Below are 56,702 nucleotides of genomic sequence, written 5' to 3'. Positions count from 1 at the left end.
CGTGTTCCGGTCACGCCCGCAACCCGTCCACCGCCGCGTCGACCGCCGCCAGGGCCGCGGTCCTGTCGAGCCCCGCCCGCGACACGAGCGAGAGACCTTGGACCAGGTAGAGCAGCATCTGGGCCTGGGCCTCGGGGCGGGCGCCGTCCGTGACCTCTTTGGCGGCCTGCGCGCGGCGGAGCGCGTCGGCGACGATGCCGGTGAACCGGCGGTACGAGCGGGTGACGATCTCCGTGGCCTCGCCGTCCTGGGGGACGAGTTCGGCGGTCGTGTTGCCGACCAGGCAGCCCTGCGGCACGCCCACGTCGGAGACCAGTTCGTCCAGCCGCACGGGATGGGTCAGGATCTCGCGCAGGGCGGGCAGCAGCGGGCTGGTGTCGAGCGCGGCGATCAGGTGGCGCTCGTACACCTCCCAGTAGAGCCTGACGGCTTCCAGGTAGAAGCGGCGCTTGTCGCCGAACGCGCCGTAGAGGCTGCCGCGTTCGACGGCCAGTGCGTCGACCAGGTCCTGGATCGACGTCGCCCCGTATCCCCGGGACCAGAACAGTTCGAGTGCGCGCTCCAGCGTCTGTTCCCTGTCGAACTCGCGGGGGCGTCCGGTTCGTGCCACGCGCTTGATCCTACGACTTCTTGACTGGCCGTTCAAGAAGTCGTAGCTTCCGTTGCGGCACTTCTTGAACGCATGCACAGAAGTCGGCCGCTCCGGTCGGCGCGAAGGGCGAAGCAATGGAATTTGCAGGCAAGACGGCACTCGTCACCGGGTCCGGCGCGATCGGCGGACTCGGGCACGCGACGGCCAGGGTGTTGGCCGCGGGCGGCGCCGACCTGATCCTGACCGGCACCGATCCGCGGCGCGGTGCCCAGGTCGTGGAAGACCTCCGCGCAGCCGGCGGCGAGTCCGCCGCGGCGGTGCGTTTCATCGCTGCCGACGTGTCCGACCCGGCGGGCGTGCGACAACTGGTCGAGGGCGCCGGAGCCGTCGACATCCTGGTCAACAACGCGAGCGTCATGACGTTCTCCCCGACCACCGGGCAGGACCTCGCGAGCTACGAGGCCGCCTTCGCGGTCAATGTGCGCGCTCCGTTCCTGCTCACCGCCCTGCTCGCGGAGAAGATGGCCGCGGGCGGCGGCGGCAGCATCGTCAACGTCAGCTCCACCGCGGCCGGACTCGGCATGCCGGGCATGGCCGTCTACGGCGCCACCAAGGCGGCGCTCGAATCGCTGACCCGCACCTGGGCGGCGGAATTCGCCGCGTCGAACGTGCGGGTCAACGCCGTCGTCCCGGGCCCGATGCGCACCGCGAAGGTGGTCGAGGCGATGGGCCCGGACATGGGTGGCATGGGCCTGACCACCGCGCTCAAGCGCACCTCCGACCCGGCCGAGGTGGCCCACGTGATCGCCTTTCTCGCCGGCGACCGGGCGAGCTACATGACCGGTGCGATCGTGGCCGCCGACGGTGGCCGCACCGCGATCTGAGGAGAGACAGGACAATGGATCGTCTTGCGGGAAAACACGCGCTGATCACAGGGGGGACGAGCGGCATCGGCCTGGAAACGGCCCGCGAGTTCCTCGCCGAGGGAGCGACCGTCGCCATCACCGGCCGTTCACGGGAGAAGCTGGACGCGGCAGCCCGGCAACTGGACGGCCCGCTGCTGACCATCGTCAGTGACGCCGGCGACGTACCCGGCCAGGCGGTGCTCGCGGCACGGCTGCGGGAGGAGTGGCCGAAGCTCGACATCCTCATGAGCAACGCCGCCGACGTCACCCACCTCCCGATCGAGGCATGGACCGAGGAGGCGTTCGACCGGCTCCTCGCGACCAATCTCAAGTCGCCGTTCTTCCTGATCAGGGACCTGCTGCCGCTCTTCTCCGCGCAGTCCTCGGTCATCCTCGTCGGCTCGGTCTCCGCGTACATCGGACACGAGAACGCGACGGTCTACGGCGCGGCCAAGGCGGGCCTGCTCTCCTACACGCGAGGGCTGACCCATGAGCTGAAGGACCGGGGCATCCGCGTCAACGGACTGAGCCCGGGCCCGACGATCACCAACGTGTTCGCGTCCCTCGGGCCCGAGCGCCAGGCCGCCCTCTACGAGGAACTCCGGCGGACCGTGCCTCTCCACCGCCTCGGAACCGCCACCGAACTGGCGAAGGCGGCGGTCTATCTCGCCTCGGACGAATCCGCGTACACCGCGGGGACCGTGCTGCGCGTCGACGGGGGCATCGGGCAGCTCGCGTACTAGGAGGGGTGTCCGCACGTACGAGGAGGGGTGTCCGCACGGCGGCGGCGGTCGCCGTCACCGCGCCGCGGAAGGCGTGCGCCCGCTTGTCGAGGCGACCTGGGGTCGGTCCCGTGACCGGCCTCGGCATGCCGGACCGCGAAGTCCGCGGCGGCCCCCGGCGGGCGGTTGCGCCTCCGCCCGAGCGGGCGCGGTCCAGGCTCCCGGGCTCTCGCGCGAGGCGCCGGTGGCGGCAGTCCGGCGGGGGAGCCGCGGGCGCCGGTCAGGTGGAGCGGGTGGAGCGTGGCATCGGGCATCGGGCATCGTCCGTCCGCGTGCTCCGCCGCGTCCCGAGATCGGCGACGGGGGACTCTGGCCGGACGGCGGCTTCGCGTCGCCGGCCGTACGAGGACCGCCCGGACAGGCACCCCCGCGCTCGTGGTTCCACCTGACCGGCGCCGGCCGCTCCATGGAGCGGTACGTCCCGCTCCTGGCGGTCGGTCACCCCGCGCTGCCCCACGACGCCGAGGGCCCGGTGCCCGAGCGGGGACGGAACCCGCACGACGGCCTGCGGCACGCGGCGCCCTCGCTGCGCCACCGGCCGTGGACCCGGGCCGACGGGGGCGATCCGCGGGACACCGCACCGGCCCTGATCACCCCGCGCGGCACCTCCCCCGGCACGGCCCGGCGCGGGCGACTACGCTCCACCCAGGACCAGTGACCCGAGGGGAGCCCCAGAATGACGCCGGGCCGCAGAAGCAGCACCTTCACGCGCCTGCTCCGACACGGCTTCACCGACGCCACCGCCGCCGAGCGGCTGCTGGACACCCCCGAACTGGCCCCCGTCCGCGACGACCCCTTTTTGCTGGAAGCCCTGGGCGCCACCGCCGACCCCGACCTCGCCCTGCACGGCCTGGTCCGCCTCCTGGAGGCCCAGCCGGCCCCCGCCGCCCGCCGTGAACTCCTCGACACCCTGATCGCGGCCAAGCCCCTGCGGGACCGCCTCCTCGGAGTCCTGGGCGCCTCCGCCGCCCTCGCCGACCACCTCGCCCGCCACCCCGGCGACTGGCAGGCCCTGGTCACCTACGAGTCCCAGGACCTGCACCCGGGCCTCACCGAGTTCGAACGCGGCCTCGCCGGGGCCACCGACCCCGTCGCCCTGCGCATCGCCTACCGCCGCTGCCTGCTGTCCATCGCCGCGCGGGACGTCTGCGGCACCACGGACGTGGCCGAGACCGCCGCCGAACTCGCCGACCTCGCCACCGCCACCCTGCGCGCCGCCCTGGCCATGGCGCGGACCGAGGCCCCGGCCGACGCCGCCGCCTGCCGCCTCGCCGTGATCGGCATGGGCAAGTGCGGCGGCCACGAACTGAACTACGTCTCCGACGTGGACGTGATCTTCGTCGCGGAAGCGGTGGAGGGCACCGACGAGACCAAGGCCCTCACCGCCGCCACCCGCCTCGCCTCCCGCCTGATGCGCATCTGCTCGGAGACCACCGTCGAGGGCTCCATCTGGCCGGTGGACGCCAACCTCCGCCCCGAGGGCCGCAACGGCCCCCTGGTCCGCACCCTCTCCTCCCACCTCGCCTACTACCAGCGCTGGGCGAAGACCTGGGAGTTCCAGGCCCTGCTCAAGGCCCGCCCGGTGGCCGGCGACCAGGACCTCGGCCAGGCCTACCTGGACACCCTGCACCCGCTGGTCTGGCAGGCCGCGGACCGCGAGAACTTCGTCACCGACGTGCAGCAGATGCGCCGCCGCGTCGTGGACAACATCCCGCCCACCGAGGTCGAACGAGAACTCAAGCTGGGCCCCGGCGGCCTGCGGGACGTCGAATTCGCCGTACAGCTCCTCCAGTTGGTGCACGGCCGCACCGACGCCACCCTGCGCAGCGGCACCACCCTCAAGGCCCTGCAGGCACTGGCCGCCGGCGGCTACGTCGGCCGGGAGGACGCCGCCCGCCTCGACGAGGCCTACCGCTTCCTGCGCGCGATGGAACACCGCATCCAGCTCTACCGCCTGCGCCGCACCCACCTCGTGCCCAAGGCCGAGGAGGACCTGCGCCGCCTCGGCCGCTCCCTCGGCCTGCGCGCCAACCCGGTCACCGAGCTGACCCGGGAGTGGAAGCGGCACACCACGGTCGTCCGGCGCCTGCACGAGAAGCTGTTCTACCGCCCGCTGCTGGACGCGGTCGCCCAGCTCGCCCCCGGCGAGACCCGGCTGAGCCCCGAGGCCGCCCGGCAGCGCCTGGTCGCCCTCGGCTACGCCGACCCCGCCGCCGCCCTGCGCCACCTGGAGGCGCTGGCCTCCGGAGTGACCCGCAAGGCGGCCATCCAGCGCACGCTGCTGCCCGTCCTCCTCGGGTGGTTCGCCGACTCGGCCGACCCGGACGCGGGCCTGCTCAACTTCCGCAAGGTCTCCGACGCCCTCGGCAAGACCCCCTGGTACCTGCGCCTGCTGCGCGACGAGGGCGCCGCGGCGGAGAACCTGGCCCGCGTGCTCTCCGCCGGCCGCCTCGCCCCCGACCTGCTGATGCGCGCCCCCGAGGCCGTCGCGCTCCTCGGCGACGGCGACGGAGCGGGCCTCGCCCCGCGCGGCCGCGCCGCCCTGGAACAGGAGATGCTCGCCGCCGTGGGGCGCGCCGAGAACGGTGAACAGGGCGTCACCGCCGCCCGCGGGGTGCGCCGCCGCGAACTGTTCCGCACCGCCGCCGCGGACATCGTCGGCTCGTACGGCACCGAGGCCAGCCCGGTGGAGGCCGACCAGGGCGCCCTCGTGGACCTCGTCGGCGCGGCCGTCTCCGACCTCACCGCCGCCACTCTCGCGGGCACCCTGCGCGCCGTGGTCCGCTCCGGCTGGGGCGACACCCTGCCCACCCGGTTCGCGATCATCGGGATGGGCCGCTTCGGCGGCCACGAACTGGGCTACGGCTCCGACGCGGACGTCCTGTTCGTGCACGAGCCGCAGGAGGGCGTGGACGAGCACGAGGCCGCCGCGGCCGCGGGCAAGGTCGTCTCCGAGATGCGCAGACTGCTCCAGCTGCCCAGCGCCGACCCGCCGCTGCTGATCGACGCCGATCTGCGCCCGGAGGGCAAGTCGGGCCCGCTGGTGCGCACCCTGAAGGCGTACGAGGCGTACTACCGCCGCTGGTCCCTGGTCTGGGAGTCCCAGGCGCTGCTGCGGGCCGAGCCGGTGGCCGGCGACGCGGAGCTGGGCCGGCGCTTCACTGAGCTGATCGACCCGCTGCGCTACCCGGCGCGGGGCCTGACCGAGGACGCCGTGCGGGAGATCCGGCGGCTGAAGGCGCGGATGGAGTCGGAGCGGCTGCCGCGCGGCGCCGACCCGAGGCTGCACACCAAGCTGGGCCCCGGCGGCCTGTCGGACGTGGAGTGGACGGTCCAGCTGCTCCAGATGCGGCACGGCCACGAGATCGCGGGCCTGCGCACGACCCGCACGAGGGCGGCGCTGGCGGCGGCACGGGACGCGGGGCTGCTGGGCGAGGAGGAGACGGCGATCCTGGACGAGGCCTGGGTGCTGGCCACCCGGGTCCGCAACGCGGTGATGCTGGTCCGGGGCCGCGCGGGAGACACCTTCCCCACCCAGCCGCGCGAACTGGCGGCGGTGGGCCGTTACCTCGGCTACGGCGAGGGCCACGTCGGCGACATGCTGGACGACTACGGCCGTACCACCCGCCGGGCCCGCGCCGTCATGGAAGAGCTGTTCTACGACGACGCGCCCTGACCGGGCCGCGACGTCAGGCCCGGGCCGGCTCGGGCGCGGACCTGCCCGCCACCACCCGCGGCAGCGCGTACGGCACGGCGCCGTACCAGACGCGGGCCACCAGGAACCCGAACGCGAGGCACAGCACGCCCCCCACCGCGTCCAGCCAGAAGTGGTTCGCGGTGGAGACGATCACCAGCAGCGTCACCGCCGGGTACAGCAGCCCCAGCACCCGCACCCACGGCACCGAGGCCAGCGCGAAGATCGTCAGCCCGCACCACAGCGACCAGCCGATGTGCATGGACGGCATCGCCGCGTACTGGTTGGACATGTGCTTGAGGTCCCCGGAGGCCATCGAGCCCCAGGTGTGGTGCACCATCACCGTGTCCACGAAGTGCCCGCCGCGCATCAGCCGGGGCGGGGCGAGCGGGAACAGGTAGTACCCCACCAGCGCGCCCCCGGTGGTCGCGAAGAGCGCCAGCCGCGCGGCCGCGTACCGGCCCGGGTGCCACCGGTACAGCCACACCAGCACCCCGATGGTGACGATGAAGTGCAGTGTGGCGTAGTAGTAGTTCATGCCGATGATCAGCCAAGTCACCGAGTTCATGGCGTGGTTGACCGACCGCTCGACGTCGATGCCGAGCGCGCCCTCCGTGGACCAGATCCAGTCCGCGTTGCGCAGCGCCTTGTCCTTCTGCTCCGGGACGGCGTTGCGGATCAGCGAGTACGTCCAGTAACTCACCGCGATCAGAAGGATCTCGAACCACAGCCGGGGTCTGCGCGGCCGCCGCAGCCGGCCCGGCGCACCCCCGCTGTCTCTGCCCGTGACGGCCTGCGGACCGGCCTGTTCCTCGCGACCTTCCCACTGCGTCACGGTCGAGTCACTCATAGGCATCAAGTCTGCCAGAAAAGACTTCTTCGCCCGATCATCCCCTGGTCGGGTCCGCGACGCACCTTCTACGACGTACGGACGAGCCACGACGTACGGACGGGCGCGCGGTCCCGCGCCGTCAGGAGGCCCGCAGCGCGTGCGGTGCCGAGGCCGTCGAGCCCCGCACCACCAGCTCCGGCATGAACACGAACTCGCTGTGCGGGGCGGGCGTACCGCCGATCTCCTCCAGGAGCGTGCGCACGGCCGCCTGGCCCATCGCCGGGACCGGCTTGCGGACGGTGGTGAGCGGCGGGTCGGTGAAGGCGATCAGCGGGGAGTCGTCGAAGCCCACCACCGAGAAGTCCGTGGGCACCTCCAGGCCGCGCTGGCGGGCGGCCCGTATGGCGCCCAGGGCCATCATGTCGCTGGCGCAGACGACCGCGGTGCAGCCCCGGTCGATCAGCGCCGACGCGGCCGCCTGGCCGCCCTCCAGGGTGTACAGCGAGTGCTGCACCAGCTCCGACTCCACGGCCTGCGCGCCGAGCCCCAACTGGTCCTGCACGGCCCGCACGAAGCCCTCGATCTTGCGCTGCACGGGCACGAACCGCTTCGGTCCGAGCGCGAGCCCGATCCGGGTGTGGCCGAGGGAGACCAGGTGGGTCACCGCGAGGGTCATCGCGGCCCGGTCGTCGGGGGAGATGAAGGGCGCCTGCACCAACGGCGAGAACCCGTCCACCAGCACGAACGGCACGCCCTGCGCGCGCAGCCGCTCGTAGCGCTGCATGTCGGCGGTGGTGTCCGCGTGCAGCCCGGAGACATAGATGATGCCCGCGACCCCGCGGTCCACCAGCATCTCCGTGAGTTCGTCCTCGGTGGAGCCGCCGGGGGTCTGGGTGGCGAGCACGGGGGTGTAGCCCTGGCGGGTCAGCGCCTGGCCGATGACCTGCGCCAGGGCCGGGAATATCGGGTTCTCCAGCTCCGGCGTGATCAGGCCCACCAGGCCCTCGCTGCGCTGCCGCAGCCGTACCGGGCGCTCGTAGCCCAGCACGTCGAGGGCGGCGAGCACGGACTGGCGGGTGGTGGCGGCGACGCCCGGTTTCCCGTTGAGGACCCGGCTGACGGTCGCTTCGCTCACCCCCGCCTGCGCAGCGATGTCGGCAAGCCGTGTGGTCACGCCACCGGACTGTACCGGTCGTCTCTCGCCTTGCCCACCGCCCGGACGCCGGGCGCGCCCGGTCGGACGTCCCGCTACGGGTTGCTGCCTCATCGCGCTCCCTCGAGTTGGTGGTGGCAAGAGCTTGCAGAGTCTTGCACAAGTCGGCCGTCGTCGTCTCACCGGCTTCGTTCCGCGGTTGCGGGCCGATCGAGGCAGGGTTACGGCGCGATAACCATCGTGTTCCCTTGCACTTTTTTTCTGCAAGGTCTTTCGCGGCGCTTACATCGCTGTTACGTTCCTGGTCGCCCGGCCGCGGCAACGGCGCAGTCGGCAAGTCGCAGGGGCGGGCGGGACCGCCCCCTGTACCACTCGGGCTTTACCCTCAAGGAGAACTCATGCGGCGTGGCATAGCGGCCTCCGCGCTGGTGGCGTCCCTCGCCCTCGCGGCGACGGCCTGCGGCGGCGGGAGCAGCGACGGCAAGTCGGACGGCCCGGTGACCATCACCTGGTGGGACACCTCCAACGCCACCAATGAGGCGCCGACCTACAAGGCCTTGGTGCAGCAGTTCGAGGCTGCCAACAAGAACATCAAGGTCAAGTACGTCAACGTCCCGTTCGACCAGGCGCAGAACAAGTTCGACACGGCCGCGGGCGCCACCGGTGCCCCGGACGTGCTGCGCTCCGAGGTCGGCTGGACCCCCGCCTTCGCCAAGAAGGGCTACTTCCTGCCGCTGGACGGCACCGAGGCCCTCGCCGACCAGTCCAAGTTCGAGCCGAACCTGATCAAGCAGGCCCAGTACGAGGGCAAGACCTACGGCGTGCCGCTGGTCACCGACACCCTGGCCCTGGTCTACAACAAGGCGCTGTTCAAGAAGGCCGGCATCACCGCGCCGCCCAAGACCTGGGACGAGCTGAAGGCGGACGCCGCCAAGGTGCAGGACAAGACCGGTGCCTACGGCTACTGGGGCTCCACCCAGGGCTACTACGGCCAGCCGTTCCTGTACGGCGAGGGCAGCGACACCGTCGACGCCGCCGCGAAGAAGGTCACCATCGACACGCCGGCCGCCAAGAAGGCGTTCGGCACCTGGCTGAGCCTGTTCTCCGGCAAGGGGCTGCACAAGGCCGACACCACCCCGGACGCCTACGCCCACATCCAGGACGCGTTCGTCAACGGCAAGGTCGCCTCGATCATCCAGGGTCCCTGGGAGGTCACGAACATCTACAAGGGCAGCGCCTTCAAGGACAAGTCCAACCTGGGCATCGCCGTCGTCCCGGCCGGCTCCACCGGCAAGGCGGGCGCCCCGACCGGCGGCCACAACCTCTCGGTCTACGCCGGCTCCGACAAGGCGCACCAGGCCGCGGCCCTGAAGTTCGTGAACTTCATGACGTCGGCCTCCGCCGAGGAGACCATCGCCCTGAAGAACGCCACCCTGCCCACCCGTTCCGACGCCTACACCGCGAAGGTCACGGCCGACCCGGGTATCGCCGGCTACCAGGGTGTGCTGTCCGCCGCCCAGCCCCGCCCGGCGCTGCCCGAGTACGGCTCGCTGTGGGCTCCGCTGGACACCGAGCTGCCGAAGATCGCCAGTGGCAAGGAGTCGCTGGACACGGGCCTGAACAACGCCGGTGTGGCCATCGGCAAGCTGGTCCCCGACTTCAGCAAGTGAGCCCGGCAGGCCGTCGGTCGCCCCCACCCACGAGGGGGGCGACCGACGGCCGCCGCCCTGTGCCCGGCCCCCCGTTCTTGAACCATTGAAGGTGTCGAACCATGACAGTCGCCATCGACCGCGCGACCGGCAAGCGCCGCGGTGACCGCGCGCCTCGGCCCGGGCTGGGGCAGCGCATCAGAAACGGCTACCAGAAGTACTGGTACGCCTACGCGATGATCGCCCCGGTGGTCGTCGTGCTCGCCGTCCTCGTCGGCTACCCGCTCGTCCGCGGCTTCTACCTCACCCTGACCGACGCCAACAGCCTCAACTCGGCGCGCACCATCGGCGTCAACCACATCGCGGCGACCTACAAGTTCGTCGGGCTGTCCAACTACAAGGAAATCCTGTTCGGCCCGCTGTCCTACGACCGGTTCTGGTCCCACTTCCTGTGGACGGTCGTCTGGACGGCCGCCTGTGTGACCCTGCACTACACCATCGGCCTCGGCCTCGCCATGATGCTCAACCAGAAGCTGCGCGGCCGCACCCTGTACCGGGTGCTGCTGGTGCTGCCCTGGGCCGTGCCGACCTTCGTCACGGTGTTCTCCTGGCGGATCATGCTCGCCGACTCCGGCGCGCTCAACCAGGTCCTGCACGCGCTGCACCTGCCGCAGCCGCAGTGGCTGGAGGACACCTTCTGGCAGCGCTTCGCCGCGATCATGGTCAACACCTGGTGCGGTGTGCCGTTCATGATGCTGTCGCTGCTCGGCGGGCTCCAGTCCATCGACTCCTCCCTGTACGAGGCGGCGAAGATGGACGGCGCGAACGCCTGGCAGCGCTTCCGGCACGTGACCCTGCCCGGTCTGCGCGCGGTCAGCTCCACCGTGGTCCTGCTCGGCGTCATCTGGACCTTCAACCAGTTCGCCATCATCTTCCTGCTGTTCGGGCCGACCAGCGCCCCGGACGCGCAGATCCTCGTCACCTGGTCGTACTACCTGGGCTTCGGCCAGCAGCCGCGCGACTTCGCCCAGTCCGCCGCCTACGGTGTGCTGCTGCTGTCCATCGTGACCGTCTTCACCTCCTTCTACTTCCGCTGGCTGAAGCGCAATGACCAGCTCGCCGTCTGACGCCGCAGGAGCCGCCGCCATGAGCACCACCACCCTCGACACGCCGGCCGACGCACCGGCCCCCGCCGCCGAGCCCGCCCCGCGGGGCCGCCGGCCGGGCGAGCGCGGCCCCCTCGGAACCGTCCTGCTGCACGCGGGCCTCGTCGTCGCGAGCCTGATCGCGCTGGCCCCGGTGGCCTGGCTGATCTACCTCTCGCTCGGCCCGGCCAAGGACGACTACCTGCACCCGGGCAAGATCGCCGGGAAGATGAGCTTCTCCAACTACAGCTTCGTGCTGCAGCACACCGAGTTCTTCGACTGGTTCAAGTCCACGATGATCGTGGCCCTCGGCACCACCGTGGTCGGCGTGCTGCTCGCCGCGACCACCGGCTACGCGGTCTCCCGGATGCGGTTCCCCGGCTACAAGCAGCTGATGTGGATCCTGCTGCTCACCCAGGCCTTCCCGATCGCCGTGCTGATCGTGCCGATGTACCAGATCTTCAGCGACCTGGGGCTCATCGACTCCTACTGGGCGCTGATCCTCGTCAACTGCACCACCGCGGTGCCGTACAGCGCCTGGCTGCTCAAGGGCTACTTCGACACGATCCCCTTCGAGATCGACGAGGCCGGCCGGGTGGACGGGCTCACGCCGTTCGGCACCTTCTTCCGGCTGATCCTGCCGCTGGCCCGCCCGGGCCTGGCCGTCGCCGCCTTCTACAACTTCATCACCGCGGTCGCCGAGGTCGCCTTCGCGACCACCTTCATGCTGGACGACTCCAAGTACACCTTCGCCGTCGGCCTGCAGACCTTCGTCAGCCAGCACGACGCCGAGTGGAACTACATGGCCGCCACCGCGGTGCTGATCGCGATACCCGTGGCGGTGTTCTTCTACCTCGTGCAGAAGAACCTGGTCACCGGTCTCACCTCCGGCGGCACCAAGGGCTGAGGCCCGAGCACACGAGGCTCCCGCGCGTTCCACCGCGCGGGCAGGCGGCCGCGGTGCCCATCCGACCCCGCCGTCACCGCGGCCGCCTCACTCCGCCCCCGGCCCGCCTCCACCCGCCGGGACCACGGGCCCGCCACCGCGGGCGCCCGTGGCACCCACGCGTCCATGACCCGTTCTCCGTCACCTCGAGGAAGCCATGAGCCAGCAGCACCCTGCAGCCCCGGCCACCGACTCCGCCACCGCCACCGTCGCCGCGCGCCGCCGCGACTGGTGGCGCGAGGCGGTCATCTACCAGGTCTACCCGCGCAGCTTCGCCGACAGCAACGGCGACGGCATGGGCGACCTGGAGGGCGTGCGCTCCCGCCTGCCGTACCTGCGCGACCTCGGCGTCGACGCGGTGTGGCTGAGCCCCTTCTACGCCTCCCCGCAGGCCGACGCCGGCTACGACGTCGCCGACTACCGCGCGGTCGACCCGATGTTCGGCACCCTGCTGGACGCCGACGCGCTGATCCGCGACGCCCACGGGCACGGCCTGCGCATCATCGTGGACCTGGTGCCCAACCACTCCTCCGACCAGCACGAGTGGTTCAAGCGCGCCCTCGCCGAGGGCCCCGGCTCCCCGCTGCGCGAGCGCTACCACTTCCGCCCCGGCAAGGGCGCGAACGGCGAACTTCCGCCCAACGACTGGGAGTCCATCTTCGGCGGCCCGGCCTGGACCCGGGTCACCGAGCCCGACGGCACCCCCGGCGAGTGGTACCTGCACCTCTTCGCCCCCGAGCAGCCCGACTTCAACTGGGAACACCCGGCGGTCGGCGACGAGTTCCGCTCCATCCTGCGTTTCTGGCTGGACATGGGCGTGGACGGCTTCCGCATCGACGTGGCCCACGGCCTGGTGAAGGCCGAGGGCCTGCCCGACCTCGGTTCCGGCGACCAGCTCAAGCTGCTGGGCAACGATGTCATGCCGTTCTTCGACCAGGACGGCGTGCACGCGATCTACCGGCAGTGGCGCACCATCCTCGACGAGTACGCCGGGGAGCGGATCTTCGTGGCGGAGGCGTGGACGCCGACCGTCGAGCGCACCGCCAACTACGTCCGCCCGGACGAGCTGCACCAGGCGTTCAACTTCCAGTACCTGGCGACCGCCTGGGACGCGGACGAGCTGCGCGCGGTCATCGACGGCACCCTGGAGGCGATGCGCCCGGTCGGCGCCCCGGCCACCTGGGTGCTGTCCAACCACGACGTCACCCGGCACGCCACCCGCTTCGCCAACCCGCCGGGCCTCGGCACCCAGATCCGCACGGCCGGCGACCGTGACCTCGGCCTGCGCCGGGCCCGCGCGGCCACCCTGCTGATGCTGGCGCTGCCCGGCTCGGCCTACCTCTACCAGGGCGAGGAACTCGGCCTGCCCGACGTGGTGGACCTGCCGGACGAGGTGCGCCAGGACCCCGCGTACTTCCGCGGCGCGGGCCAGGACGGCTTCCGCGACGGCTGCCGGGTGCCGATCCCGTGGACCCGCACCGGGCCGTCGTACGGCTTCGGCGACGGCGGCAGCTGGCTCCCGCAGCCGGCGGTCTGGGGCGAGCTGAGCGTGGCCGCGCAGACCGGGCGGCCCGGCTCCACCCTGGAGCTGTACCGCGCCGCGCTCGCCGCGCGCCGGGCGCACCCGGACCTCGGCACCGGGGACGCGGTCGAGTGGCTGCGCGCGCCCGAGGGCGTACTCGCCTTCCGGCGCGGCGAGTTCGTCTGCGTCACCAACACCACGGGGGAGTCGGTGACGACCCCGGCGTACGGCCGGGTGCTGCTCGCCAGCGGCGAGGTGGCCCGGGTCGGCGACGAGGCCAAGACGCCCGCCGACACCACCGTCTGGTGGACCACCGCGGTCTGACGGCCGTGTGAATTTTCTTGCAACAACTTCTCGGCGGCCCGCTGCCTTTTCGGGCGGCGGGCCTCTAACATCTGCGTCACCGCAAGGTTTCAGCAACCTTGCGCAATCCCCTTCAGCGACGAAGGAACCCCCACATGGTGCGCAGGACCCTTTCCGGGGTGGTCGCCCTCGCGGCCGCCGCCCTTGTCATGACCCCGACTACCGCCGACGCCTCCCCGCCCGGCACCAAGGACGTCACCGCCGTCCTCTTCGAGTGGAACTACGCCTCGGTGGCCCGCGAGTGCAGCAACACCCTGGGCCCCGCGGGCTACGGCTATGTGCAGGTCTCGCCGCCCGAGGAGCACATACAGGGCTCCCAGTGGTGGACCTCGTACCAGCCCGTGTCGTACAAGATCGCGGGCCGGCTCGGTGACCGGACCACCTTCAAGAACATGATCTCCACCTGTCACGCGGCCGGGGTGAAGGTGGTGGTGGACACCGTCATCAACCACATGACCTCGGGCAGCGGCACCGGCACCGGCGGCACGCAGTACACCAAGTACAACTACCCGGGCGTGTACGCGGACTCCGACTTCCACACGTGCCGCACGTCGATCGACAACTACCAGGACCGCTCGAACGTCCAGAACTGCGAACTCGTGGGCCTGGCCGACCTGGACACCGGCGCGGAGCACGTCCGCGCGACGATCGCCGGGTACATGAACGACCTGCTGTCCCTCGGTGCCGACGGCTTCCGGATCGACGCGGCCAAGCACATCGCCGCGAGCGATCTGGCGAACATCAAGAGCCGGCTGACCAACCCCAGCGCCTACTGGAAGCAGGAGGTCATCTACGGCGCGGGCGAGGCCGTCCAGCCCACCGAGTACACCGGCAACGGGGACGTCCAGGAGTTCCGCTACGGCTACGACCTCAAGCGCGTCTTCAACAGCGAGAAGCTCGCCTACCTGAACAACTTCGGCGAGGGCTGGGGGTACCTGCCCGGCAACGTGGCCGGCGTCTTCGTGGACAACCACGACACCGAGCGCAACGGCGCCACCCTGAACTACAAGGACGGCGCCAACTACACCCTGGCCAACGTCTTCATGCTGGCCTGGCCCTACGGCGCGCCCGACATCAACTCCGGCTACGAGTGGAGCGACGCGGACGCCGGGCCGCCCAACAACGGCCAGGTCAACGCCTGCTGGCAGGACGGCTGGAAGTGCCAGCACGCCTGGCCGGAGATCAAGTCCATGGTCGCCTTCCGCAACGCCACCCGCGGCCAGGCGGTCTCCAACTGGTGGGACGACGGCAACAACCTGATCTCCTTCGGCCGCGGCAGCAAGGGCTATGTGGTGATCAACCACGAGGGCACGACGGCCAACCGCTCGTTCCAGACCTCGCTGCCCGCCGGCACCTACTGCAACGTGCAGAACAACACCACGGTGACGGTCAACTCCACCGGCTGGTTCACCGCGTCGGTGGCCCCGAACACCGCGCTGGCCATCTACGCCGGCAAGTCCTCCTGCTGAACCGGCGCCCGGCCCGCACCGCACCCCCATGGCGGTGCGGGCCGGCCCTTCTGGAACTCCCGCCTGAAATTCCTTGCCGATTTTTTCACGACTCTTGCTGCAACCCTTTCGCGGGCGGTACGGTCGCGCGGGCGCCCGGCATCGATGCCGAGCCGCGGCGTGGGGTCGGACCCGAACTGAGCCGTCATCGCAAGGAGTTCCCACCTGTGATACCGAGATGGCCGGCGTCCCCAGGGCGCCGCACCACCCGCCGCACAAGAGCCGCGGCCCTCGTCGTCGCCGCCCTCACGGCCGCCCTCGTGCAGCCGCTCACGGCCCACGCCGACCAGGCCGCCGCCCCGCCCCCGTCGGACGCGGCACTCGCCGCCCAGCCGGCCCGGCACGACGACACCCGTGAGCAGTTCTACTTCGTCATGCCGGACCGCTTCGCCAACGGCGACAAGGCCAACGACAGGGGCGGCCTCACCGGTTCGCGCACGGCGACCGGCTACGACCCCACCGACAAGGGCTTCTACCAGGGCGGTGACCTCAAGGGCCTGACCCGGAAGCTGGACTACATCAAGGGGCTCGGCACCACCGCCCTGTGGCTGGCGCCGATCTTCAAGAACATCCCGGTGCAGGGCACGGGCGCCAACGCCTCGGCCGGGTACCACGGTTACTGGATCACCGACTTCACCCGCGTCGACCCGCACTTCGGCACCAATGAGGACCTCAAGGACCTCATCGCCACGGCACACGCCAAGGGCATGAAGGTCTTCTTCGACGTCATCACCAACCACACCGCCGACGTGGTGACGAACAAGGAGAACTCCTCCGACTACCGCTCCAAGGGCGCCTACCCGTACCTCACCGAGGACGGCAGGCCCTTCGACGACGCCGACTACGCCGACGGCGGCAAGAAGTTCCCCGCCGTCTCCGCCGCCTCCTTCCCGTACACCCCCCGGGGCACCAGCCGGACCAAGGTCCCGGCCTGGCTCAACGACCCGACGATGTACCACAACCGGGGCGACTCGACCTTCGCCGGCGAGTCCGGCACCTACGGCGACTTCTCCGGCCTGGACGACCTGTGGACCGAGCGCCCCGAGGTCGTCCACGGCATGGAGCGGATCTACGAGCGGTGGGTGAAGGACTTCGCCGTCGACGGCTTCCGCATCGACACCGCCAAGAACGTCGACATGCCGTTCTGGACCCAGTGGGCCACCGCGCTCGACGGCTACGCGGCGGCGCACGGCCGGAAGAACTTCTTCCTGTTCGGCGAGACCTACGACACCGACACCTCGGTCACCGCCCCGTACGTCACCCAGGGCCGGCTCGACGCCACCCTCGACTTCCCCTTCCAGGACGCGGCCCGAGGCTACGCCTCCCAGGGCGCGAGCGCCCGGAAGCTGGCGAGCGTCTTCGGCGACGACTACAAGTACACGACCGACAAGGCCAACGCGTACGAGGAGGTCACCTTCCTCGGCAACCACGACATGGGCCGCATCGGGTACTTCCTCAAGCAGGACAACCCCGGCGCCTCCGACGCCGAACTGCTGAAGAAGGACCGGCTCGCCAACGAGGTGATGTTCCTCAGCCGCGGCAACCCGGTCGTCTACTACGGCGACGAACAGGGCTTCACCGGCTCCGGCGGCGACAAGGACGCCCGCCAGACCATGTTCGCCTCCCGGGTGCCCGACTACCTCGACGACGACGAGATCGGCACCGACCGCACGGCCGCGAGCGACTCCTACGACCCGAGCGCACCGCTCTACCGGGACATCGCCGCCCTGTCCCGGCTGCGCAAGGCCAACCCGGCCCTGACCGACGGCGTGCAGACCGAGCGTTACGCGGCCGACGGCGCCGGGATCTACGCCGTCACCCGCACCGACGCCAGGACGGGCCAGGAGTACGTCGTCGCGTTCAACAACGCGACCGGGACCGAGAAGGCGACCTTCGCCACCGGTTCGGCCGGCATGTCGTACCGCGGCGTCTACGGCGCCACCGGCACCGTGACCTCCGACGCCGACCGCAAGGTCACCCTCACCGTCCCGGCCGAGTCCGCCGTCGTCTACAAGGCGTCCGGCCCCCTCGACCGGCCCGCGACCAAGCCCTCCCTCACCCTGAACGCCCCGGCCGCCGGGGCCACCGGCACCGTGACCGTGGGCGCCGACGTCCAGGGAGGGCAGCTGAACCGGGTGGTCTTCGCCGCCCGGACCGGCAACGGCAGGTGGCAGGTCCTGGGCTCCGCCGACCACGCGCCCTACCAGGTCACCCAGACCCTTTCCGCCAAGCTCCCGGCCGGGACCGCCCTGCGCTACAAGGCCGTCGTGATCGACAGCGCCGGGCACACCGCGAGCGCCCTGGCGAGCAGCACCACCGGCACCCCGCCCACGCCCGCACCGCCCACCGCGTCCTCCCGCGACTACGCGATCGTCCACTACCGGCGCGCCGACGGCGACTACGCCGACTGGAACCTGTACGCGTGGGGCGACATCGCCGACGGCGAGGCCACCACCTGGCCGGCCGGCCACCCCTTCGTCGGCCGCGACGCCTGGGGCGCCTTCGCCTACGTCAGGCTCAAGCCGGGCGCCTCCGGCGTCGGCTTCCTGGTGGTGGACAAGGACGGGAACAAGGACGTCTCCGCCGACCGGACCATCGACGTCACCAAGACGGGTGAGGTCTGGGTCGAGCAGGGCAAGCCCGACACGCTGACCCAGCGGCCCGCGTACCCGGCGCCGGACACCACCAAGGCGGTCCTCCACTACCACCGCGCCGACGGGAACTACGACGGCTGGGGCCTGCACGTCTGGACGGGCGCCGCGGACCCCACCGACTGGTCGGCCCCGCTGAAGCCGGTGAAGACTGATGCCTATGGCGCGGTCTTCGAGGTCCCGCTCGCCGCGGGTGCCACCAGCCTCAGCTACATCATCCACAAGGGCGACGAGAAGGACCTCGCCGCCGACCAGTCCCTGGACCTGCGGTCGGACGGCCCCGAGGTGTGGCTGTTGAACGGCCAGGAACAGCACCTGCTGCCGCAGCCCGCGGGCAGCGCGGCCGCCCTCGACCCGAGCACCTCCAAGGCCGTCTGGATCGACCGGGACACGGTCGCCTGGAACGGCGTGGACGGCGCCGTCTCCACCCAGCTCCTTTCCTCCCGCGACGGCTCGATCACCGTCAAGGACGGGACGCTGACCAGCGACGACGAGCGCTGGCTGCGGCTGGGGAAGACCACCCTGACCGACGCCCAGAAGGCGAAGTTCCCGTACCTGAAGGACTACACCGCCTGGTCGGTCGACCCGCGTGACCGCGGCCGGGTGCGCGCGGCGCTCACCGGTCAGCTGGTCGCCTCGCAGCGCGCCGCGAACGGAGCCGTGCTGGCCGCGACCGGGGTGCAGACCGCGGGCGTGCTGGACGACCTCTACCCGGCCGCCACCAAGGCCCGGCTGGGCCCGGTCTTCCACGGCGGCAGGCCCACCCTGTCCGTGTGGGCGCCGACCGCCCAGAGCGTGTCCCTGGAGCTGGACGGCACGGTCACGGCCATGCGCCGGGACGACACCACCGGCGTCTGGTCGGTCACCGGCCCGGCGTCCTGGAAGGGCCGGACGTACCGGTACGTGGTGAAGGTCTGGGCGCCCAGCGTCGGCAGGATGGTCACCAACAAGGTCACCGACCCCTACTCGGTCGCCCTCACCGCGAACTCCGAGCGCAGCGTCGTCGCCGACCTGGACGACAAATCCCTCGCCCCGAGCGGCTGGTCCGCGCTGCGCAAACCCAAGGCCGTGCCGCTGAAGGACGCCCAGATCCAGGAGCTGCACGTCCGGGACTTCTCGGTCGCGGACAAGACCGTGCCGGCGAAGGAACAGGGCACCTACCTCGCCTTCACGGACAAGAACAGCGACGGCTCCAAGCACCTGAGGGAGCTGGCGAAGTCCGGGACGTCGTACGTGCACCTGCTGCCCGTCTTCGACTTCGCCACCGTGCCCGAGAAGAAGGCCGACCAGCGCGGCCCCGACTGCGACCTCGCCTCCTACCCGGCCGACTCCGACCGGCAGCAGGCGTGCGTGGCGAAGAGCGCCGCGCAGGACGCCTACAACTGGGGCTACGACCCGTACCACTTCACGGTGCCCGAGGGCTCGTACGCCACCGACCCGGACGGCACCGCGCGCACCCGGCAGTTCCGGCAGATGGTGCAGGGGATCAACCAGGACGGCCTGCGGGTCGTGATGGACGTCGTCTACAACCACACCTCGGCCGCCGGGCAGGCGGACACCTCCGTCCTGGACAAGATCGTGCCCGGCTACTACCAGCGGCTGCTCGCCGACGGCTCGGTGGCCGATTCCACCTGCTGCTCCAACACCGCGCCGGAGAACGCGATGATGGGCAAGCTGGTCGTGGACTCGATCGTCACCTGGGCCAAGGAGTACAAGGTCGACGGGTTCCGCTTCGACCTCATGGGCCACCACCCGAAGGCCAACATCCTCGCGGTCCGCAAGGCCCTCGACGCGCTCACCGTGGAGAAGGACGGCGTCGACGGCAAGAAGATCATCCTGTACGGCGAGGGCTGGAACTTCGGCGAGGTGGCCGACGACGCCCGCTTCGTGCAGGCCACGCAGGCCAACATGGCCGGCACCGGCGTCGCCACCTTCTCCGACCGGGCCCGGGACGCGGTGCGCGGCGGCAGCCCCTTCGACGCCGACCCCGGCGTCCAGGGCTTCGCCTCCGGCCTGTACACCGACCCCAACGGCTCGGCGGCGGGCGGCACCGCGGCCGAGCAGAAGGCCCGGCTGCTGCACTACCAGGACCTGATCAAGGTCGGGCTCACCGGCAACCTCGCCACGTACCGCTTCACGGACACCGACGGCAAGGAGGTCACCGGCGCGGAGGTCGACTACAACGGGGCACCCGCCGGGTACGCGAAGGCACCCGGCGACGCCCTCGCCTACGTGGACGCGCACGACAACGAGTCACTGTTCGACGCCCTGACCTACAAGCTGCCCAAGGACACCTCCGCGTCCGACCGGGCCCGGATGCAGGTCCTGGCGATGGCCACGGCCACCCTCTCGCAGGGACCGTCCCTCTCCCAGGCGGGCACCGACCTGCTGCGCTCCAAGTCGCTGGACCGCAACTCCTTCGACAGCGGGGACTGGTTCAACGCCATCCACTGGAACTGCGCCGACGGCAACGGCTTCGGCCGGGGCCTGCCCATGGCCGCCGACAACCAGGACAAGTGGCCGTACGCCAAGCCGCTGCTGACCTCGGTCAAGGTCGGCTGCCCGCAGATCACCGGTGCCTCGGCCGCCTACCAGGACCTGCTGCGCATCCGTACGACGGAGAAGGCGTTCTCGCTCGGCACGGCCGCACAGGTCCAGGACCGGCTGTCCTTCCCGCTGTCCGGCAAGGACGAGACGCCGGGCGTGATCACCATGACCCTCGGCGATCTGGTCGTCGTCTTCAACGCCACCCCGCAGCGCCAGGAGCAGCAGGTCGCCGGCCTCGCCGGGGCGCACTTCCGGCTGCACCCGGTGCAGGCATCCGGCGCGGACCCGGTGGTGAAGACCTCCGCCTACGCCGCCGGCACGGGCACCTTCACCGTGCCGGCCCGGACCGTGGCGGTGTTCACCCGGTCCTAGGAACCCAGGGCGGACAGCCGGCCGACGAGCTCCGCGAAGGGGCCGTCGGCCGGCTCGTCCTTGAGCATGGCGCGCAGCACGTCCGCCATGCCCTCGTCCTGGGCGGCGCTGACGGCGACCAGCGCGGCGAAGTCGTGCACCAGCTGGAGCTCCAGCTCCGCGCGCGGGATGCGCCGGCCGTCCAGCCAGATCAGCGCGGTGGACTCGGCCAGCGAGATCCAGGAGCGGATGACCAGCTCCAGGCGCGGCGGCGCGTCGGCGAGCCCGAGATGGGCGAGCATCTGGTCGTACGCGGCCTGCCGCACGGAGTCGATCAGCGCGTTGGTGGTCGTGGAGCCCACCGCGGGGCCGCCGCGCATCAGGGCCGAGAAACCGGGGCCGTGCTCGTCCACGTGCTCGAAGAAGCGGCCCATCACATGCAGCAGCCGCACCCCGAGCGGACCCTCGTGGGGCTCGGTGAAACGGGCCTTCAGCTCCTCCGAGGCCCGCTGGAGCGCGGCCTCGTACAGGCTCATCTTGCCGGGGAAGTAGTGGTACACCAGCGGCCGCGAGATGCCCGCGGCCGCCGCTATCTCGTCGATCGAGACCTCGTCGGGCGAGCGGCGGCTGAACAGGTCGAGGGCGACACCGATCAGCTGCTGCCGTCGCTCCTCGACACCCATCCTGCGGCGAACCCCGGTACTCATGCGAACACCTTACCGAGCGGATCCGGCCGTCAACGGTACGGACCCGAACCGGTGTTCACCTCACCGGCTCACAGGTCCAGCACCAGGCGCCCGCCCCGGGCCCGGGAGACACAGATCAGCATCGAGTCGGCACGCTCCGCATCCGTGAGCAGCTCGTCCCGGTGCTCCACCTCGCCCGCCAGCACCCGCTGCTGACAGGTCCCGCAGAAGCCCTGCTCGCAGGAGTAGGCGAGGTCCGGCAGCTCCCGGCGCACGGCGGCCAGCACGCTGGTGCCGGCGGGCACCGCCACCGTCCGGCCGGTGCGCCGCAGTTCGACCTCGAACGCGGCATCGCCGTCCGCCGGGGCGCCCGGTGCGAACCGCTCCAGGTGCAGCGCGGCCCCCTCGGGCATCCGCTCGGCGACCGCGTCCATCAGCCCCCCGGGACCGCAGCAGTACACCGCCGTGCCCGCCGTCACGTCCGCGAACAGGGCGTCCAGGTCCGGCCGCCCCTCCTCGTCCTCGGCGACGACCGTCAGCCGGTCCCCGGCCAGCTCGCCCAGCTCCGCCAGGAAGGGCATCGAGGCCCGCGTCCGCCCGCAGTACAGCAGCCGCCACTCGGCGTGCGCCGGCAGCGCGCGCAGCATCGGCAGCACCGGGGTGATGCCGATGCCGCCGGCGACGAAGACGTACGACTGCGCCTCGGCCAGCGGGAAGCGGTTGCGCGGGCCGCGCACCTCCAGTTCCATGCCCTCGGTCAGCTGCTCGTGCACCTCCCGGGAGCCGCCCCGGCCGTCCTCGACCAGCCGGGCGGCGATCGTGTACGACGAGGTGTCCCCGGGGTCCCCGCACAGCGAGTACTGCCGCACCAGCCCCGAGGGCAGCACCAGGTCGAGATGGGCTCCGGGCGTCCAGCGGGGCAACCCGTCCCCCTCCAGGCGCAGTCGGACGACGCCGTCGGCGATCGTCTCGTGCGCGGTGAGCAGCAGCCGCAGGGCCCGTGCGCGCGGCCGTCCGGAGACCGGCGGGTCGAGCGCGGGCAGCGGCCACAGCGGCGAGGTCCGGACCCGGCGACGCAGGGCCCGGCGGGTGAGCAGGGCGGCGCCCGCGACGACGGCGACGGTACGCAGCATCGGCATCACGCGGCCTCCCGCGCGGACGGCTCCGCCCGCTCCGCGGCGAGCGCGGCGGGAGAGGCCTCCAGATAGGCGACGGCCTGGGCGGTGGAGAACTCGTGGGAGGGGTGGTAACCGCGGCCGAGATAGCGCGGGATGGACCTCAGCATGGCGCCCGTGGAGGGCAGCACGCCCTGCCGGCCGCGGTCGTGGAAGTCCTTCACGGAGTACTTCGGGGCGGTCAGCGTCGGGTCGTTCTCCATGAAGAAGCGCACCCCGCGCTGCCAGAGGAAGACCAGGGCGGTGAAGGCGGTCGCCCAGGTGCGCGCCCGGCGCCGGTAGCTCCCGTCGAGGTGCTGGAAGAGGTCGAAGGCGACCGAGCGGTGCTCGACCTCCTCCGCGCCGTGCCAGCGCAGCAGATCCAGCATGGTCGGGTCGGCGCCGCGCCGGTCCAGCTCGGCCGCGCCCAGCACCCAGTCGCCGAGGAACGCGGTGTAGTGCTCGATCGCCGCGATGAGCGCCACCCGCTCCAGCAGCCACCAGCGGCGCGCCCGGCCCGGCGGCAGGGTGCGGTCGCCGAGCAGCTTCTCGAAGAACCAGTCGACCTGCGCGGTGTACGGCGTCGGGTCGAGGCCCTGTTCGCGCAGGTGCGGCAGCACCTCGTCGTGGGACTGGGAGTGCACGGCCTCCTGCCCGATGAACCCGATGACGTCCGCGCGCAGCCGCTCGTCCTCGATCAGCGGCAGCGCCTGCTTGTACACGTGCACGAACCAGCGCTCGCCCGCGGGGAGCAGCAGGTGCAGCACGTTGATGGTGTGCGTGGTGAACGGATCGCCGGGCACCCAGTGCAGCGGCGTGTCCTCCCACGAGAAGGACACGTTGCGGGCCTTGAGCGGCACGCGCTCGGACTCCACCGGTCCGGCCTGCGTATGAGACATGGCGTCAATGTACTGACGAGTACGGCGGGTGGAAACCCCTCCGGCGCCTCTTGTTGACGCGAATGTCAACTAGGTTCTCTCGTTTGGACCAGGCCGGATCAGGGAGCGGCCGGTCAGCGCAGCCCCTCGATCGCCCGGCCGCCGGCCAGCGAGCCCTTCAGCTCGGCCCGCGCCCCCTGCGGGGCCCTGGCGACCAGCAGCGAGCCCGGCGCGGACGCGGTGATCCCGCCGCTCGCGTGGATCGCCACCGTGTCCGGGCCGCCCGCGGCCAGCAGGTACCAGTGGCCGCCCCGGGACTTCCACAGCACCCCGGCCAGCACCTGCGGATCACGCGGACCGCACGCGGTGACGTCCGTGCCCTTGGCCGTGACCGCCCCGTACCGCGCGCCGGGAGTGCGGAACTGGGCCAGCGCGACGGTGCCGCCGCCGCGCCAGGTCTCGGCCCGGGTGCACACCCACTGGCCCGCCCCGCTGCCGTCGGGCAGCGGCTGCTCCGCGAAGTCCCAGGCGTTGACGCCGCGCACGCCCGAGGAACGCTCGGTCGCCAGCGAGCAGGCGAACGGCGCCCACGCCTGGAGCCCCTCCGGCGCGGCTGCCTCGCCCGCCGCACCGGGACGGCCCGCGGTCAGATGCGCCGGGACCAGCTCGCCGAGGTCGGTGGAGAGCTGGGTGCCCACGCCGTCGGACAGCTGGAGCACGGTCCAGGAGGTGCAGTTGCCGGTGCTCAGGGCGGGGCTGGTCAGCGGGGCGGTGACCCCGTCGGTGACCTTCAGGGCGCTCGGCGCGGAGGCCGGTTTCATCAGGTCCCGGGTGGCCGCCTTCTTCACCCAGGGGGCCAGCAGGTACTGCACATTGCCGTCCGAGCGGCCCAGCACCAGGGCGCTCGCCTCCGCGCCGGTCGCGCCGTCCACCCGGGCGAAGTCCAGGGCCGCGCCCGCGGTGCCGTCCACCGGTTCCGCGTAGCGGGCGATGCGCAGCCCGTCGTAGAAGACCACCACCCGCGCGGCGTCCACCCGGCCCGCGTACAGCAGCTGGGGCGGGCCCGCCGGGCCGCCGGTCTGGGTGCCGGGAGTGGCCGAGACCCGGACGTTCGCGCCGGGCCGCGCCCAGACGGCCAGCGCGCGGCGCAGCAGGTCCCGGTCGCCGGTGAGCGCGCCGCGCGCGGGCCAGGCCGAGAAGTCGGTACGGGAGGCGGAGCGCCAGGCGGTGGGGGAGACGCGGGCCAGCCGGGCCGGGTCGAGGGCGGCCTCGGCGGCCGGGTTGCCCGCGTAGACGGGCGCGGCGGCGCCGTCCGGACCCCAGCCGCCGCCCGGCAGCGCGAGCAGTGCCCCGCACACCGCGAGGGCGGCCGCGGCGCCCAGGGCCGCCCTGGTGTGCTGGCGGCGGCGCATCAGATCGGTGGGCCGGGCCTGGAGGGCGCACGGGTCGAACTCGGGGGAGGTGAGCAGGCCCGGCTGCGCGGGCACGCTGTTCGCCGAGGCGAGCGCGCCGCCCGGGTCGGCCACCCCGGCGGCCTTGAGGATCTTGCGGACGGCGGCGTCGGGCAGCCGCTCGAGACCGCGCAGCACATAGGCCGCGCGGGCCGGTCCGGACAGCTTCGACAGCCGTTGCTCCAGGGCGAGTTCGTCGGCGCCGCCGGTGCGCGGGGTCAGGCGCAGGCCCCACACCCGGGGGAGCGGCCGGGGCCGGCCCGAGCGCGGCCGGGCCGCCGCCAGGGCCGCGCGCAGGACCCGCTCGCGGAGGTAGGCGTACCGGGGGTCGTCGTCCGGAGCCTCGCCGGCCGCGGGGGCCCGGCGCGGTGCCTGGGCCGGGACCAGGGACGCCTGCCTGCGGCCCCGGGGCAGGGCGCGCTGGGCGAGGGCGTGTGCGGTGAGCACCCGGCGCTCGCGGCCGAGGCCCGGCGGCAGCACCAGGTAGGCGAGCCGGACCAGCCGTGGGTAGTGCTCCACGAGCGAGGCCTCGGCCCGCTCCAGGTCGGCCGGGCGGCCGGAGGCGGGGGCGTGACGCTGGGCTACATCCTGTGACTGCACGTCCGGGAAAACGAGCGAGCCCTTGGTAGGTCACCGTCAAGCGGCGTGCTCACGCCCCCGGACCGGCCAGGGCACGGGCGTAGTTGGCCATCGACCGCCGGTAGCGCGGCAGATGGGGGGCCAGCGCGCCGAGCACCAGCGACAGCCCCTCGCGGTCGCGGCCGAGGCTGGACAGGCACAGCGCCAGACAGGCCCGTACGGCGTCGTCCAACTCGTCGCTGGGCGCGCCCAGTTCGGGCGTGAGCAGCTCGACGCCCTCCGCCGCCCTGCCGGTGTTGCGCAGGGAGCCGGCCAGCTGGATACGGGCGCGCCGCCCCCGGTAGCCGTCGAGACCGCGCGCCAGGGCCTCCTGGTACAGCGGCACCGCGCGGTCCGAGAGCCCGGTCGAGTCGAAGGCGCAGGCCCGCTCGAAGGGGCCGCGCGCGCTGTCGCCGGGCAGTTCGGCCACGAGGGCGTCGATCAGCGCGCGGAACTCCGCCGCCCGCTCCTCGGGGTACTCGCCCCGGTCGAAGGCGGCCCAAGCGGCGGTCACGCGGTCTTCCCAGTCCTGGTTCACGGCGTCACCCTCGCACACGCGTGCCCTCACGGGCAGCGCTTTTCCGCGGACTCAGCGGTGCCCGCCGTCGAGGTGGGCCAGTACCGCGAGGACGCGCCGGTTGTCGTCGTCCGACAGCTCGAGGCCCAGCTTGCCGAAGATGTTGGAGGTGTGCTTGGCCACCGCCCGCTCGGTGACCACCAGTTGGGCGGCGATGCCCGCGTTCGACCGGCCCTGGGCCATCAGCTCCAGCACCTCCCGCTCGCGCGGGGTGAGCCGGTCCAGCGGCCGGCCGCCGGCCGAGCCGCCGCGGGCCAGCAACTGCTGGATGACCTGGGGGTCCATCGCCGTGCCCCCTGCCGCCACCCGACGTACGGCGTCCACGAACTGGTCCGCGTCGAAGACCCGGTCCTTGAGCAGGTAGCCGATCGCCCCGTCCCCGTCGGCGAGCAGCTCGCGCGCGTACAGCTGCTCCACGTGCTGGGAGAGGACCAGCACCGGCAGTCCCGGCCGCGCCCGCCGGGCGGCCAGCGCGCACTGCAGGCCCTCGTCGGTGTGGGTGGGCGGCAGCCGTACGTCGACCACCGCCACGTCCGGCTGCAACTCGGCGAGCGCGCGGGAGAGTTCGGGGCCGGACTCGACGGCCGCCGCGATCTCGAAGCCGTACGCCTGAAGCAGCCGGACCAGTCCGTCGCGCAGCAGGAAGAGGTCTTCGGCTAGGACAACGCGCACGGGATCTCCATGGTCACCATCGTGGGGCCGCCCGCGGGACTGCTGACGGCCAGGACGCCGTCGAATGTACCGAGCCGCCGCTCCACCCCGGCGAGCCCGGAGCCCGCGCCGACCGCCGCGCCGCCCCCGCCGTTGTCGGTGACCGTGATCCGCAGCCGGCCCTCGCCGTGGTGCAGGTCCACCCAGATCCGGTCCGCGCCCGCGTGCTTGACCGCGTTGGTGAGCACCTCGCTGACCGCGAAGTAGGCCGCCGACTCCACCGGCGCGTCGGCGCGCCCCGCCAGCTCCACGGTGACCTCGGCGGGCAGCGGCAGCCGCAGCGCCAACGCCCGCACCGCGTCCCCCAGTCCGCGCTCGGCGAGGACCGGCGGATGGATGCCGCGCACCAGGTCGCGCAGCTCCGCCAGGGCGTCCGCGGAGTTGCGGCGGGCCTGCGCGAGCAGCGCCCGGGCCTGTGCCGGGTCCTTGTCGAGCAGCATCTCGACGGTGCCGAGGTCCATGCCCATGGCGACCAGCCGGGCCTGCGCGCCGTCGTGCAGATCCCGTTCGATGCGCCGCAGTTCGGCGGCGGAGGTGTCCACCGCGTCCCGCCGGGTCTCCGTCAGCACCCGCACCCGCTCCACGAGTTCACCGTCCCTGTCGCCCAGCACGGCCCGGGTGAGCCGGAAGTGCGCGGCCAGCAGGCGCGGGGTCAGGCGCCAGGAGACGGCGAGCAGGACGACGGCGAGCATGCCTGCGCCGAGGGCACTGGCCTCCCCGGTGACCGGGACGAACGCGTACCAGTAGGTGCCGCCGTGCGCGTACGCCCGCCACAGCCCGGCCGGCAGCAGCAGCCCCTCGACGGGGTAGAGCAGCAGCACGGCCGGGAGCAGCGCGGTGACGAACCCGGCCGTGATGTCCACCGGCAGCCAGCGCACGTCCCGCCAGGTCTGGGGGTCGCCCAGCATCGTGAAGGTGCGGGTCCACGGGTTGGTGCCGCGCGGCACCGTCCGGTAGACCGCCTGGATCCGCACCCCGCACCACTCGGCCGCGAGCCTCCTGCGCACGTCCGCCAGCGCCCGGACGCCGGTGAGCACGGCGGGGGTCGTCACCAGCCCGATGCCGAGCGGTATCAGCGCGAGGGACAACAGGGTCAGCACCAGGAAGGCCACGCCGAAGGGCAGCACGAGGAGGGACAGCACCAGCCCCCGGACGGCGGCCAGCAGTACCCGCCGGGCGTGATCGCGCTTGTTCTCGCTGTTCATGCGGCCAGTCTCGCCGAACCCCCGCCGGGGGTCACTGGCCCGAGGCCCCCTCTCGGGGGGTGGTGCCAGGTACACCCTCGCGCAGGCCCGCCAGCACCTTCGCCGCCACCTCCGGGGCGAGCCGCGGGGTGACGCGGTCGGGCCGCCGGGGCGCCGTCCCGCCGATCGCGGTCAGCCACCGCCAGGTGTCCTCGACGGTCTCCGTCACCGGCCGGCACACCAGTCCGGTGGCCAGCGCCCGGCCGACACCGGCCCGGTGGACGGCGTCGTACATCTCGCCGCCCGGCGGCACCCACACCGGCAGCTCGGTCCACGGCTCGATCCCGGCGTCCAGGATGCGCTCCGGCTCGGCCCAGCACAGCTCGGCGTCCGCGCCGGTCGCCGCGACGCACGCGTCGAGCAGCGCGCCCATGGTGGTGTGCCCGGGCGGGCTCACCATGTCGTACGGGCCGCTCAACTCCTGCTCCAGGGCGCCCAGCAGCCAGTCGGCGAGGTCGCGGGCGTCGATGTACTGGATCGGCAGGTCGCGCGGGCCCGGCGCCAGGACGGGACCGCCGCGGGCCACCTGGTCCAGCCACCAGGGCAGCCGGCCGACGTTCTCGTACGGGCCGAGGATCAGTCCGGCCCGCACCAGCAGCGAGCGGTCGGCGCCGAAGGTCTCCAGGACGGCCAGCTCGCCGCCCCGCTTGTCCCGGGCGTACTCCGTCGCCCCGGCGTCCGCCGCGCCCTCGACCACCGGGGCGTCCTCGCCGGCCCCGGCCGGCCAGGGCCAGGCGTACACCGAACGGCTGGAGACGTACGCGTACCGCCCGGCGCGGCCCCGCAGCAGCCGCGCCGCCTCCAGGACCGCGCGCGGCGCCGCCGACCAGGTGTCCACCACGGCGTCCCAGTCGCCCTCGGCGAGCGCGGCGAGGCCGCCGTCGGCGGTGCGGTCGCCGATCAACACCCGGGTGCCGGGCGGCGCTTGGTGACGGCCCCGGTGGAAGGCGGTCACCTCCCAGCCGCGCCCGAGCGCCGCCTCCACCACGGCGCGCCCCACGAACTCCGTTCCGCCCAGCACCAGAAGTCTCATGCCGGGCAGCCTGCCCGGTCCGGGCGCGGCCCGCACCGTGGTCCGCCGAGGGCGGAAACGGGGTCAGCCTCCGGTCGGGGGAATGTACTTGTAGCCGACCCGGCGCACCGTCTGGATCGTCCGGCGGTGCTCGGCGCCCAGCTTGCGGCGCAGCCGGGCGATGTGCACGTCCACGGTGCGGCCGTCGCCGACGTGGCCGTACCCCCACACCGTGGTGACCAGCTGGTCGCGGGTGTGCACCCGGTGCGGGTGCGCCACCAGGTGCGCGAGCAGCTCGAACTCCAGGTAGGTCAGGTCGAGTTCGCGTCCGTCGACGGCGGCGGTGCGGCGCACCGGATCGATCCGGACGAGCGGCTCGGGGGCCCGGCCGGGGCCCTGCTCGGCGGTGTCCGCCGGGTCGGGCACCGCGACCGGCGCGAACGGCGGCCGCTGGTCCGCCGGGACCAGCACCAGGTAGCCGACCATCGGCGGCCGGCCGGGCAGGACGGGCAGGGTGTGCTGCGGGGCCGGCAGCCAGGTGGCGCCCGGCGGCAGGAAGTCCGCTACGTCCACCACCTCGTCCCGGTCGACGGCGCGCAGCCGGTGCCGGGCGGGAGCGGCGGGCGAGGAGGCGGGGGTGACGGAACGGGTGGTCGCCATGAGAGGTCAGCTCTTTCGCGCGAGAGGTTCGTCGGGAAGGGCGACGGCCGCGATTCGTGGTCGGGGCGCGCCGGAGACGTACGTCGTTCCGCGCTGGCCGGAGGCCGGGGGTACGGCTTCAGAGGGCCCGCGCGGTCGTCGCGCGACAACACACCCGGTCGAAGTCGTGGTGCTGGCGGGAGGGCCAGAAGGGCTCGAGGTCGTGACGACCCGTCGCGGTGATCTTCTGGAAGCTGGCCATGCGCCCATTGAAGCAGAGGCGCGCGCCGGGCACGAGGGTTCTCTCACAAGGTGGACGTGGCAATGGCGCGAAGTCGGTGTGACGGAACCCGTCGGGGCCGTGACGACGGCCCTGATCAGCGGGTTGCGGGCCCGAAGACGGCCGGATCGCTGTCTCGGAATGTGGACATCGGGTGTGCGGAAGGGGCGCGCTCCGATGCGCGCGAGGGGCGCCCGCGGGCATGCGGAAGGGGCGCCCGCCGCGATGGCGGGCGCCCCTTCCCGAGCCGGGGTGGATCAGACCTGGCCGGCCTTCTCCAGCGCCGAGCAGCAGGTGTCCACCAGCAGGCGGGTCACCACGTAGGGGTCGACGTTGGCGTTCGGGCGGCGGTCCTCGATGTAGCCCTTGCCCTCCCGCTCGACCTGCCACGGGATGCGGACCGAGGCGCCGCGGTCGGAGACGCCGTAGGTGTACTTGTCCCAGGGGGCGGTCTCGTGCAGCCCGGTCAGGCGCTCGTCGATGCCGGCGCCGTAGTTCTTGACGTGGTCCAGCGGCTTGGAGCCCTCGCCCAGCGCCTCGCAGGCGGTGATGATTGCGTCGTAGCCCTCGCGCATGGCCTTGGTGGAGAAGTTGGTGTGCGCGCCCGCGCCGTTCCAGTCGCCCTTGACCGGCTTGGGGTCGAGGGTGGCGGAGACCTTGAAGTCCTCGGCGGTGCGGTAGAGCAGCCAGCGGGCCACCCACAGCTGGTCGGAGACCTCCAGCGGGGCGAGCGGGCCGACCTGGAACTCCCACTGGCCCGGCATGACCTCGGCGTTGATGCCGGAGATGCCGAGACCGGCCTTCAGGCAGTTGTCGAGGTGCGCCTCGACGACGTCCCGGCCGAAGATCTCGTCGGCGCCGACACCGCAGTAGTAGCCGCCCTGCGGGGCCGGGAAACCGCCCTCGGGGAAGCCCAGCGGGCGGGTGCCGTCGAAGAAGGTGTACTCCTGCTCGATGCCGAAGATCGGCTCCTGCGCGGCGAACCGCCCGGCGACCTCGGCCAGTTCGGCGCGGGTGTTGGAGACGTGCGGGGTCATGTCCGTGTTCAGGACCTCGCACAGCACCAGGATGTCGTCGCCGCCGCGGATCGGGTCCGGGCAGCTGAAGACCGGCTTGAGCACGCGGTCCGAGGCGTGGCCCTCGGCCTGGTTGGTGGAGGACCCGTCGAAGCCCCACAGCGGCAGTGCGTCGGTACCGGCCGGGGCGCCCGTGATGATCTTCGTCTTGGAACGGAGCTTGGCCGTCGGCGCGGTGCCGTCGATCCAGATGTACTCGGCCTTGAAGGTCACGGGGGGCACTTCCTTCGGGTGGTTCGGGCGCACTCGCGGCGCTGCGACGCGACGGCGCCGCCTCGATCTGCCCGGAAGCCTGCCGACAGGCCGTTTCCCGGCCATTGCCCGTATGTGAACCCCGTGTTACCTGGGCGTATTGTGGCGCGGATCACGAAGTGGTGGCACCGGCGGGACACCAAAGGGACGTACGGTGACCGGTTACGACAGCGAGGTCTTCCGGAGCGCGTACGAGGCGGTCCTGGCGAAGTGGCCCGCCGACCGCGAGGCGCAGAGCATACCCACACCCCACGGCACGGCCCGCGTCAACGCCTGCGGCCCGCGCGAGGCGCCCCCGCTGCTCCTGCTGCCGGGCGGCGGGGCCACCTCCGTCTCCTGGTACGCCCAGGCCGGGCCGCCGCCCGGGGTGTCCGGCTGATCGGGGCGGGCCGGTACGGCGGGCCCCGATCAGACCGTTGTGGCCGGGCGGCTCGCCGGCGGCCCGGGGTGTCCGGTCGATCAGGACGAACCCCGTTCGCGGGTGATGGCCTCCTGGACGGCCTCGTCGGTGCGGGCCACCAGGGTGGTGCCGTCGTCGGCGGTGATGATGGGCCGCTGGATCAGCTTCGGGTGCTCGGCGAGCGCCTTGACCCAGCGGTCCCGGGACCCCTCGTCCCGCGCCCACTCCTTGAGCCCGAGCTCCTTGGCGACCGCCTCCTGGGTCCGCGTGATGTCCCAGGGCTCCAGGCCCAGCCGCCCGAGCACCGCCCTGATCTCGTCCTCGCTCGGCACATCCTCCAGATAGCGGCGCACGGTGTACTCGACCCCCTCGGCGTCGAGCGTGCCGAGCGCGCTGCGGCACTTCGAACAGGCCGGATTGATCCAGATCTCCATGCCCCCACGGTACGCGAGAACCCGTCCGCCACCCGCGCCCCGGGGGCCCCGAAAGCCCTTGTGGCCAGGGGCTTTTGTCAGTGGCCCGCCGTAGAATGGAAGCAGTGTTCGAGGGTGCCGCCGGGCTCGCCGGCCGGTGCCCTGATCGCGTCAGGAGGATGCCCGTGCCCGCCGCCGCCCTGCAGCCGAAGCCGTCGCCGACCCAGTCCACCGCCAAGCGTCCCGTGCTGTTCGACTCGCCGTACGAGCCCATGACGAAGCGGCCCCTGCCGGCCGGTCGGCCCCGGGAGTGGTACGTCACGCACAACCGGCGCCTGAAGGCCATGCGCCTGGCCATCGCCCTGCTCGACTCCGGGACCTACCTGCCGGACCAGGCGGGCAACGACACCATCCGCGCCACCGCCGAGGAGATCGGCATGCGCCCGCCGTCCGACATCACGTGCCACATGGTGCGGGCGTTCATGCGCTACAACCGCTGATCCGCGACGGCGCCGGGCGGCTCGCCGGCCGGGCCGCCCGGCGCCGTCAGCAGCGCGCTCACCAGCCGCCGCCGGTCCCGCCCGTGCTCGCGGAACCACAGGCCCAGCTTGTGGTCCGCGTCCGGGAGTTCGAGCCGGGTGTGATCGGCGCGCGTGGACAGCGCGTCGTGCAGCGCCCGGGTCACGGCGGCCGGGATGACCGTGTCGGTGCCGGGCACGGCCAGCACCGCCCGGCCCGTGTACGCCCGGTACACCTCCAGCGCGGGGGAGTCCCGCCAGCTGTCCGGGGTGCGCAGGATCTCGGTGAACCGGCCCCGGCCGTCCCCGAAGGGCAGCTCCCAGGCGTCCGGCGCGTAGACGGCGGGTGCGCACAGGGCGAGCCCCGCCACCCGGCCGCCGTAGTGGCGCACCAGGTCGGCGACCGTCTGCCCGCTCATGCTGAAGCCCACCAGCAGCAGCGGATCGGCCGCCGGCGCGTGCGCGTCGATCACCGCCACCGCCTGCTCGAACCGGCGCCGCAGGCTCAACTCCGCGAGCGCGCCGCTGCTCTCGCCGTGGCCCGAGAAGTCGAACGCCAGCGCGTGACAGCCCGCGGCGGCGAACTCGGCCGCCAGCGGCAGCAGCCGCTCCTTGCTGCCGTTGCCCGCGCCGTGCAGCAGTACCGCCGTCGCCCGCCCGCCGGGCCCGCCGCACACCCCGCTGAGCCGCTCGCCGTCGTACTCCCCTGTGAAGCCCCTGAGTTCGCCCATGGGGGCCATTCACTCACGTGCGCTTGCCGCACTTCTGCGGCGGATCGGCCCGCGGAGCGGCCATCGGCCGCTCCCTGGGCCCTCACGCCGCACCCTGACCCGCGCCGTCCGGGCGGCCGAGGTCCTTGCGCCGCCCCATGCCCCGGACCTCACACCCGTATGCCGGTACGGCGGTGAGTCCGCCTGGGCTTCGATGACTTCCGGCCACGCTTCGGTCCGGCCTGTCGTGTACTTGCCACCGTATGCCCGTATGACCCTTTTTAAGTCTTTGGTCGGGAAGGTGGCCGCGCGCCATATGGTGTGGGTCACAACTTCCGGCCGATGGTGCATGACGCCGAGAAGCTCGGGGATACACGGCCGTCCTTCACCCGCCGCACGCCGTCCCGAGTTGGCCGATTCCCCGGTGCGCGATATGACGCCCCTCGGCTCCTCGCCTACGGTTTTTGGAACGGCAAGCCGATACAGCGGGAGGGGCACTTGCCCGAAAATCCGAAGGCGCGCATTCAGGGGCTTCCGGTCGAAGACATCGTGGACGAGTTCGGAACACCTCTGTTCATCTACGACGCGCACGTTCTCCGCGAGACGTTTCGAAGGATTTCGGCGGCGTTACCGGACGGCGTGGAGGTTCTCTATTCACTGAAAGCGAATCCGAACATCAGCGTGTGTGGCTTCCTCGGGGCCCAGGGTGCGGGCGCGGAGGTGTCGTCGCTGACGGAACTGATGACCGCCGTGCGGGCCGGGGTGGACCCGGCGGACATCATCTTCCTCGGGCCGGGAAAGAGCCGGGCCGACCTCGAGGCGTGTGTCTCGGCCGGCATCTCCGCCGTGGTCTGCGAGTCGCTCGCCGAACTCCGGCTCCTGGACGAGGTCGCGGCCGCACGGGGGGCCACCCCGTTCCCCGCGGTGTTGCGGGTCAACCCGAGCTTCCACAGCAAGGGGTCCGGGCTGTCGATGGGAGGAAAGCCGCGGCAGTTCGGTGTGGACGAGGAGGAAGTCCGTCGGGCGCGGCCCTTGCTCGACGCCTTGGAGCACGTCGAGGTGAAGGGTTTCCATGCCTATATGGGAACGCGTTTCCTCGATCACCGGGACGTCGTCGCTAACACGGAGAGCATTCTCCGGATGGCGGAAGACCTCGCCACGGAGTTGGGTGTGGACCTTTCCTTCGTGGATTTCGGAGGCGGTCTGGGTGTGGCCTACTTCGAGAACGAGTCGGACCTCGACACGGCGGAGCTCGGCAAGGGTATGCGGGGTCCGGTGGACGATTTCCGTGCCCGGCATCCGTCCTGCCGGATCATCATGGAGCTGGGCCGGTTCCTCGCGGCCGACGCCGGCCTCTATGTGACACGGGCCGTCTATGTGAAGGAGTCGATGGGGGAGTTGTTCGTCGTGGCGGACGGCGGCACCAATCACCATATGGCCGCAGTGGGCATCGGGAGTTTCGTGAAACGGAACTTCCCCGTCGTCCACCTGGGCAGCCCCTCGGCCGAGCCCACCGGCACCTACACCGTCACCGGTCCGCTGTGCACACCGAACGACACCCTCGTGAAGAAGGTCAGGCTTCCCGAGGTCCGGCCCGGTGACCTCCTCGGCATCGAGCGGTCCGGCGCCTACGGCCCCACCGCCTCGCCCGGGCTGTTCCTCGGTCACGGCTATCCCGCGGAGGTCTTCGTGCACGACGGACAGGTGACCCTGGTGCGTGAGCGGGACACGCCCGAGGAACTGCTGTCCCGGCAGCGGCTGGCGGTCTTCGAGGACGCCTCGTGACATCCGGTCGGCCCGTAGGAGTCGGTCTGGACGTCCTCGACCGCGACGAACTGAAGAGGCTCCTGACGCGCGGCTGGTTCCTGCGCTACTGCTACGCGCCGGAGGAGATCGAGCAGGCACGGGCTCTCCAGGGCGTCAGGCGGCTGGAGTACCTGGCCGGTCGCTTCGCCGCCAAGGAGGCCGTCCTCAAGGCGCTGGGCAGGGGGCTGTTGCAGGGAATCGCCCCGCGGAACATCCGCGTCGAGCGTGCCGCGGACGGGTCCCCGAGCGTCGAACTGCGCGGGGAGGCTGCCCGGGTCGCGGCGCGGCAGACCGTGCGCGTCTCGATCACGCACAAGGAGTCCGTGGTCGCCGCCGCGGCCCTGCTCGTGCGGCCCGAATGAAGGACGCGCCCGTCAGCCCGTCGGCACGCTCGTCGGCGCCCACGGCAACGGAAGAAGGGATGGCATGATCATGACCACTTCTGAAGGCTCCGCCGAAGGTGACGCGCACACCGTCACAGCCCGGCTGCGCATCAGAATCGGTCAGGAAGAGGCCCACTACGGAGGTGGACTCGTCGACGGCGCAAGGCTGCTGCGCCTGTTCGGCGACCTCGTCACCGAAGTCACCATCCGCACCGACGGCGACGAGGGACTGCTCTCCGCGTACTCCGACATCCGCTTCACGGCACCCGTCCGTCCTGGCGACTACATCGAGGCCACCGCCAGGCTCACCCGCAGCACCAGACTGCGCCGCTTCGTCGCCCTGGAGGCCCGGAAGGTCATCGCCTCCCCCGACACGAGCACCAGCGCGGCACAGGTGCTCGCCGAACCGGTCGTCGTCTGCACGGCGAACGCGGTGACCGTCGTCCCCAAACCGAAGCGCACCGGACCGGCCGGCAGCGTCCGGCGCCCCGGCGAGAAGGAAGCCGTACCGATGGGAGGACGCCAGTGACCCAGCCCCTCACCCTCCATTCCCTGCTCGACGACGCCGCCGCCGTACACAGTGACCGGCGTGTCCTGAGCACCGGGACGGACGCCGTCTCCTACGGGGAGTTGGCGCTCGCCTCCCGCCGAGCCGCGCACCTGCTGCGGGCGTACGGTGTCCGCCGCGGTGACCGAGTCGTCGTCTCCTCGCCCGACGCCATCACCGTCGCGGTCGCCGTGCACGCCGCCTCCCGTGCGGGCGCGATGTTCAGCGTCCTGCACCAGGACGTTCGGGACCGCCCGCTCGAACACGTCCTGGGTGACTGTGAGCCGACCGCGATCGTGACGGACGACCCCGGTGTGTCCACCACCGCGCAGGCGCATGGTGTACGCGTCATCTCCTCCAGGGAGTTGCGCCACGCTCCCGAGCCGGGTCCGGACGCCGACGGGCGATCGACGCCCGCTCCGCTCGGAGTCGACGGGGCGTGCCTGATCTACACCTCGGGCACCACGTCGCTGCCCAAGGCCGTGGTCAGCACCCACCAGCAGATGCTCTTCGCCGCACGCGCCATCCAGGACTGTCTGGGCTACCGCGCGGACGACATCGTCTTCAGCCCCCTGCCGCTGTCCTTCGACTACGGCCTCTACCAGCTGTTCCTGACGTTCCTGGCCGGTGCGCAGTTGCGCGTGGGCGACGTCGCGGAGGCCGGACCGCCGCTGCTGCGCGCCCTCCAGGAGAGCGAGGCGACCGTGCTCGCCGCCGTTCCCTCCGTCTCCGACCGCCTGGCCTGGCTGGTGCGGCGGGCGAAGAACAAGCCCAAGCTGCGTCTGGTGACCAACACGGGGGCGGCCCTGTCCGAGCGGACCATCGCCGACCTGCGCGAGGCGATACCCGGCCTGTCCGTGCAGCTGATGTACGGACTCACCGAATGCAAGCGGGCCACGATCATGCCCCCGGACGGAGACCTCCTGCGGCCCGGCGCGTCCGGACGTGCGCTTCCCGGCACCGAGGTCTTCACCGTCGACGACGACGGCGAGCGGCTGCCGGCCGGAGAGGTCGGCCAGTTCGTCGTCCGCGGCCCGCACGTCATGGCCGGCTACTGGCGCCGTCCGGAGCTGACCGCCGAGCGCTTCCACCGGCGGGACGGCCTCTTCCCGGAACTGCGGACCGGCGACTACGGCTGGATGGACGACGACGGCTACCTCTACTTCTCCGGCCGCCGCGACGACCTCTACAAGGAACGCGGTTTCCGCGTCAGCGCCACCGAGGTGGAGGCCGCCGCCCGCCGCGTCGAAGGCGTGTCCTCCGCGGCCGTGCTGCCGCCCGGCCCCAGGACCGGGAAGACCGCGGTCCTGGCCGCGGTGACCGAGTTGGACGGACCCGACGTGCTGGCCCGGATGCGCGGCCTGATCGAGGACCACAAGATCCCCCGCCGCTGCGTCCCGGTCCCCGCACTGCCCACCAACAACAACGGCAAAGTCGACCGGCAGGCCCTGACCGATCTCGTTCAGGACCCCGCACCCCTGCGAAAGGAGCACGCACGATGACCCTCAAGCGCACCGACGTGACCGCCGCCATGGAGACCGCGCTGAGCAGCGTGCTGGAGAGGCCGGTCACCGGACTCTCCGGACAGACCAGGCTCTTCGACGATCTCCACCTGGACTCGACCACGATGCTGGAGATGCTGATGGAACTGGAGGACTCCCTCGGCCTCGAGGTCGACCCCGAGGAACTCGAGGCCGACGACTTCGAGACGGTCGACACCTTCACCGACTTCGCCATCGCCCAGCTCGAGACCCGCAGCGCGGCCTGAACTCCCCCGGAAAGGAAAGTCGCACATGATCGTCCGTTCGTTCCAGGACGTCGAAGGCACCGACCGGCACGTCAAGTCCCGCTCCGGCACATGGGAGAGCAAGCGGATCGTGCTGGCTCGCGAGGGAGTCGGCTTCTCCCTGCACGAGACGACCGTCTACGCCGGCACCGAGACGACCATGTGGTACGCCAACCACATCGAAGCCGTGCTGTGCGTCGAGGGCGAGACCGAACTCACCAATGAGGAGACCGGCGAGAAGCACCTCATCACACCCGGCACCATGTACCTGCTGGACGGGCACGAGAAGCACACGCTGCGCCCGAAGGTGGACTCCCGCTTCGTCTGTGTGTTCAACCCGCCGGTCACCGGCCGCGAGGACCACGACGAGAACGGCGTCTACCCGCTGCTCACCGAGGAGGCCACCGCATGACCGCGCCGGCGTCCGGCTCCACCGCGACCCGAGTCCGCCCCGAGTACCGCCCGCCGCGTGCCGAGGACGCCCAGGCCATGTGGCAGATGGTGCACGAGTCCGACGAACTCGACGACAACAGCCCGTACTACTACGCCTTGTGGTGCCGCGACTTCGCCGAGACCTCCCTCGTGGCATCCCTCGGCGACGAGATCGTCGGCATGCTGACCGGCTACTTCCGCCCCGAGCAGCCCGACACCTATCTGGTCTGGCAGGAGGCCGCCAGGCCCCGGCACGGCATTCCGATGCTCGGGGTGCAGCTCTTCGAGCGGGCGGCCGAGCGCGCGGTCGCCCAGGGCGCGCGCTACATCGAGGCGACCGTGTCGGCCGACAACAAGGCCATCATCATGGTGCTGAAGAAGTGCGCCAAGCGGTACCAGGCCCCCGTGCACACCGAAGTGCTGTTCCCGGCCTCCCTCTTCCCCGAGGCACACCACGACGAGGTGCTCTACCGGATCGGCCCCATCGAACCGGTCCCCGGCTGAGCCGGCAGGCGGCTTCGCCGAGGCGGTGACACCGCGCGCGTGCCCTCACGCTTCCCCGCGGAAGGTGTTGCGGTACGCGCGCGGTGACACGCCCAGCGTCTCCCGGAAGTGCTGACGCATCGCCGTGCCCGTGCCGAAGCCGGCTTCGGCCGCGATCCGGTCCACCGGCTCGTCCGTGCGTTCCAGCAGCCGACGGGCGTACTGCAGGCGCTGCTGAGCGAGCCACTGCATCGGTGGCATCCCCGTTTCCTGCCGGAACTTGCGGGTCAACGTCCGCACGCTCGTCGCCGCCCGGCGCGCCAGGTCCTCCAGGGTGAGGCCGTCACCGAGGTGCTCCAGGGCCCAGGCGCGGGTGGCCGCGGTGGAAGTGTCGCCGGGTTCGGGCACGGGACGGTCGATGTACTGGGCCTGACCGCCTTCGCGGTGCGGGGGGACCACGGTGCCGCGGGCGACGGTGTTGGCGACGTCGGCGCCGTGGTCACTGCGGATCATGTGCAGGCACAGATCGATTCCCGCGGCCACACCCGCGGACGTGAGCACACCCTTGTCATCGGTGTACAGCACGTCGGGGTCCACGTCGATCTCCGGGTAGAGGGCGGCCAGTTCGGGACAGGACTTCCAATGCGTCGTCGCCCGCCGCCCCGTGAGCAGGCCGGCCGCCGCCAGCACGAACGACCCGGTGCAGATGGAGGCCAGACGCGCTGTCGGGGGGATCTCCGTGAGCGCCGCCCGCACCGGCGGGCTCAACCGGCCGCGCCGCTGCGGGCGGTAGTCCTCGATCGCGGCGGGCACGATCACCGTGTCCGCGTCGCGCAGCGCCTGCGGCCCCAGCGGCACGTTGACGGTGAAGTCGGCGTCCGTGCGTACCTCACCCGGTTCCACGGCACACGTCACGACCGAGTACAGCGGCCGGCCGGCCGCATCCGTCGCGGTCCCGAACAGGCGGTGCACGATCCCCAGCTCCATCGGCAGGAGACCGGAACGTACCAGAACCGCCACCCTGTGCAATGACTCGTCACCCACCGTCATGTCCAGATTCTTTCACTAGCTGACCAAAGGCCACTGGTTCCGGGTTCCCTCTCGCTGAAGGATGAAGATATGGATGACACGATCGGCCAGCACACGAAGGACGCCGGGCACCGCGCCTGGTGGGTGGCCGCCGTCGCCGGAGTGGCGATCGTCATCGCGGGCGCCTTCTCCACCATGCCGGGGATTCTGCAGGACCCCCTGCGCGCGGAATTCCACTGGTCCCGCGGCTCCATCGGCCTGGCGGCCTCGGTCAACATGGTGCTCTACGGACTCACGGCCCCCTATGCCGCCGCCCTGATGGACCGGTTCGGCATCCGCCGGGTCGTCGTCGCGGCGCTCGCGACCGTCGCCGCCGGAGCGGTCCTCACCACGATGATGAGCGCCGCATGGCAGTTCACGCTCTTCTGGGGCTTCCTCGTCGGCCTCGGGACCGGATCGCTGTCGATGACCCTCGGCACCACCGTCACCAACCGCTGGTTCACCGCCCGCCGCGGCCTGGTGACCGGCATCCTCTCCTCCGGCAGCGTTCTGGGGCAGATGGTCTTCCTGCCCGCGCTGTCCTGGACCATCGACCACTACGACTGGCGGCCCGCCCTCGTCACCCTCGCCCTCGCCGCCGTCGCGGTCGCTCCCCTGGTGTACCTCGTACTGCGCGACCACCCCGCCGACATCGGACGACGCCCCTACGGCAGCGACACCTTCACCCCCCGGCCCGACCCCGTTCCCGGCGCCGCCCGCCGCACCGTGACCGTGCTGTGCGGCGCCGCGCGGACCGTTCCCTTCTGGCTGCTCGCCGCCACGTTCGCCATCTGCGGCGCGTCCACCAACGGCATCATGTGGACCCACTTCGCCCCCGCGGCCCACGACCACGGCATGCCCGTCACCACGGCCTCGACCCTGCTGGCGTTCATCGGCGTCTTCAACGTGGCCGGCACCATCGTCTCCGGCTGGCTCACCGACCGCCGGGACGCCCGCCGGCTCCTCGCCGTCTACTTCCTGCTGCGGGGCCTGCTCATGGTCAGTCTGCCGCTGATCATGACGGCCACCGTCAGCCCGCCCATGCTGGTCTTCGTGGTCGCCTTCGGCCTGCTCGACCTGGCGACCGTGCCGCCGGTCATCGCCCTGTGCCGGACCTTCTACGGCGAGGACAGCGCCATCGTCTTCGGCTGGACCAACGCGGCACACCAGCTCGGCGCGGCGTCGGCCTCCTTCCTCGGCGGCGTGGCCCGTGACACGTTCGGCAGCTACGACCCCGTCTGGCTCGCACTCGGCGCCGCCTGCGCGAGCGCCGCCCTGCTGTCCCTGAGCATCCGTGTCCACCGTGCGCCCACGCCCCCGGCCGAGGCCGACGAGAAGACGTACGCGTCGTCCGCCCCGCGGCGGTGACGACGGCCGCCGGCCCGCCGAAGCGGCGAATTTCACAACCCGGGCGCCCCCCACACCGGGAACCAGCGGCCCAGATCCTGCTCGATCCGCAGATCGCTCGCGAGCACGGACTTCACCTGGAGCTCCAGCGCGTTGTCCCGCCGCTCACCGGCCCCGGCCAGCGGGGCGAACGGGTAGAAGGTGCCGCGCTTGTACAGGTACACCAGGGCCAGCCCGCGGCCGGCGTCGTCGGTGAAGCCGGCCAGCGAGCACAGCAGCTGCGGGCCGAACCCGTTGATCTCCATGGAGCTGTTCACCGCGTGCAGATCGTTGACGAGCTGCGGCAACTGGTCGGGGGAGCGCCGGGAGACCAGCCACGAGTAGCCGTAGCCGTCGCGGCACAGCTCCACCGGCGGCCCGGCGCGGTCGGCGTCCGCGTCCAGCAGCGCCTGCACCTCCCGGTGGGTCTGCTCGAAGGCCGCGCCCTCCACCGTGGCGAAGCACACCGCACCGGTCCCGGTCGGGGTGAAGCCGACCGCGGCCTGGAGCGTGACGGCGGCCGAGGGCAGCGCGAAGAGCTGGTCGAGATCGGGGGCGACGGGTTTGGTGCGCCCCAGCAGGATGTCCAGCAGCCCCAACGCTCAGCCCGCCTTCCGCCGCGGAACCGGATGTCCGTCCTTCGGTGCGCTCATGCCCGGTCGGCCTCCCCCGGTACGGCCGCCTCGCCCAGCTCGGCCGAGATCCGGCCCAGCTGCTCCAGCCGCTGCTCCAGCGTGGGGTGGGTGGAGAAGAAGCGCTCGATGCCGGGCTCCTTGCCGGTGGCCGGGGTGAAGTAGAACGCGTTGAAGGCCTGGGCCGTGCGCAGGTCCTTGGTCGGGATGCGGGCGATGTCCCCGGTGACCTTGGTCAGCGCCGACGCCAGCACGGAGGGTCGGCCGGTCAGCAGCGCGGCGGCGCGGTCGGCGGCCAGCTCCCGGTACCGGGACAGGGCCCGGATCAGCAGGAAGCTGATCGCGTACACGGCCGCCGAGACCCCCATCACCCCGGCGAAGACCAGGGCCGTGTTCTGGTCCCTGCGGCCCCCGCCGAACAGCTGCGAGTAGAAGGCGAAGCGGACGATCAGCCCCGCGATCACGCCCAGGAAGGAGGCGATGGTGATCACGGCGACGTCCTTGTGCGCCACATGGGACAGCTCGTGCGCGAGCACGCCCTCCAGCTCGGCGGGCTCCAGGCGGCGCAGCAGTCCCGTGGTCACGCAGACCACGGCGTGATCGGGGTTGCGGCCCGTCGCGAAGGCGTTGGGCATGTCCATGTTGGACACGGCGACCACCGGTTTGGGCATGTCGGCCATGGCGCACAGCCGGTCCACCACCGCGTGCAGCTCCGGATACTCCTCGCGCTCCACGACCCGCCCGTGCATGGCGAACATCGCGATCCGGTCGGAGAACCAGAACTGGGCCACGAACATCGCGCCCATCACGACGACGACCAGCAGCCAGGACTTCAACAGCACGAGCAGCGCGGCGATGAAGGCCACGTACAGCAGTCCGAGCAGGAACATCGTGACCGTCATCCGCACGGTCAGTCGCCGGTCGCTCCTAAAGCGGCTCCGCATCTCGCATCACCCCGCAGTCAGGCACTCGTCCCGCTGTCCAGTGTGCACCTGCCGCCTCCCATGAACAGGTCCCATACGTCCCTGTTGCGGGCAAAAGCTTCCCGGTGGGAGCGGTGCCGGGCCCCACCGGGAGACCGCCATGCTCAGTAACCGTCGCGTATCCGAGCGTAACCCAGGAGCAGGATCACCGCGGCCACACAGCCCAGCACCACCGCCGTGGACACCCAGGAAGGGCGGTCCGGACGGGCGCTGTCCGGGTCGGCGCGGAACGGGGCCGGGTCCGGGGGGTTCTCCTTCCAGCGGGCGGCGAGCATCCGGGCCCGGGCGGAGGGCTCCTTGTGCTCGGCGGAGTTCGCCCAGCGTTGATCGAACTCCCGCTCCCACTCGTCCTGTTCTGCCATTCCCCGGTCAACCTCTCTCGTCGGCGCGTGCGGGGAGCCTGATCCCCGGAAATAGGAATCACGGGAGGGCCGAAAGGTTGCACAGCCTCCCGCCGGGGCCCGCCCGGCGTCCGGATGCCGGGTCCTCACCCGGCCGCTAGCATTTTCAGCAGAGCCGCGCCGCAGGGTGCGCCGGACGTGCGCCATCCCCGCCGACCAGGGGAACGTCAGCCCTGCTTCCTGAATCCAGGCGGCACCACCCGGACCGTGTCCCGCCGTCGGCGGAGCCGCGGCCTGTCTTCCCGTGCCCGAGGCGGCACGGGGGGAACGGAAGGAGGGCAGTTCGATGAAAGCACAGCGTGCGAGGCGTCTCGCCGCGGTGTCCGCCGTCGGCGTTCTGCTGGCAGGCGGAGCCACCATCGCCACCGCCGGATCCGCGTCGGCGGCCACCCCGACCCACGTGACGACCAACCGGGGCTGCTACGGCCACAACTGCTTCGGCTTCAACCGGGGCTTCAACCGGGGCTTCGACCGCGGCGGTTTCTTCTTCAACAACGGCTTCAACCGCTTCGGCTACGGCAACACTCCGGTCGTGGTGGTCGTGGTGCGCTGACCGGCACCCGACCCCCCAGACACAGCCGGGGCCGCCTCCCGAGGGAGGCGGCCCCGGCTGTGTGCCGGCACTACCCGATGCGCCGGCCTCGCGACGGCCGAAGCACGGACGGTCCGGGCCGGAGCGGCTGCCCGCTGCGGCCCGGGGCGACATCACACGTCGAAGTAGAGCTCGAACTCGTGCGGGTGCGGGCGCAGGGCCAGCGGGGCGATCTCCTGGGTGCGCTTGAGGTCGATCCAGGTCTCGATCAGGTCGGACGTGAAGACGTCGCCCTGGAGCAGGAACTCGTGGTCGGCCTCCAGCGCGTCGAGGACGGCGCCGAGGGAGGTCGGGACCTGGGCGACGTTCGCGTGCTCCTCGGGAGCCAGCTCGTAGAGGTCCTTGTCGATCGGCTCGGCCGGCTCGATCTTGTTCTTGATGCCGTCCAGGCCCGCGAGCAGCAGGGCCGAGAAGGCCAGGTACGGGTTGCCGGAGGAGTCGGGCGCGCGGAACTCCACGCGCTTGGCCTTCGGGTTGGAGCCGGTGATCGGGATGCGCATCGCGGCGGACCGGTTGCGCTGCGAGTACACCAGGTTGATCGGCGCCTCGAAGCCCGGCACCAGGCGGTGGTAGGAGTTCACCGTCGGGTTGGTGAAGGCCAGCAGCGACGGGGCGTGCTTGAGGATGCCGCCGATGTAGTAGCGGGCCATGTCCGACAGGCCCGCGTACCCGGCCTCGTCGTAGAACAGCGGGTCGCCGTTGCTCCACAGCGACTGGTGGACGTGCATGCCCGAGCCGTTGTCGCCGAAGATCGGCTTCGGCATGAAGGTCGCGGTCTTGCCGTTGCGCCAGGCGACGTTCTTCACGATGTACTTGAAGAGCTGGAGGTCGTCGGCGGCGGCGAGCAGCGTGTTGAACTTGTAGTTGATCTCCGCCTGGCCGGCCGTGCCCACCTCGTGGTGCTGGCGCTCCACCTTCAGGCCGGACTTCTCCAGCTCCAGGGAGATCTCGGCGCGCAGGTCCGCGAAGTGGTCCACCGGCGCGACCGGGAAGTAGCCGCCCTTGTAGCGGACCTTGTAACCGCGGTTGTTCTCCACCGCACCGGTGTTCCAGGCGCCCGCCTCGGAGTCGATGTGGTAGAAGGACTCGTTGGCGCTGGTCTGGAAGCGCACGGAGTCGAAGACGTAGAACTCGGCCTCGGGGCCGAAGAACGCGGTGTCCGCGATGCCGGTGGAGGCGAGGTAGGCCTCGGCCTTGCGGGCCACGTTGCGCGGGTCGCGGGAGTACTGCTCGCCCGTGATCGGGTCGTGGATGAAGAAGTTGATGTTGAGCGTCTTGTCCCGGCGGAACGGGTCGACACGGGACGTGGACAGGTCGGCACGCAGCGCCATGTCCGACTCGTGGATGGCCTGGAAACCGCGGATCGACGATCCGTCGAAGGCCAGCTCCTCGTCCGGGTCGAACGCCTCGACGGGCACCGTGAAGTGCTGCATGACGCCCGGCAGGTCGCAGAAGCGGACGTCGACGAACTTGACGTCCTCGTCCGCGATGAACTTCTTGGCCTCGTCGGCGTTCTGGAACATCCAGCTCCTCCTACTCCCGACCGTCCTCGCCGGGGTGGTAGATCGTTCGTGCGGCCAGTGCGGTGGCACACGCTCGTCCTGACCCTATGGACGGGTGATTTCTCCGGCGTGACCCGATTGTTTCGCAGAAGTTAACCGGCCACGCTTCCCACCGTAGCCCCGGGACACCCCGGCGTCCCCCGGTCATATACGGACGCAGTACCGTGGTCGGGTGGACAACAGGCAGGCAATCGGATCGTGGCTCTCCGGCCCGCGCGCGGCCATGGAAGAGGCCGGCGCGGACTTCGGGTACCGGGGCGAACAGCTCGGTCTGCCCGAGGACGGGCCGAACTCCCTCGCCCGGCCCGGCAGGCGGCTCGGCGCCATCGCGGTGGACTGGGGCCTCAGCGTCCTGATCGCATACAGCCTGATCACGCACGGCTACAGCCAGGCCACCAGCAACTGGGCGCTCGGCGTCTTCTTCGTGATGAGCGTGCTGACCGTCGGCACCATCGGCTTCACCCCGGGTAAGCGGCTGTTCGGCATCCGGGTCGTGGCCCTGGAGACCGGCACCGTCAACCCGCTGCGTTCGCTGCTGCGCACGGTGCTGCTCTGCCTCGCCATCCCCGCCCTGGTCTGGGACCGCGACGGCCGCGGCCTGCACGACCGGCTCGCGAAGACCGTCGAGGTCCGCGCCTGAGCGGCCGTATCGCGGCAGCACGACGAAGGGGGGCGCCCGGTGTCACACCGGGCGCCCCCCTTCGTCGTAGCGCATCGTGGCCGCGAGGTCCTGGGGCCTCCCGTTTGGATCAGGCCTGATCCAAACGAAAGACCCTAGCGGCCGCGCGGGCCGCCCTTCGGCAGCTTCATGCCCTTGGGCATCGGGCCCTTCGGCACCGGCATGTTGCTCATCAGGTCGCCCAGGGCGCGCAGCCGGTCGTTGGTCGCGGTCACCTGGGGGCCGGTGAGCACCCGCGGGAACTTCAGCATGGTGGTGCGCAGCTTCTTCAGCTCGACCTGGCCCTCGCCGTTGCCCACGATGATGTCGTGCACCGGGACGTCGGCGACGATGCGGTTCATCTTCTTCTTCTCGGCGGCCAGCAGGCTCTTCACCCGGTTCGGGTTGCCCTCGGCGACCAGCACGATGCCGGCCTTGCCGACCGCGCGGTGCACGACGTCCTGGCTGCGGTTCATCGCCACCGCCGGGGTGGTGGTCCAGCCCCGGCCGACGTTGTCCAGCACCGCCGCCGCGGCGCCAGGCTGCCCCTCCATCTGGCCGAAGGCCGCCCGCTCGGCCCGGCGGCCGAACACGACCGCCGTCGCCAGCAGGCCGACCAGCAGGCCGAAGATGCCCAGGTACACCGGGTGGCCGATCAAGAAGCCGATCACGAGGAACACCGCGAGCGTGCCGAGACCGACGGCCGCGAGCACCAGGCCGATCTTGGTGTCGACCTTGCGGGTCATCCGGTACGTGAGGGCGATCTGCTTCAGTCGCCCGGCATTCGCGGCGTCCGCCGCGGTTTCCTTCCTCGCCATGCCACGAAGTCTACGTGGCCCCGGGAGCGCGGACGACGGCAGTGCCCGCGGGGGCGGCTCGGGCGGGCGGGGCGTTACCGGCGGTCCGCGGACCGCTCCAGGAAGCGCTGCGCCTCCACCCGGTCCCTGGCCCGGCGGCGGTCCTCCAGGACGGAGGTCCACGCGTTGCGGCGGGCGGTGCGCTGGCCGCCGCTCATCAGCAGCGACTCGACGGCGCGCAGAGCGTCGGTGAGGGACGGGATGGTGGTGGCGCGTACCGGCGGGGCCTGCATGACCGGGCTACCCCCTGGGAGCGGACGGTGTACGAATCGTGATAAGAGCGTCACAGATCGGTGTTACCAGGGCGTGTCCGACCGGTCAAACGCCGATGAAGCCTTGATGGGGCGGCCGCAAAGACCGACGCGGCCCTGACGGGCGCCCTCATCAGGGAGGACGGTCAGGACCGCGCCGAGCCGGCCATTACCGGCCGGTAATTACTTGTGCGCGAATTCACACGCCGGGAACCGGGCGGCGCTCACACCGCCTGGCCGGCGACGAAGCTGCCCCGCTTCTCGATCGCCATCTGGTACAGGCGGCCGGCGCGGTACGAGGAGCGCACCAGCGGGCCGGACATCACACCGGAGAAGCCGAGCTGCTCGGCCTCCTCCTTCAGCTCCACGAACTCCTGCGGCTTCACCCAGCGCTCCACCGGGTGGTGGCGCACGGAGGGGCGCAGGTACTGGGTGATGGTGATCAGCTCGCAGCCGGCCTCGTGCAGCTGCTTCAGCGCCTCGCTGATCTCCTCGCGGGTCTCGCCCATGCCGAGGATCAGGTTGGACTTGGTGACCAGGCCGAAGTCGCGCGCCTCGGTGATGACCTTCAGGGAGCGCTCGTAGCGGAAGCCGGGGCGGATCCGCTTGAAGATCCGGGGCACGGTCTCCACGTTGTGCGCGAAGACCTCGGGGCGGGACTCGAAGACCTCGGCCAGCTGCTCCGGTACCGCGTTGAAGTCCGGGGCCAGCAGCTCGACCTTGGTACGGCCGCCCGCGCGCTCCGCCGTCTGCCGGTGGATCTGGCGCACCGTCTCGGCGTACAGCCAGGCGCCGCCGTCCGCCAGGTCGTCACGGGCGACGCCGGTGATGGTGGCGTAGTTGAGGTCCATGGTGACCACGGACTCGCCGACGCGGCGGGGCTCGTCGCGGTCCAGCGCCTCGGGCTTGCCGGTGTCGATCTGGCAGAAGTCGCAGCGCCGGGTGCACTGGTCGCCGCCGATGAGGAAGGTCGCCTCGCGGTCCTCCCAGCACTCGTAGATGTTGGGGCAGCCGGCTTCCTGGCAGACCGTGTGCAGGCCCTCGCTCTTCACGAGGTTCTGCATCTTCGTGTACTCGGGGCCCATTTTCGCCCGGGTCTTGATCCACTCGGGCTTGCGCTCGATGGGGGTCTGGCTGTTGCGGACCTCCAGGCGCAGCAATTTGCGTCCGTCGGGTGCGACTGCGGACACGACCGGCTCCCTCAGCTTTGATTCTTCGGCGTTCCCCAGGGTACGCCCGTGTTCTTCACGTCCTGGCGGTGAGACAACCTCGTGACCGCAGGGCGCATTCCCCTCGTCGGGGTCGGTCAGGCGGACGCCTTCTCGATCGGCCTCGGCCGCAGGTCCGCGTTCTCCAGGACCTCCCGCAGGTGCTTCTCCACCACCGGCAGGACCTCCTCCACGGTGATCTCGCGGCCCAGCTCCCCGGCCAGGGAGGCCACGCCCGCGTCGCGGATGCCGCACGGGATGATGCGGTCGAACCACTTCATGTCGGGGTTCACGTTGAACGAGAAGCCGTGCATGGTGACGCCTTTGGCGACGCGGATGCCGATCTGGGCGATCTTGCGGTCCTCACGGCGCTGGCCCGCGTTGGACGGGGCGTACTCGGGGCCGTTCAGCCGGGGGTCGAACTCGTCGTCGGTCAGCCGCGGGTCGAAGTCGAGGGAGAGGCCGCCGAGCGAGGGCCGCTGCTCGACGGGGTCACCGAGCACCCAGACGCCGCTGCGGCCCTCGACCCGGGTGGTCTCCAGGCCGAACTCGGCGCAGGTGCGGATCAGGGCCTCTTCGAGGCGCCGCACGTGCGCGACGACGTCCACCGGGCGCGGGAGCTGCTGGATGGGGTAGCCCACCAGCTGGCCCGGGCCGTGCCAGGTGATCTTGCCGCCGCGGTCCACGTCGACGACCGGGGTGCCGTCCAGCGGACGCTCGCTGTCCTCGGTGCGCCGCCCGGCCGTGTACACCGGGGGGTGTTCCAGGAGCAGCACGGTGTCCGGGATCTCACCGGCGAACCGGGCCGCGTGCACGCGGCGCTGCTCGTCCCAGGCCTCCTGGTAGTCGACGGCATCCGCGCCGAATCCCATGCGGACGAACCGCAACTCACTCACGGCAAGCGCCTCCCTCGGTGTCAGGCATGAAACGCGCCCACGCCACTGTACGTCCGTCCGCGACGCGTCAGCCCTGCGGGCACTGCTCACACGAACGGATGAATGAACGCTGAAGTATCCGAGCGGGTGCTCACTCTCCGCTACATTCGCGCCGTTCGTACGGCCAAATGGGCTGCTCACAGGCAATCCCGGCACTTCACTGGCCCGGAGGCAGGAGACCGCACCACAGATGACGGACCGACCCGCGCAGCGCACCCCCAACCGTCAGCTCGCCGCGCTCATCGCAGAGGCGGGGTTCTCCAATGCGGGTCTGGCCCGGCGCGTCGACCAGCTCGGCCTCGAACACGGGCTGGACCTGAGATACGACAAGACCTCCGTCACCCGCTGGCTGCGCGGTCAGCAGCCCAGGGGCACGACCCCGGCGCTGATCGCCGAGGTCTTCACCCGCCGGCTCGGACGCCGGCTCACGGCACAGGATCTCGGCCTGGACGCGTGTGCCCCGGTGTACGCCGGGCTGGAGTTCGCGGCCACCCCGGAGGAGGCCGTGGACATCGTCAGCGGGCTGTGGCGCAAGGACTCCGGCAGCCAGGCCGAGCTGCGCAAGATCGCGTTCACCCCGGCGGGGCTCGTCGTGCCCAGCAGGGACTGGCTGATCGGCCGGCCCGACGACCGGGTGGCCCGGGAACCGGCGCCCCGGGTGCCCGCGCAGGGGCGGCCGCCCGGGCTCGGGGCGCCGGTGCGGGGCCCGGCGCCGGCACAGGGGGCCCGCACCCGGGCGCGCGGGCCGCTGGAGCGCGTCCCCGGCCACCGGGTCGGCGGCGGCGACATCGCGGCGCTGCGCTCGGTGGGCGAGCTGTTCCGCGCCCTGGACGACCGGTTCGGCGGCGGCCACGCCCGGCAGGCGCTGGTGCGGTACCTGGAGCACGAGTGCGAGCCGATGCTGCGCGGCAGCTACGACGAGCAGACCGGGCGGCGGCTGTTCGCGGCCGCCGCCGATCTGACCCGGCTCGCGGGCTGGACGTCGTACGACATCGCCGCGCACGGGCTGGCCCAGCGGTACTTCGTGCAGGCGCTGCGGCTGGCGCAGGCGGCGGGGGACCGGCCCTACGGCTCCTTCGTGCTGGTCACCATGAGCCGGCAGGCCGTCTACCTCGGGCACGGCAGGGAGGCGGTGCAGCTGGCGCGGGTCGCCCAGCAGGGGATCGGCACCGGGGGGCCGCCGGCGGTGCAGTCACTGCTGCACGCCGCCGAGGCCCGGGCGCACGCGGTGCTCGGGGAGGTGCGGGCGTGCACCGCGGCGCTGGTGCGGGCCGAGCGCGCGCTGGAGGCGGCCCGGCCCGGGGACGAAGTCCCGTACTGGGCGCGGTTCTTCGACGAGGCGCAGCTCGCGGACGAGCTCGGGCACTGCCACCGGGACCTCCAGCAGTTCCGGGCCGCTGCCCAACACGCCGAGCGCTCCCTCCAGTTGCGGGCCCCGGCGTACGCCCGCAGCCGCCTGTTCTGCCGGGTCGTCCTCGCCACGGCCCGCCTCGGCCTCGGCGAACTCGACCAGGCCTGCGCGCTGGCGGCCGAGGCCGCGGCCCAGGCGGCCGACATGCGCAGCGCCCGGGCCGTCGAGTACATCCGCGACTTCGAACGCCGCCTGGAGCCCCACAAGGACTCCGCCCCGGTCAGGTCCTACCGGGAGAAGGCGGCGGTGCTGGGCTGAGGCGCCGTCGGCTCAGGCCGCCTCGGGCAGCGTGGGCGCCGGGTCGGCCCGGTGGATGGAGCCGGCGGCGCCCAGGTCGGACAACAGGGCCCGCACGGCCCGGCGGGCGGAGTGCAGGGCGCCCTGGACGGTGCTGGTGTCGCGGTGGTCGCCGCAGACGTAGAGGCCGGCGAGGAGCCGTACCGGGCGGCGCAGGTCGTGCGGCGGGCGCATCACCGGTACCGCCTCCGGGGTGTGGTGCACGGCCAGCGTCTCCCAGCGGCGCGTGGAGGTGCCGTACAGCCGCGAGAGGTGGATGCGGACCGCCGTGTCCACGCCCTCCGGCGGGGTGCCGAGCACCGTCGAGGAGATCAGCACCCGTCCGGCCGGCGCCCGGCTCGGGTCCACGTTGCTGAGCACCGACGTGTGCGCCACCGGCCCGCCCCGGTCCGCGTCCAGCAGCAGCGACGAGCCCGTGGCGAACGCCGCCGCCGGCTCGTCCGTGGTGTGGTGGACCACCGTCACCGGGTGGAACTCCGGCACCCGGAGCCCCGGCAGCAGCTCGGCCGCGGCGCGCGCGTCGGTCGCCAGCAGCACCGCCCGGCAGCGGATCTCCCCGTGCTCGGCGGTGGCCACCGAGGTGGTGGAGACCGAGGTGACCCGCACCCCGGTGTGCACGGTCCCCGGCGGCAGGGCCCGCGCCAGCAGCTCCGGCAGCATCTCCGCGCCGCCCTCCGGCACGCACAGCCGCCCGCCCGCGAAGGCCCGCAGCGCGAGATCGGCGCACCTGCTGGAGGTGGTCAGCCCCGGGTCGCACAGCAGCGCGGCGAGCAGCGGCCGCAGGAAGCCCTCGACGGTGCGGGCCGGTACCCCCCGGGCCGCGAGCGCCTGGGCGGCGGGCAGCTCCGGACGGGCGAGGAGCCGCTCGACCGGCGTCGCGGCGATCCGGTTCAGCGCCGCGCCCAGCCGCGCCTGGTCCATCGCCCCGCCGACCGGGGCCCCGCCCCGGCCGGGCGGCGCCGACGCCCCCCTCGGGGCGCTCGCCAGGGCGCGCACCACGTGGAGTGCGCCCCTTGCGCTCCCCCCGCCCGCCGGCGCGCCCGCCCGATGCACGCGCCCGTCGCGGTGCAGCAGGACGCCCGGCGCGAAGCGCCGCAGGACCAGGGAGTCCAGCCCCGGGGTCCCCCGGAGCGCGGGATACGCCGTGGACAGCAGCTGTCCGATGCGGTCGAGCCGGAAGCCGTCGACCTTCTCCGTCGACATACGGCCGCCCGTGTAAGGCGCGGCCTCCAGGACTGCGGTCGTTACTCCTGCGCTGGTGAGCCGGTGTGCCGCCGAGAGTCCGGCGATTCCGGCTCCCACGATGACGACGTCCACCTGGTTCGCGGGCTCAAGCACGAGGCCCCTCCTGCTGTGGTTGCGCGGTCGGCGGAGACGTCATGCCTCGGCCGGCCCCAGGGATACTCGAGTTCGCGTCGAGTATCAGTGCCGTGATCGGTCGTAAGGAGTCGCGCATCGACAGGGCACGGTCGCATAGAGGTCGCATTTGGTCACATCCGTTCCGCGGGCCGCAGAGCACCCCCGCGCGCCACGGCGGAGCCCTCGCAGAGTGCCCCCCGCGGTCGGCACGGAAACCCGGTGGGCCGCCGGGAACCGCCGCCTTAAGGTGATCACCATGCCCGAACCGTACATACGCCTCGCCGTGGCCGACGACGACGAGCGCCTCGCCCTTCTCGACCGGTCCCTGTGGTCCACCCTGCACGCGGTCACGCCCCGCCCCGAGCCGCCGTACCCGCCGTTCTTCGACGAGCGCCACCCCGTCGGGGAGTTCCTCGTCGCCGAGCTGGACGGGCGGGTGACCGGCTACATCCGCCTCGCCCAGACGATCCCGCTCGCCTCCCACGCCCACGTCCTCAGCATCCAGGGCTTCGCGGTCGCCGAGGAGGCCCGCGGCCGGGGAGTGGGCCGGGCGCTGATCCGGGCCGCCGTCGCCGAGGCCCGCGAGCGCGGCGCGCGCCGCCTCACCCTGCGTGTGCTCGGCCACAACGCCCCGGCCCGGCGGCTCTACGAGTCCGAGGGCTTCGCCGTGGAGGGCGTGCTGCCCGGCGAGTTCCTGCTCGACGGCTCCTACGTGGACGACGTCTGCATGGGCCGCTCCCTGTGAGGCCCTGACGGTGAGGCCCGCAGGGCCGCGTCAGCCCACCAGCGCGCCCGTGTCCACCGGCTCCGTCGCCGTGGCCGCCCGCTGGGCGTCCTGCGCCACCTCGGCCGCCGTCAGCACGTACCCCGTCTCGGCGTCCGAGGTGGAGCGGGCGAAGACCATCCCGAACACCCGCCCGTCCGTGGTCAGCAGCGGGCCGCCGGAGTTGCCCGGCCGGACCGTGGAACGGATCGAGTAGATCTCCCGGGTGACCGCGCCGTCGCTGTAGATGTTCTGCCCGGTCGCCCGCACCAGGTTCCCCACCGTCGCCGCCTGCAGGTTCAGGCTGCCGTCCTGCGGATAGCCCGCCACCACGGCCGAGTCCCCGCGCGAGGCACCGGTGTCGAAGCGCAGCACCGGCGCGCGCAGCCCCGGTACGTACAGCACCGCCACGTCCCGGTCGGGGTCGAAGAGCACCACCCTGGCCGGGTACGCCTCGCCGACCCCGCCCACCCGCACGCTCGGGTGCGCGATGCCCGCCACCACGTGCGCGTTGGTCATCACCCGCTGCGAGGCGAAGACGAAGCCGCTGCCCTCCCGGCCCTCGCTGCCCGAGACGCCCTCGATCTTCACCGTGCTCAGCTTGGCGGCGGTCGTCGCGGCGGGCGTCACGCTGTCACCGGTGGGGCGCGGCACCCGGGCCGTCGACTCGTTCTCGAACGGGTTGAAGACCTGCGGGAAGCCCGCGTCCGTCAGCGCCGAGGTGGCCCGGGAGAACCAGGCGGGCGTGGTGTCCGGCATCGTCCGCTGCACCGCGCCCAGCAGCGAGGAGTCCCGGATCGCCGTGGTCAGCGCGGGTGAGGGGGCCGCGCTGAGCACGCTCGCCGCCACCCAGGCCACGATCAGCACGGCGACCGCGTTGGCCGCCGCGCCCCCGATGCCGTCCACCACCCGCAGCGGGCCCCGGTCCAGGCCCCCGCGCAGCCGCAGCGCGAGCCGGCCCGCCAGTTCGTGCCCCACCGCGGCGGGCACCAGCACGGTCAGCACCGCGAGCACCGTCGCCGCCGCCGAGCCGCGGGCCACGTGGCCCGTCACCCAGGGCAGCGCCCAGACGCCGACGACCGCGCCGCCGACGAACCCGGCCAGCGACACACAGCCGGCCACCAGGCCGCGCCGGTACCCCGACGCGGCGTACAGGAGGATCACCAGCACCAGCAGCAGGTCGAGCAGGTCCACGGAGCCGCCTTTCTCTCGGGCCCCCGGCACGCACCGGTCGGCCCGCCGAACGGTCACACGTACATGATCGGCCGCCGGAGCCGAACCGGCCACGCGTGCCGGTAACACCGGAAACGTCCCGGACCGGGACGATGGTTCCGCCAGGTGGCACAGCGCACATCGCGGGCGGTGGCCGGCGGGCGAAGAGTGGGGCCATGTCCCTCCTCCGAAGAGCCGGGAGTGCCGGGCGTGCCGGGAGAGCCGGAGAAGCCCGGCGGGCCCGGTGGCCCCGGGGAGCCGGGAAGGCCGGGAGAGCCCGGTCGGTGCCCGCCGCGCGGCCGCCGCGTTCTCCCGGCCCGCCGCTGGTGCTGCCGGGCTCCCTGCCCGGCCTGCTGGCCGTCCTCGCGCTGGCCCTGTACGCCTGGGGCGCGGCCCGTCCCGCGCGGATACCGCCCGACCGGCCCGCCGCCCTCGACCTCGGGCGCACGGCCGGCGCCCACCGCGCGGCCCGGCCGCCCATCGTGCCCCGCACCGCCTGGGCCGGCGCCACCACCGGGCGCTCCCAGCCGCCGCCGCGCTACGACGACAAGGTGATCGCGGTCTTCGTGCACCACACCGACTCGCCCAACGGCTACCGGTGCGCCGACACCCCCGAGATCATCCGCCGCCTGTACGCCGGGCAGACCGGCCCGCGACAGTGGGACGACATCGGCTACAACTTCCTCGTGGACCGCTGCGGCACCATCTACGAGGGCCGCGCCGGGGGCACCGACCGGGCCGTCGTCGGCGCCCACGCGCAGGGCTTCAACCACCGCACCGCCGGGATCGCCGCCATCGGCACCTTCACCGCGGGCGTGCCGGTGCCGCGCGCCCTGACCGACGCCATCGCCGCGCTGGCCGCCTGGAAGCTCGGCCTCGCCGACGTCGATCCGCGCGAGCGGGTGCGCCTGGTCTCCAGCAACAGCGGAAGTCGCTTCCACGCCGGCACCACCGCCACCCTGCCCGCGGTGGCCGGCCACGGCGACGGCTTCATGACCAGCTGCCCCGGCGTCGCCCTCGCCGCCCGCCTGCCCGAGATCAGACAGACGGCCGCGCGCCTCCAGGGCCGGACCGTGCCTCAGCCCCTGAACCGCTCCCACAGCCGCGGATAGCGCGCCGCCAGGGCCGACTCGTTCTCGAAGTCGACCGGGCTGCCGGCCGGCTCCGCGGGTGCGGGCGGCAGCCCCAGGTCGGCGGCCACGGTGCCGGTGAGCCGCTCGTACGCCTCGTCGGCCGCGTAGCCCAGCTCCTCGCCGTCGCCGTCGACCTCCTCGTCGAAGTCGTCCAGCAGCTCCGCCAGCGCGTCCGGGTCGTGCAGGGCGCCCTCGAACACCTCCCGGCCCTGGCCGATCAGCCAGCACCGGAAGAAGTCGAACGCGTCGTCGCCGGCCCCGTCCAGCAGCACCCAGGCGGCGCCCCACAGATCCCAGCGGTAGGCGCGGTTGTAGCGGGCCTCGAAGTGACGGGCGAAGTCCAGGACCTGCTCCGGGTCCAGCTGGACCAGCCGGTCCACCAGCAGTTCGGCCTGGTCCTCGGGATCGCCCCCGGCGGCCTCACGGGTGGTGTCGACCAGCGCCCAGAACTCCGTCTCGTCCATCACCGCTCCAGCATCGGGCCTCGGCCCCCCGGACGCACGCGGAGGTGCGGCCGCTCACGCCCCCGCGCCCCGGTACAGCTCCGCGAGCCGGGCCGCGTCCCGCGCGAACCGCTCCCGCAGGCTCCGCGGCGCCAGCACCTCCACCTCCGGCCCGAGCCCGGTCAGCTGGGCGTGCGCGATCTCCTCCGACTCCACGGGCAGCGTCACCGTCACCCACCCCGCCTCGTCGGGCTCACCGGCCCCGGCCAGCCCCTCCCGGGCCGACAGCGCCTCGACGGCGTGCGGCAGCCTGCGCACGCCCTCCGGGGACAGCCGTACCACCGCCTCGGCGCGCAGGATCGAGCGCGCGAACCGCTCCGCCTGGGCCGCCCAGTAGCCGGGCAGGTCGAAGTCCTCGTCGCGCCCGAAGCGGGTGTCCGCCGGCACGACGGCGGTGAAGCGGTCGACACGGTACGTGCGGAAGACGTCCGCGTCCGGCACCCGGGCGCACAGGTACCAGGCGCCCGCCTTCAGCACCAGCCCGTACGGCTCCAGCAGCCGCTCCACCTCGCCGTCGCCGCGCCGGTAGCGGGCCGTGACGCACAGGTCGTCCCACACCGCCTCGGCGACCGCCGGCAGCAGCGCGGGGGTCTCGGGCTCGCGGAACCAGCCGGGCGCGTCCAGGTGGAACCGCTGGGCCGCCGTGCGCGGGGCGTCCCGCAGGGCGGGCACCAGCGCCGCCGACACCTTGAGCCGGGCCGCCGACGCCGCGTCCGCGAGTCCCATCTCCCGCAGCGCGCCCGGCACCCCGCTCAGGAACAGCGCCTCGGCCTCGCTGCGCCCCAGCCCCGTCAG

Annotated in this window: 54 protein-coding genes; 25 read left to right on the top strand and 29 right to left on the bottom strand. The window is 72.3% G+C overall.

Features of this window, described 5'->3' with window-relative positions:
* Positions 1-10: 10 nt before the first annotated feature.
* Complete coding sequence (locus tag FRZ03_RS32230) at positions 11-610, bottom strand: TetR/AcrR family transcriptional regulator (protein ID WP_146468609.1); 600 nt, start codon at positions 608-610, stop codon at positions 11-13.
* A 116-nt stretch (positions 611-726) separates the two neighbouring features.
* Here FRZ03_RS32230 and FRZ03_RS32225 point away from each other — a divergent pair, with 116 nt between their 5' ends.
* The 4 genes from FRZ03_RS32225 (at position 727) to FRZ03_RS32210 (ending at position 5,955) form a co-directional block, all read left to right on the top strand.
* Positions 727-1,476, top strand: coding sequence for an SDR family NAD(P)-dependent oxidoreductase (locus tag FRZ03_RS32225; protein WP_146468608.1), 750 nt, complete (start codon positions 727-729; stop codon positions 1,474-1,476).
* Between the two features lie 14 nt (positions 1,477-1,490).
* Complete coding sequence (locus tag FRZ03_RS32220) at positions 1,491-2,240, top strand: SDR family oxidoreductase (protein ID WP_146468607.1); 750 nt, start codon at positions 1,491-1,493, stop codon at positions 2,238-2,240.
* Between the two features lie 445 nt (positions 2,241-2,685).
* Positions 2,686-2,937 (top strand): hypothetical protein, encoded by a 252-nt coding sequence (locus FRZ03_RS32215; RefSeq protein WP_146468606.1) that lies wholly within the window; start codon positions 2,686-2,688, stop codon positions 2,935-2,937.
* A gap of 18 nt (positions 2,938-2,955) precedes the next feature.
* Positions 2,956-5,955, top strand: coding sequence for a bifunctional [glutamine synthetase] adenylyltransferase/[glutamine synthetase]-adenylyl-L-tyrosine phosphorylase (locus FRZ03_RS32210; RefSeq protein WP_146468605.1), 3,000 nt, complete (start codon positions 2,956-2,958; stop codon positions 5,953-5,955).
* 13 nt (positions 5,956-5,968) lie between these two features.
* Here FRZ03_RS32210 and FRZ03_RS32205 read toward each other — a convergent pair whose 3' ends face one another.
* Both FRZ03_RS32205 and FRZ03_RS32200 read right to left on the bottom strand, forming a co-directional pair.
* Positions 5,969-6,823, bottom strand: coding sequence for a phosphatase PAP2 family protein (locus FRZ03_RS32205; RefSeq protein ID WP_146468604.1), 855 nt, complete (start codon positions 6,821-6,823; stop codon positions 5,969-5,971).
* 121 nt (positions 6,824-6,944) lie between these two features.
* Positions 6,945-7,979: a LacI family DNA-binding transcriptional regulator gene (locus FRZ03_RS32200; RefSeq protein ID WP_146468603.1), complete on the bottom strand. Its 1,035-nt coding sequence runs from the start codon at positions 7,977-7,979 to the stop codon at positions 6,945-6,947.
* 377 nt (positions 7,980-8,356) lie between these two features.
* Between FRZ03_RS32200 and FRZ03_RS32195 the strand changes: the two genes are divergently transcribed.
* The 6 genes from FRZ03_RS32195 to pulA all read left to right on the top strand — a co-directional run bounded on the left by FRZ03_RS32195 (position 8,357) and on the right by pulA (position 20,661).
* Positions 8,357-9,628 (top strand): extracellular solute-binding protein, encoded by a 1,272-nt coding sequence (locus tag FRZ03_RS32195; protein WP_146468602.1) that lies wholly within the window; start codon positions 8,357-8,359, stop codon positions 9,626-9,628.
* Between the two features lie 101 nt (positions 9,629-9,729).
* Positions 9,730-10,734 (top strand): carbohydrate ABC transporter permease, encoded by a 1,005-nt coding sequence (locus FRZ03_RS32190; RefSeq protein ID WP_146468601.1) that lies wholly within the window; start codon positions 9,730-9,732, stop codon positions 10,732-10,734.
* Between the two features lie 19 nt (positions 10,735-10,753).
* Positions 10,754-11,659 (top strand): sugar ABC transporter permease, encoded by a 906-nt coding sequence (locus tag FRZ03_RS32185; protein WP_146468600.1) that lies wholly within the window; start codon positions 10,754-10,756, stop codon positions 11,657-11,659.
* A gap of 196 nt (positions 11,660-11,855) precedes the next feature.
* Entirely contained in the window at positions 11,856-13,544 is a 1,689-nt protein-coding gene (locus tag FRZ03_RS32180) for a glycoside hydrolase family 13 protein (RefSeq protein WP_146468599.1), read from the top strand.
* 134 nt (positions 13,545-13,678) lie between these two features.
* On the top strand, positions 13,679-15,052 hold the full coding sequence (locus FRZ03_RS32175; RefSeq protein WP_186785735.1) for an alpha-amylase: 1,374 nt from the start codon (positions 13,679-13,681) through the stop codon (positions 15,050-15,052).
* A 206-nt stretch (positions 15,053-15,258) separates the two neighbouring features.
* Positions 15,259-20,661, top strand: a complete 5,403-nt coding sequence (gene pulA / locus FRZ03_RS32170) for a pullulanase-type alpha-1,6-glucosidase (RefSeq protein ID WP_146468598.1) — start codon at positions 15,259-15,261, stop codon at positions 20,659-20,661.
* Here the strand turns inward: pulA and FRZ03_RS32165 are convergent.
* From FRZ03_RS32165 to glnII, 11 genes are all read right to left on the bottom strand, one after another.
* On the bottom strand, positions 20,658-21,347 hold the full coding sequence (locus FRZ03_RS32165; RefSeq protein ID WP_146468597.1) for a TetR/AcrR family transcriptional regulator: 690 nt from the start codon (positions 21,345-21,347) through the stop codon (positions 20,658-20,660). The two genes, pulA and FRZ03_RS32165, sit on opposite strands and share 4 nt — an antisense overlap.
* A 68-nt stretch (positions 21,348-21,415) precedes the next feature.
* Entirely contained in the window at positions 21,416-22,465 is a 1,050-nt protein-coding gene (locus FRZ03_RS32160) for a PDR/VanB family oxidoreductase (protein ID WP_146468596.1), read from the bottom strand.
* The gene (locus tag FRZ03_RS32155) at positions 22,465-23,379 is read right to left on the bottom strand and encodes a metal-dependent hydrolase (protein WP_146468595.1); all 915 of its coding nucleotides are present in this window, start codon (positions 23,377-23,379) and stop codon (positions 22,465-22,467) included. Before FRZ03_RS32155 ends, FRZ03_RS32160 begins: the two co-directional genes overlap by 1 nt.
* A gap of 113 nt (positions 23,380-23,492) precedes the next feature.
* On the bottom strand, positions 23,493-25,409 hold the full coding sequence (locus FRZ03_RS32150; protein ID WP_146468594.1) for a hypothetical protein: 1,917 nt from the start codon (positions 25,407-25,409) through the stop codon (positions 23,493-23,495).
* Between the two features lie 49 nt (positions 25,410-25,458).
* Positions 25,459-25,983, bottom strand: coding sequence for a tetratricopeptide repeat protein (locus FRZ03_RS32145; RefSeq protein WP_146468652.1), 525 nt, complete (start codon positions 25,981-25,983; stop codon positions 25,459-25,461).
* A gap of 33 nt (positions 25,984-26,016) precedes the next feature.
* A complete protein-coding gene (locus tag FRZ03_RS32140; protein WP_146468593.1) occupies positions 26,017-26,676 on the bottom strand; it encodes a LuxR C-terminal-related transcriptional regulator in 660 nt (219 codons plus the stop codon).
* Entirely contained in the window at positions 26,661-27,920 is a 1,260-nt protein-coding gene (locus FRZ03_RS32135) for a sensor histidine kinase (RefSeq protein WP_146468592.1), read from the bottom strand. The genes FRZ03_RS32140 and FRZ03_RS32135 overlap by 16 nt, the downstream gene beginning before the upstream one ends.
* A 31-nt stretch (positions 27,921-27,951) precedes the next feature.
* On the bottom strand, positions 27,952-28,992 hold the full coding sequence (locus FRZ03_RS32130) for an NAD-dependent epimerase/dehydratase family protein (RefSeq protein WP_186785734.1): 1,041 nt from the start codon (positions 28,990-28,992) through the stop codon (positions 27,952-27,954).
* Between the two features lie 63 nt (positions 28,993-29,055).
* Positions 29,056-29,631, bottom strand: a complete 576-nt coding sequence (locus FRZ03_RS32125; protein ID WP_146468591.1) for a winged helix-turn-helix domain-containing protein — start codon at positions 29,629-29,631, stop codon at positions 29,056-29,058.
* Positions 29,632-29,749: 118 nt separating this feature from the next.
* The gene (locus FRZ03_RS40700; RefSeq protein WP_261399429.1) at positions 29,750-29,872 is read right to left on the bottom strand and encodes a hypothetical protein; all 123 of its coding nucleotides are present in this window, start codon (positions 29,870-29,872) and stop codon (positions 29,750-29,752) included.
* Positions 29,873-30,147: 275 nt separating this feature from the next.
* Positions 30,148-31,179 carry a glutamine synthetase gene (gene glnII / locus FRZ03_RS32120; RefSeq protein WP_146468590.1) on the bottom strand — a complete coding sequence of 344 codons (1,032 nt, stop codon included), beginning with the start codon at positions 31,177-31,179 and terminating at the stop codon, positions 30,148-30,150.
* A 193-nt stretch (positions 31,180-31,372) separates the two neighbouring features.
* Between glnII and FRZ03_RS32115 the strand changes: the two genes are divergently transcribed.
* The gene (locus FRZ03_RS32115; protein ID WP_186785733.1) at positions 31,373-31,597 is read left to right on the top strand and encodes a hypothetical protein; all 225 of its coding nucleotides are present in this window, start codon (positions 31,373-31,375) and stop codon (positions 31,595-31,597) included.
* A gap of 80 nt (positions 31,598-31,677) precedes the next feature.
* Here FRZ03_RS32115 and FRZ03_RS32110 read toward each other — a convergent pair whose 3' ends face one another.
* A complete protein-coding gene (locus FRZ03_RS32110) occupies positions 31,678-32,052 on the bottom strand; it encodes an arsenate reductase family protein (protein WP_146468589.1) in 375 nt (124 codons plus the stop codon).
* 164 nt (positions 32,053-32,216) lie between these two features.
* Here FRZ03_RS32110 and FRZ03_RS32105 point away from each other — a divergent pair, with 164 nt between their 5' ends.
* Positions 32,217-32,531: a hypothetical protein gene (locus tag FRZ03_RS32105; RefSeq protein ID WP_146468588.1), complete on the top strand. Its 315-nt coding sequence runs from the start codon at positions 32,217-32,219 to the stop codon at positions 32,529-32,531.
* Here FRZ03_RS32105 and FRZ03_RS32100 read toward each other — a convergent pair.
* Positions 32,519-33,280 (bottom strand): alpha/beta hydrolase, encoded by a 762-nt coding sequence (locus tag FRZ03_RS32100; RefSeq protein ID WP_186785732.1) that lies wholly within the window; start codon positions 33,278-33,280, stop codon positions 32,519-32,521. The two genes, FRZ03_RS32105 and FRZ03_RS32100, sit on opposite strands and share 13 nt — an antisense overlap.
* A 321-nt stretch (positions 33,281-33,601) precedes the next feature.
* Here FRZ03_RS32100 and FRZ03_RS32095 point away from each other — a divergent pair, with 321 nt between their 5' ends.
* From FRZ03_RS32095 to ectA, 7 genes are all read left to right on the top strand, one after another.
* On the top strand, positions 33,602-35,044 hold the full coding sequence (locus FRZ03_RS32095; RefSeq protein WP_146468586.1) for a type III PLP-dependent enzyme: 1,443 nt from the start codon (positions 33,602-33,604) through the stop codon (positions 35,042-35,044).
* Positions 35,041-35,427, top strand: coding sequence for a holo-ACP synthase (locus FRZ03_RS32090; protein ID WP_261399428.1), 387 nt, complete (start codon positions 35,041-35,043; stop codon positions 35,425-35,427). The genes FRZ03_RS32095 and FRZ03_RS32090 overlap by 4 nt, the downstream gene beginning before the upstream one ends.
* Positions 35,428-35,497: 70 nt before the next feature.
* Positions 35,498-35,977, top strand: coding sequence for a 3-aminobutyryl-CoA ammonia lyase (locus tag FRZ03_RS32085; RefSeq protein WP_222443429.1), 480 nt, complete (start codon positions 35,498-35,500; stop codon positions 35,975-35,977).
* A complete protein-coding gene (locus FRZ03_RS32080; RefSeq protein WP_146468585.1) occupies positions 35,974-37,497 on the top strand; it encodes a class I adenylate-forming enzyme family protein in 1,524 nt (507 codons plus the stop codon). Before FRZ03_RS32085 ends, FRZ03_RS32080 begins: the two co-directional genes overlap by 4 nt.
* Entirely contained in the window at positions 37,494-37,763 is a 270-nt protein-coding gene (locus FRZ03_RS32075) for an acyl carrier protein (protein ID WP_146468584.1), read from the top strand. The genes FRZ03_RS32080 and FRZ03_RS32075 overlap by 4 nt, the downstream gene beginning before the upstream one ends.
* 25 nt (positions 37,764-37,788) lie before the next feature.
* Positions 37,789-38,193 carry an ectoine synthase gene (locus FRZ03_RS32070; protein ID WP_070022000.1) on the top strand — a complete coding sequence of 135 codons (405 nt, stop codon included), beginning with the start codon at positions 37,789-37,791 and terminating at the stop codon, positions 38,191-38,193.
* Positions 38,190-38,717: a diaminobutyrate acetyltransferase gene (ectA, locus tag FRZ03_RS32065; RefSeq protein WP_146468583.1), complete on the top strand. Its 528-nt coding sequence runs from the start codon at positions 38,190-38,192 to the stop codon at positions 38,715-38,717. Before FRZ03_RS32070 ends, ectA begins: the two co-directional genes overlap by 4 nt.
* A 45-nt stretch (positions 38,718-38,762) precedes the next feature.
* Here the strand turns inward: ectA and FRZ03_RS32060 are convergent, their stop codons facing one another.
* Positions 38,763-39,725 (bottom strand): GlxA family transcriptional regulator, encoded by a 963-nt coding sequence (locus FRZ03_RS32060; RefSeq protein ID WP_315902679.1) that lies wholly within the window; start codon positions 39,723-39,725, stop codon positions 38,763-38,765.
* A gap of 90 nt (positions 39,726-39,815) precedes the next feature.
* On the opposite strand from FRZ03_RS32060, the gene FRZ03_RS32055 reads away from it, so the two are divergent.
* Positions 39,816-41,132 (top strand): MFS transporter, encoded by a 1,317-nt coding sequence (locus FRZ03_RS32055; RefSeq protein WP_146468581.1) that lies wholly within the window; start codon positions 39,816-39,818, stop codon positions 41,130-41,132.
* A 32-nt stretch (positions 41,133-41,164) separates the two neighbouring features.
* Here FRZ03_RS32055 and pspAB read toward each other — a convergent pair whose 3' ends face one another.
* The 3 genes from pspAB to FRZ03_RS32040 all read right to left on the bottom strand — a co-directional run bounded on the left by pspAB (position 41,165) and on the right by FRZ03_RS32040 (position 43,127).
* Positions 41,165-41,749, bottom strand: coding sequence for a PspA-associated protein PspAB (pspAB, locus tag FRZ03_RS32050; protein WP_146468580.1), 585 nt, complete (start codon positions 41,747-41,749; stop codon positions 41,165-41,167).
* A gap of 50 nt (positions 41,750-41,799) precedes the next feature.
* Positions 41,800-42,726, bottom strand: a complete 927-nt coding sequence (gene htpX / locus FRZ03_RS32045) for a zinc metalloprotease HtpX (protein ID WP_146468579.1) — start codon at positions 42,724-42,726, stop codon at positions 41,800-41,802.
* Between the two features lie 143 nt (positions 42,727-42,869).
* Entirely contained in the window at positions 42,870-43,127 is a 258-nt protein-coding gene (locus FRZ03_RS32040) for an SCO2583/SCO2584 N-terminal domain-containing protein (RefSeq protein ID WP_146468578.1), read from the bottom strand.
* Positions 43,128-43,452: 325 nt separating this feature from the next.
* Between FRZ03_RS32040 and FRZ03_RS32035 the strand changes: the two genes are divergently transcribed.
* A complete protein-coding gene (locus FRZ03_RS32035; protein WP_146468577.1) occupies positions 43,453-43,719 on the top strand; it encodes a hypothetical protein in 267 nt (88 codons plus the stop codon).
* A 152-nt stretch (positions 43,720-43,871) separates the two neighbouring features.
* On the opposite strand, the gene glnA is transcribed toward FRZ03_RS32035, so the two are convergent.
* A complete protein-coding gene (glnA, locus tag FRZ03_RS32030) occupies positions 43,872-45,281 on the bottom strand; it encodes a type I glutamate--ammonia ligase (protein ID WP_146468576.1) in 1,410 nt (469 codons plus the stop codon).
* Between the two features lie 211 nt (positions 45,282-45,492).
* Here glnA and FRZ03_RS32025 point away from each other — a divergent pair, with 211 nt between their 5' ends.
* Positions 45,493-45,960: an RDD family protein gene (locus FRZ03_RS32025; protein ID WP_070022017.1), complete on the top strand. Its 468-nt coding sequence runs from the start codon at positions 45,493-45,495 to the stop codon at positions 45,958-45,960.
* A 134-nt stretch (positions 45,961-46,094) separates the two neighbouring features.
* Here the strand turns inward: FRZ03_RS32025 and FRZ03_RS32020 are convergent, their stop codons facing one another.
* From FRZ03_RS32020 to lipB, 4 genes are all read right to left on the bottom strand, one after another.
* Positions 46,095-46,796 (bottom strand): DUF4191 domain-containing protein, encoded by a 702-nt coding sequence (locus FRZ03_RS32020; RefSeq protein WP_146468575.1) that lies wholly within the window; start codon positions 46,794-46,796, stop codon positions 46,095-46,097.
* A gap of 74 nt (positions 46,797-46,870) precedes the next feature.
* Complete coding sequence (locus tag FRZ03_RS32015) at positions 46,871-47,068, bottom strand: SCO2195 family GlnR-regulated protein (protein ID WP_146468574.1); 198 nt, start codon at positions 47,066-47,068, stop codon at positions 46,871-46,873.
* 242 nt (positions 47,069-47,310) lie between these two features.
* Positions 47,311-48,276 carry a lipoyl synthase gene (gene lipA, locus FRZ03_RS32010; RefSeq protein WP_146468573.1) on the bottom strand — a complete coding sequence of 322 codons (966 nt, stop codon included), beginning with the start codon at positions 48,274-48,276 and terminating at the stop codon, positions 47,311-47,313.
* 116 nt (positions 48,277-48,392) lie between these two features.
* Positions 48,393-49,190, bottom strand: a complete 798-nt coding sequence (gene lipB, locus FRZ03_RS32005) for a lipoyl(octanoyl) transferase LipB (protein WP_146468572.1) — start codon at positions 49,188-49,190, stop codon at positions 48,393-48,395.
* Between the two features lie 229 nt (positions 49,191-49,419).
* Between lipB and FRZ03_RS32000 the strand changes: the two genes are divergently transcribed.
* Complete coding sequence (locus FRZ03_RS32000; protein ID WP_146468571.1) at positions 49,420-50,898, top strand: tetratricopeptide repeat protein; 1,479 nt, start codon at positions 49,420-49,422, stop codon at positions 50,896-50,898.
* Between the two features lie 12 nt (positions 50,899-50,910).
* Here FRZ03_RS32000 and FRZ03_RS31995 read toward each other — a convergent pair whose 3' ends face one another.
* Positions 50,911-52,275, bottom strand: coding sequence for an NAD(P)/FAD-dependent oxidoreductase (locus FRZ03_RS31995; protein ID WP_146468570.1), 1,365 nt, complete (start codon positions 52,273-52,275; stop codon positions 50,911-50,913).
* A gap of 277 nt (positions 52,276-52,552) precedes the next feature.
* Between FRZ03_RS31995 and FRZ03_RS31990 the strand changes: the two genes are divergently transcribed.
* Positions 52,553-53,041 (top strand): GNAT family N-acetyltransferase, encoded by a 489-nt coding sequence (locus FRZ03_RS31990; protein ID WP_186785731.1) that lies wholly within the window; start codon positions 52,553-52,555, stop codon positions 53,039-53,041.
* A 30-nt stretch (positions 53,042-53,071) separates the two neighbouring features.
* Here the strand turns inward: FRZ03_RS31990 and FRZ03_RS31985 are convergent, their stop codons facing one another.
* Entirely contained in the window at positions 53,072-54,253 is a 1,182-nt protein-coding gene (locus FRZ03_RS31985; protein WP_146468568.1) for a MarP family serine protease, read from the bottom strand.
* Positions 54,254-54,555: 302 nt separating this feature from the next.
* Here FRZ03_RS31985 and FRZ03_RS31980 point away from each other — a divergent pair, with 302 nt between their 5' ends.
* The gene (locus FRZ03_RS31980; RefSeq protein ID WP_261399427.1) at positions 54,556-55,383 is read left to right on the top strand and encodes a peptidoglycan recognition protein family protein; all 828 of its coding nucleotides are present in this window, start codon (positions 54,556-54,558) and stop codon (positions 55,381-55,383) included.
* Here the strand turns inward: FRZ03_RS31980 and FRZ03_RS31975 are convergent.
* Complete coding sequence (locus tag FRZ03_RS31975) at positions 55,350-55,868, bottom strand: DUF4240 domain-containing protein (protein WP_146468566.1); 519 nt, start codon at positions 55,866-55,868, stop codon at positions 55,350-55,352. The genes FRZ03_RS31980 and FRZ03_RS31975 overlap by 34 nt on opposite strands.
* 54 nt (positions 55,869-55,922) lie before the next feature.
* Positions 55,923-56,702, bottom strand: a 780-nt coding sequence (locus FRZ03_RS31970) for a helix-turn-helix transcriptional regulator (protein ID WP_146468649.1), incomplete at its 5' end; no start/stop codon positions are given.

The organism is Streptomyces misionensis (assembly GCF_007896895.1).
GTDB lineage: Bacteria > Actinomycetota > Actinomycetes > Streptomycetales > Streptomycetaceae > Streptomyces > Streptomyces misionensis_A.
This window is presented reverse-complemented; position numbering and strand designations above follow the sequence as displayed.

Excerpts from the sequence above, each read along its gene's own strand:
- FRZ03_RS32225 (WP_146468608.1), top strand. The coding sequence starts at position 727 with ATGGAATTTGCAGGCAAGACGGCACTCGTCACCGGGTCCGGCGCGATC.
- FRZ03_RS32220 (WP_146468607.1), top strand. The coding sequence starts at position 1,491 with ATGGATCGTCTTGCGGGAAAACACGCGCTGATCACAGGGGGGACGAGC.
- FRZ03_RS32215 (WP_146468606.1), top strand. The coding sequence starts at position 2,686 with ATGGAGCGGTACGTCCCGCTCCTGGCGGTCGGTCACCCCGCGCTGCCC.
- FRZ03_RS32210 (WP_146468605.1), top strand. The coding sequence starts at position 2,956 with ATGACGCCGGGCCGCAGAAGCAGCACCTTCACGCGCCTGCTCCGACAC.
- FRZ03_RS32205 (WP_146468604.1), bottom strand. The coding sequence starts at position 6,823 with ATGAGTGACTCGACCGTGACGCAGTGGGAAGGTCGCGAGGAACAGGCC.
- FRZ03_RS32195 (WP_146468602.1), top strand. The coding sequence starts at position 8,357 with ATGCGGCGTGGCATAGCGGCCTCCGCGCTGGTGGCGTCCCTCGCCCTC.
- FRZ03_RS32190 (WP_146468601.1), top strand. The coding sequence starts at position 9,730 with ATGACAGTCGCCATCGACCGCGCGACCGGCAAGCGCCGCGGTGACCGC.
- FRZ03_RS32185 (WP_146468600.1), top strand. The coding sequence starts at position 10,754 with ATGAGCACCACCACCCTCGACACGCCGGCCGACGCACCGGCCCCCGCC.
- FRZ03_RS32180 (WP_146468599.1), top strand. The coding sequence starts at position 11,856 with ATGAGCCAGCAGCACCCTGCAGCCCCGGCCACCGACTCCGCCACCGCC.
- FRZ03_RS32175 (WP_186785735.1), top strand. The coding sequence starts at position 13,679 with ATGGTGCGCAGGACCCTTTCCGGGGTGGTCGCCCTCGCGGCCGCCGCC.
- FRZ03_RS32165 (WP_146468597.1), bottom strand. The coding sequence starts at position 21,347 with ATGAGTACCGGGGTTCGCCGCAGGATGGGTGTCGAGGAGCGACGGCAG.
- FRZ03_RS32160 (WP_146468596.1), bottom strand. The coding sequence starts at position 22,465 with ATGCCGATGCTGCGTACCGTCGCCGTCGTCGCGGGCGCCGCCCTGCTC.
- FRZ03_RS32155 (WP_146468595.1), bottom strand. The coding sequence starts at position 23,379 with ATGTCTCATACGCAGGCCGGACCGGTGGAGTCCGAGCGCGTGCCGCTC.
- FRZ03_RS32135 (WP_146468592.1), bottom strand. The coding sequence starts at position 27,920 with ATGAACAGCGAGAACAAGCGCGATCACGCCCGGCGGGTACTGCTGGCC.
- FRZ03_RS32130 (WP_186785734.1), bottom strand. The coding sequence starts at position 28,992 with ATGAGACTTCTGGTGCTGGGCGGAACGGAGTTCGTGGGGCGCGCCGTG.
- FRZ03_RS32125 (WP_146468591.1), bottom strand. The coding sequence starts at position 29,631 with ATGGCGACCACCCGTTCCGTCACCCCCGCCTCCTCGCCCGCCGCTCCC.
- FRZ03_RS40700 (WP_261399429.1), bottom strand. The coding sequence starts at position 29,872 with ATGGCCAGCTTCCAGAAGATCACCGCGACGGGTCGTCACGACCTCGAG.
- FRZ03_RS32110 (WP_146468589.1), bottom strand. The coding sequence starts at position 32,052 with ATGGAGATCTGGATCAATCCGGCCTGTTCGAAGTGCCGCAGCGCGCTC.
- FRZ03_RS32100 (WP_186785732.1), bottom strand. The coding sequence starts at position 33,280 with ATGGGCGAACTCAGGGGCTTCACAGGGGAGTACGACGGCGAGCGGCTC.
- FRZ03_RS32095 (WP_146468586.1), top strand. The coding sequence starts at position 33,602 with ATGGTGCATGACGCCGAGAAGCTCGGGGATACACGGCCGTCCTTCACC.
- FRZ03_RS32085 (WP_222443429.1), top strand. The coding sequence starts at position 35,498 with ATGACCACTTCTGAAGGCTCCGCCGAAGGTGACGCGCACACCGTCACA.
- FRZ03_RS32075 (WP_146468584.1), top strand. The coding sequence starts at position 37,494 with ATGACCCTCAAGCGCACCGACGTGACCGCCGCCATGGAGACCGCGCTG.
- FRZ03_RS32070 (WP_070022000.1), top strand. The coding sequence starts at position 37,789 with ATGATCGTCCGTTCGTTCCAGGACGTCGAAGGCACCGACCGGCACGTC.
- ectA (WP_146468583.1), top strand. The coding sequence starts at position 38,190 with ATGACCGCGCCGGCGTCCGGCTCCACCGCGACCCGAGTCCGCCCCGAG.
- FRZ03_RS32055 (WP_146468581.1), top strand. The coding sequence starts at position 39,816 with ATGGATGACACGATCGGCCAGCACACGAAGGACGCCGGGCACCGCGCC.
- htpX (WP_146468579.1), bottom strand. The coding sequence starts at position 42,726 with ATGCGGAGCCGCTTTAGGAGCGACCGGCGACTGACCGTGCGGATGACG.
- FRZ03_RS32040 (WP_146468578.1), bottom strand. The coding sequence starts at position 43,127 with ATGGCAGAACAGGACGAGTGGGAGCGGGAGTTCGATCAACGCTGGGCG.
- FRZ03_RS32035 (WP_146468577.1), top strand. The coding sequence starts at position 43,453 with ATGAAAGCACAGCGTGCGAGGCGTCTCGCCGCGGTGTCCGCCGTCGGC.
- glnA (WP_146468576.1), bottom strand. The coding sequence starts at position 45,281 with ATGTTCCAGAACGCCGACGAGGCCAAGAAGTTCATCGCGGACGAGGAC.
- FRZ03_RS32020 (WP_146468575.1), bottom strand. The coding sequence starts at position 46,796 with ATGGCGAGGAAGGAAACCGCGGCGGACGCCGCGAATGCCGGGCGACTG.
- FRZ03_RS32015 (WP_146468574.1), bottom strand. The coding sequence starts at position 47,068 with ATGCAGGCCCCGCCGGTACGCGCCACCACCATCCCGTCCCTCACCGAC.
- FRZ03_RS32000 (WP_146468571.1), top strand. The coding sequence starts at position 49,420 with ATGACGGACCGACCCGCGCAGCGCACCCCCAACCGTCAGCTCGCCGCG.
- FRZ03_RS31990 (WP_186785731.1), top strand. The coding sequence starts at position 52,553 with ATGCCCGAACCGTACATACGCCTCGCCGTGGCCGACGACGACGAGCGC.
- FRZ03_RS31975 (WP_146468566.1), bottom strand. The coding sequence starts at position 55,868 with ATGGACGAGACGGAGTTCTGGGCGCTGGTCGACACCACCCGTGAGGCC.